This window comes from Bacillus sp. AR2-1 (genome assembly GCF_008368755.1).
GTDB classification, from domain to species: domain Bacteria; phylum Bacillota; class Bacilli; order Bacillales; family Bacillaceae_G; genus Bacillus_A; species Bacillus_A wiedmannii.
In genome coordinates, this window is sequence record NZ_QORY01000010.1 from 1 (window position 1) to 57,671 (window position 57,671).

The 57,671-nt window shown below is 35.0% G+C and carries 50 protein-coding genes, 3 pseudogenes, 1 riboswitch and 2 other annotated features (1 of these 56 running past the window's edge); of the genes and pseudogenes, 11 read left to right on the forward strand and 42 right to left on the reverse strand.

Annotation, left to right across the window (positions count from 1 at the left end; translation table 11 throughout):
* Window positions 1-26 precede the first annotated feature (26 nt).
* The 5 genes from DT250_RS13615 to DT250_RS13635 form a co-directional block, all read right to left on the reverse strand.
* Complete coding sequence (locus tag DT250_RS13615) at window positions 27-653, reverse strand: LysE family translocator (protein WP_088608654.1); 627 nt, start codon at window positions 651-653, stop codon at window positions 27-29.
* Between the two features lie 234 nt (window positions 654-887).
* On the reverse strand, window positions 888-1,967 hold the full coding sequence (gene nheC / locus DT250_RS13620) for a non-hemolytic enterotoxin NHE subunit C (RefSeq protein WP_087982992.1): 1,080 nt from the start codon (window positions 1,965-1,967) through the stop codon (window positions 888-890).
* Between the two features lie 107 nt (window positions 1,968-2,074).
* Window positions 2,075-3,283 carry a non-hemolytic enterotoxin NHE subunit B gene (gene nheB, locus DT250_RS13625; RefSeq protein ID WP_087982994.1) on the reverse strand — a complete coding sequence of 403 codons (1,209 nt, stop codon included), beginning with the start codon at window positions 3,281-3,283 and terminating at the stop codon, window positions 2,075-2,077.
* Between the two features lie 31 nt (window positions 3,284-3,314).
* Entirely contained in the window at window positions 3,315-4,475 is a 1,161-nt protein-coding gene (gene nheA / locus DT250_RS13630; protein WP_149213155.1) for a non-hemolytic enterotoxin NHE subunit A, read from the reverse strand.
* Between the two features lie 593 nt (window positions 4,476-5,068).
* Entirely contained in the window at window positions 5,069-6,895 is a 1,827-nt protein-coding gene (locus tag DT250_RS13635; protein WP_060489984.1) for an APC family permease, read from the reverse strand.
* Between the two features lie 144 nt (window positions 6,896-7,039).
* A riboswitch (cyclic di-AMP (ydaO/yuaA leader) is annotated at window positions 7,040-7,186 on the reverse strand.
* Between the two features lie 139 nt (window positions 7,187-7,325).
* Here DT250_RS13635 and DT250_RS32255 point away from each other — a divergent pair.
* Complete coding sequence (locus DT250_RS32255; protein WP_000031869.1) at window positions 7,326-7,454, forward strand: hypothetical protein; 129 nt, start codon at window positions 7,326-7,328, stop codon at window positions 7,452-7,454.
* Between the two features lie 54 nt (window positions 7,455-7,508).
* On the opposite strand, the gene panE is transcribed toward DT250_RS32255, so the two are convergent.
* Complete coding sequence (gene panE, locus DT250_RS13640) at window positions 7,509-8,453, reverse strand: 2-dehydropantoate 2-reductase (RefSeq protein WP_149213156.1); 945 nt, start codon at window positions 8,451-8,453, stop codon at window positions 7,509-7,511.
* 175 nt (window positions 8,454-8,628) lie between these two features.
* Between panE and DT250_RS13645 the strand changes: the two genes are divergently transcribed.
* Window positions 8,629-10,104 carry a hypothetical protein gene (locus DT250_RS13645; protein WP_149213157.1) on the forward strand — a complete coding sequence of 492 codons (1,476 nt, stop codon included), beginning with the start codon at window positions 8,629-8,631 and terminating at the stop codon, window positions 10,102-10,104.
* A 208-nt stretch (window positions 10,105-10,312) separates the two neighbouring features.
* Here the strand turns inward: DT250_RS13645 and trhO are convergent, their stop codons facing one another.
* Window positions 10,313-11,272: an oxygen-dependent tRNA uridine(34) hydroxylase TrhO gene (trhO, locus tag DT250_RS13655; RefSeq protein WP_149213158.1), complete on the reverse strand. Its 960-nt coding sequence runs from the start codon at window positions 11,270-11,272 to the stop codon at window positions 10,313-10,315.
* Window positions 11,273-11,763: 491 nt separating this feature from the next.
* On the opposite strand from trhO, the gene DT250_RS13660 reads away from it, so the two are divergent.
* Window positions 11,764-13,059 (forward strand): Nramp family divalent metal transporter, encoded by a 1,296-nt coding sequence (locus tag DT250_RS13660; protein WP_001030662.1) that lies wholly within the window; start codon window positions 11,764-11,766, stop codon window positions 13,057-13,059.
* Here the strand turns inward: DT250_RS13660 and DT250_RS13665 are convergent.
* The 3 genes from DT250_RS13665 to DT250_RS13675 form a co-directional block, all read right to left on the reverse strand.
* Window positions 13,016-13,957 carry a M23 family metallopeptidase gene (locus tag DT250_RS13665; protein WP_149213159.1) on the reverse strand — a complete coding sequence of 314 codons (942 nt, stop codon included), beginning with the start codon at window positions 13,955-13,957 and terminating at the stop codon, window positions 13,016-13,018. The two genes, DT250_RS13660 and DT250_RS13665, sit on opposite strands and share 44 nt — an antisense overlap.
* A gap of 82 nt (window positions 13,958-14,039) precedes the next feature.
* The gene (locus DT250_RS13670; protein WP_060489980.1) at window positions 14,040-15,107 is read right to left on the reverse strand and encodes a sensor histidine kinase; all 1,068 of its coding nucleotides are present in this window, start codon (window positions 15,105-15,107) and stop codon (window positions 14,040-14,042) included.
* A complete protein-coding gene (locus tag DT250_RS13675) occupies window positions 15,097-15,795 on the reverse strand; it encodes a response regulator transcription factor (RefSeq protein ID WP_060489979.1) in 699 nt (232 codons plus the stop codon). Before DT250_RS13675 ends, DT250_RS13670 begins: the two co-directional genes overlap by 11 nt.
* Window positions 15,796-15,937: 142 nt before the next feature.
* On the opposite strand from DT250_RS13675, the gene DT250_RS13680 reads away from it, so the two are divergent.
* Window positions 15,938-16,462, forward strand: a complete 525-nt coding sequence (locus tag DT250_RS13680) for a GNAT family N-acetyltransferase (protein WP_149213160.1) — start codon at window positions 15,938-15,940, stop codon at window positions 16,460-16,462.
* A gap of 165 nt (window positions 16,463-16,627) precedes the next feature.
* On the opposite strand, the pseudogene DT250_RS13685 reads toward DT250_RS13680, so the two are convergent.
* The 12 genes and pseudogenes from DT250_RS13685 to DT250_RS13745 all read right to left on the reverse strand — a co-directional run.
* A pseudogene (locus tag DT250_RS13685) lies at window positions 16,628-16,774 on the reverse strand (radical SAM/SPASM domain-containing protein); the annotation flags it as partial.
* A gap of 27 nt (window positions 16,775-16,801) precedes the next feature.
* Window positions 16,802-18,847, reverse strand: a complete 2,046-nt coding sequence (locus DT250_RS13690; RefSeq protein ID WP_149213161.1) for a class I SAM-dependent methyltransferase — start codon at window positions 18,845-18,847, stop codon at window positions 16,802-16,804.
* Between the two features lie 327 nt (window positions 18,848-19,174).
* The gene (locus DT250_RS13695) at window positions 19,175-19,555 is read right to left on the reverse strand and encodes a BA_1872 family lipoprotein (protein ID WP_149213162.1); all 381 of its coding nucleotides are present in this window, start codon (window positions 19,553-19,555) and stop codon (window positions 19,175-19,177) included.
* A gap of 59 nt (window positions 19,556-19,614) precedes the next feature.
* Window positions 19,615-19,824 carry a hypothetical protein gene (locus tag DT250_RS13700; RefSeq protein WP_144524905.1) on the reverse strand — a complete coding sequence of 70 codons (210 nt, stop codon included), beginning with the start codon at window positions 19,822-19,824 and terminating at the stop codon, window positions 19,615-19,617.
* 428 nt (window positions 19,825-20,252) lie between these two features.
* Window positions 20,253-21,881 (reverse strand): peptide ABC transporter substrate-binding protein, encoded by a 1,629-nt coding sequence (locus DT250_RS13710; protein WP_149213163.1) that lies wholly within the window; start codon window positions 21,879-21,881, stop codon window positions 20,253-20,255.
* Between the two features lie 153 nt (window positions 21,882-22,034).
* A complete protein-coding gene (locus tag DT250_RS13715; protein WP_149213164.1) occupies window positions 22,035-23,360 on the reverse strand; it encodes a bifunctional S-methyl-5'-thioadenosine deaminase/S-adenosylhomocysteine deaminase in 1,326 nt (441 codons plus the stop codon).
* A gap of 53 nt (window positions 23,361-23,413) precedes the next feature.
* A pseudogene (locus DT250_RS13720) lies at window positions 23,414-23,774 on the reverse strand (YunG family protein).
* Between the two features lie 27 nt (window positions 23,775-23,801).
* Window positions 23,802-24,245: a GNAT family N-acetyltransferase gene (locus tag DT250_RS13725; protein ID WP_149213165.1), complete on the reverse strand. Its 444-nt coding sequence runs from the start codon at window positions 24,243-24,245 to the stop codon at window positions 23,802-23,804.
* Window positions 24,246-24,458: 213 nt separating this feature from the next.
* Window positions 24,459-25,973, reverse strand: a complete 1,515-nt coding sequence (locus tag DT250_RS13730) for an acetyl-CoA hydrolase/transferase family protein (RefSeq protein WP_088121845.1) — start codon at window positions 25,971-25,973, stop codon at window positions 24,459-24,461.
* A 127-nt stretch (window positions 25,974-26,100) separates the two neighbouring features.
* Window positions 26,101-26,745 carry a LytTR family DNA-binding domain-containing protein gene (locus DT250_RS13735; RefSeq protein WP_149213166.1) on the reverse strand — a complete coding sequence of 215 codons (645 nt, stop codon included), beginning with the start codon at window positions 26,743-26,745 and terminating at the stop codon, window positions 26,101-26,103.
* A gap of 81 nt (window positions 26,746-26,826) precedes the next feature.
* Window positions 26,827-27,432: a pentapeptide repeat-containing protein gene (locus tag DT250_RS13740; protein ID WP_098068174.1), complete on the reverse strand. Its 606-nt coding sequence runs from the start codon at window positions 27,430-27,432 to the stop codon at window positions 26,827-26,829.
* A 55-nt stretch (window positions 27,433-27,487) separates the two neighbouring features.
* Window positions 27,488-28,411: an alpha/beta hydrolase gene (locus DT250_RS13745; RefSeq protein WP_149213167.1), complete on the reverse strand. Its 924-nt coding sequence runs from the start codon at window positions 28,409-28,411 to the stop codon at window positions 27,488-27,490.
* A gap of 204 nt (window positions 28,412-28,615) precedes the next feature.
* Here DT250_RS13745 and DT250_RS13750 point away from each other — a divergent pair, with 204 nt between their 5' ends.
* Window positions 28,616-29,377, forward strand: a complete 762-nt coding sequence (locus DT250_RS13750) for a DODA-type extradiol aromatic ring-opening family dioxygenase (protein ID WP_149213168.1) — start codon at window positions 28,616-28,618, stop codon at window positions 29,375-29,377.
* Between the two features lie 52 nt (window positions 29,378-29,429).
* Here DT250_RS13750 and DT250_RS13755 read toward each other — a convergent pair whose 3' ends face one another.
* From DT250_RS13755 to DT250_RS13765, 3 genes are all read right to left on the reverse strand, one after another.
* Window positions 29,430-30,644: a multidrug efflux MFS transporter gene (locus DT250_RS13755; RefSeq protein ID WP_000024692.1), complete on the reverse strand. Its 1,215-nt coding sequence runs from the start codon at window positions 30,642-30,644 to the stop codon at window positions 29,430-29,432.
* Window positions 30,645-30,811: 167 nt separating this feature from the next.
* Window positions 30,812-31,663, reverse strand: a complete 852-nt coding sequence (locus tag DT250_RS13760; protein ID WP_149213169.1) for a GNAT family N-acetyltransferase — start codon at window positions 31,661-31,663, stop codon at window positions 30,812-30,814.
* 18 nt (window positions 31,664-31,681) lie between these two features.
* The gene (locus DT250_RS13765) at window positions 31,682-32,398 is read right to left on the reverse strand and encodes a DUF554 domain-containing protein (protein ID WP_046955070.1); all 717 of its coding nucleotides are present in this window, start codon (window positions 32,396-32,398) and stop codon (window positions 31,682-31,684) included.
* A 211-nt stretch (window positions 32,399-32,609) separates the two neighbouring features.
* Between DT250_RS13765 and DT250_RS13770 the strand changes: the two genes are divergently transcribed.
* Both DT250_RS13770 and DT250_RS13775 read left to right on the forward strand, forming a co-directional pair.
* Window positions 32,610-33,713: a CapA family protein gene (locus tag DT250_RS13770; RefSeq protein WP_149213170.1), complete on the forward strand. Its 1,104-nt coding sequence runs from the start codon at window positions 32,610-32,612 to the stop codon at window positions 33,711-33,713.
* A gap of 52 nt (window positions 33,714-33,765) precedes the next feature.
* Window positions 33,766-33,994: pseudogene (locus tag DT250_RS13775) on the forward strand (hypothetical protein).
* Between the two features lie 79 nt (window positions 33,995-34,073).
* Here DT250_RS13775 and ilvA read toward each other — a convergent pair.
* The 6 genes from ilvA to ilvE are packed head-to-tail and all read right to left on the reverse strand — an operon-like array spanning window position 34,074 to window position 40,972.
* Window positions 34,074-35,336: a threonine ammonia-lyase IlvA gene (gene ilvA, locus DT250_RS13780; protein ID WP_046959078.1), complete on the reverse strand. Its 1,263-nt coding sequence runs from the start codon at window positions 35,334-35,336 to the stop codon at window positions 34,074-34,076.
* A gap of 31 nt (window positions 35,337-35,367) precedes the next feature.
* Window positions 35,368-37,041 (reverse strand): dihydroxy-acid dehydratase, encoded by a 1,674-nt coding sequence (ilvD, locus tag DT250_RS13785; protein ID WP_046959077.1) that lies wholly within the window; start codon window positions 37,039-37,041, stop codon window positions 35,368-35,370.
* 46 nt (window positions 37,042-37,087) lie between these two features.
* The gene (ilvC, locus tag DT250_RS13790; protein ID WP_149213171.1) at window positions 37,088-38,095 is read right to left on the reverse strand and encodes a ketol-acid reductoisomerase; all 1,008 of its coding nucleotides are present in this window, start codon (window positions 38,093-38,095) and stop codon (window positions 37,088-37,090) included.
* A gap of 14 nt (window positions 38,096-38,109) precedes the next feature.
* Window positions 38,110-38,340, reverse strand: a complete 231-nt coding sequence (locus tag DT250_RS13795) for an ACT domain-containing protein (protein ID WP_149213172.1) — start codon at window positions 38,338-38,340, stop codon at window positions 38,110-38,112.
* Window positions 38,337-40,049: an acetolactate synthase large subunit gene (gene ilvB, locus DT250_RS13800; RefSeq protein WP_149213173.1), complete on the reverse strand. Its 1,713-nt coding sequence runs from the start codon at window positions 40,047-40,049 to the stop codon at window positions 38,337-38,339. Before ilvB ends, DT250_RS13795 begins: the two co-directional genes overlap by 4 nt.
* 23 nt (window positions 40,050-40,072) lie before the next feature.
* Window positions 40,073-40,972, reverse strand: coding sequence for a branched-chain-amino-acid transaminase (gene ilvE, locus DT250_RS13805; RefSeq protein ID WP_149213174.1), 900 nt, complete (start codon window positions 40,970-40,972; stop codon window positions 40,073-40,075).
* Between the two features lie 151 nt (window positions 40,973-41,123).
* Window positions 41,124-41,363, reverse strand: a binding site (T-box leader).
* A gap of 573 nt (window positions 41,364-41,936) precedes the next feature.
* Here ilvE and DT250_RS13810 point away from each other — a divergent pair.
* Window positions 41,937-42,695 (forward strand): SDR family oxidoreductase, encoded by a 759-nt coding sequence (locus DT250_RS13810; RefSeq protein ID WP_149213175.1) that lies wholly within the window; start codon window positions 41,937-41,939, stop codon window positions 42,693-42,695.
* 49 nt (window positions 42,696-42,744) lie between these two features.
* Here DT250_RS13810 and DT250_RS13815 read toward each other — a convergent pair whose 3' ends face one another.
* The 4 genes from DT250_RS13815 to DT250_RS13830 are packed head-to-tail and all read right to left on the reverse strand — an operon-like array spanning window position 42,745 to window position 47,857.
* Window positions 42,745-43,434: a response regulator transcription factor gene (locus tag DT250_RS13815; protein ID WP_075310075.1), complete on the reverse strand. Its 690-nt coding sequence runs from the start codon at window positions 43,432-43,434 to the stop codon at window positions 42,745-42,747.
* A 15-nt stretch (window positions 43,435-43,449) separates the two neighbouring features.
* Entirely contained in the window at window positions 43,450-44,940 is a 1,491-nt protein-coding gene (locus DT250_RS13820) for a sensor histidine kinase (protein WP_149213176.1), read from the reverse strand.
* Between the two features lie 27 nt (window positions 44,941-44,967).
* Window positions 44,968-46,212 carry a copper resistance CopC/CopD family protein gene (locus DT250_RS13825; protein ID WP_149213177.1) on the reverse strand — a complete coding sequence of 415 codons (1,245 nt, stop codon included), beginning with the start codon at window positions 46,210-46,212 and terminating at the stop codon, window positions 44,968-44,970.
* Window positions 46,213-46,228: 16 nt separating this feature from the next.
* Entirely contained in the window at window positions 46,229-47,857 is a 1,629-nt protein-coding gene (locus DT250_RS13830) for a multicopper oxidase family protein (protein WP_149213178.1), read from the reverse strand.
* Window positions 47,858-48,104: 247 nt separating this feature from the next.
* On the opposite strand from DT250_RS13830, the gene msrA reads away from it, so the two are divergent.
* Window positions 48,105-48,641 (forward strand): peptide-methionine (S)-S-oxide reductase MsrA, encoded by a 537-nt coding sequence (gene msrA, locus DT250_RS13835; protein WP_001291868.1) that lies wholly within the window; start codon window positions 48,105-48,107, stop codon window positions 48,639-48,641.
* 163 nt (window positions 48,642-48,804) lie between these two features.
* Here the strand turns inward: msrA and DT250_RS13840 are convergent, their stop codons facing one another.
* From DT250_RS13840 to DT250_RS13860, 5 genes are all read right to left on the reverse strand, one after another.
* A complete protein-coding gene (locus DT250_RS13840; RefSeq protein ID WP_088062987.1) occupies window positions 48,805-49,005 on the reverse strand; it encodes a hypothetical protein in 201 nt (66 codons plus the stop codon).
* Window positions 49,006-49,208: 203 nt separating this feature from the next.
* The gene (locus DT250_RS13845) at window positions 49,209-50,105 is read right to left on the reverse strand and encodes an RCC1 domain-containing protein (protein WP_149213179.1); all 897 of its coding nucleotides are present in this window, start codon (window positions 50,103-50,105) and stop codon (window positions 49,209-49,211) included.
* Between the two features lie 164 nt (window positions 50,106-50,269).
* Complete coding sequence (locus tag DT250_RS13850) at window positions 50,270-50,911, reverse strand: FusB/FusC family EF-G-binding protein (protein WP_046959069.1); 642 nt, start codon at window positions 50,909-50,911, stop codon at window positions 50,270-50,272.
* 110 nt (window positions 50,912-51,021) lie between these two features.
* Window positions 51,022-51,708 carry a DUF421 domain-containing protein gene (locus DT250_RS13855; RefSeq protein ID WP_088062986.1) on the reverse strand — a complete coding sequence of 229 codons (687 nt, stop codon included), beginning with the start codon at window positions 51,706-51,708 and terminating at the stop codon, window positions 51,022-51,024.
* A gap of 164 nt (window positions 51,709-51,872) precedes the next feature.
* Window positions 51,873-52,136: a CD3324 family protein gene (locus tag DT250_RS13860; RefSeq protein WP_087983052.1), complete on the reverse strand. Its 264-nt coding sequence runs from the start codon at window positions 52,134-52,136 to the stop codon at window positions 51,873-51,875.
* A 326-nt stretch (window positions 52,137-52,462) separates the two neighbouring features.
* Here DT250_RS13860 and DT250_RS13865 point away from each other — a divergent pair, with 326 nt between their 5' ends.
* Complete coding sequence (locus DT250_RS13865; protein ID WP_087983054.1) at window positions 52,463-53,167, forward strand: polysaccharide deacetylase family protein; 705 nt, start codon at window positions 52,463-52,465, stop codon at window positions 53,165-53,167.
* Window positions 53,168-53,206: 39 nt separating this feature from the next.
* Here the strand turns inward: DT250_RS13865 and DT250_RS13870 are convergent, their stop codons facing one another.
* Entirely contained in the window at window positions 53,207-54,544 is a 1,338-nt protein-coding gene (locus DT250_RS13870; protein ID WP_060489936.1) for a sodium-dependent transporter, read from the reverse strand.
* Window positions 54,545-54,846: 302 nt separating this feature from the next.
* Window positions 54,847-55,069, reverse strand: a binding site (T-box leader).
* 221 nt (window positions 55,070-55,290) lie between these two features.
* Here DT250_RS13870 and DT250_RS13875 point away from each other — a divergent pair.
* Window positions 55,291-56,925, forward strand: a complete 1,635-nt coding sequence (locus DT250_RS13875; protein WP_088062983.1) for a putative polysaccharide biosynthesis protein — start codon at window positions 55,291-55,293, stop codon at window positions 56,923-56,925.
* A 38-nt stretch (window positions 56,926-56,963) separates the two neighbouring features.
* On the opposite strand, the gene DT250_RS13880 is transcribed toward DT250_RS13875, so the two are convergent.
* Window positions 56,964-57,671, reverse strand: the 3' portion of a protein-coding gene (locus DT250_RS13880) for a DUF4037 domain-containing protein (RefSeq protein WP_149213180.1). It continues 117 nt past the right edge of the window; 708 of the gene's 825 nt are visible here — the last part of the coding sequence; its start codon lies off the right edge, out of view — the gene reads right to left on this strand; the stop codon is at window positions 56,964-56,966.

A 57,671-nucleotide genomic window follows, 5' to 3' on the forward strand; every position in this document is an offset into this window, starting at 1 on the left:
ATTTATTTCTCTTTTCATTTACATATTTATTTTTGGAAAAACAATCTAACTCCAAATACTAATAATACCGCGCCTGTAATACCCTCTATTGTACGGTTCACTCTTTCTTTTCTTAAAAAAGTTCTTAATTGACGTATGAGTGAGATATAAAGTAAATACCATATTGCTGTCAAAGTCGTAAATGTGACTCCTAATAATAGAAATTGTAGGAAATGATTTTGATTACTTACAATAAATTGGGGTAAAAAACTAAGGAAAAACACAGCGGTTTTTGGGTTTAAAATTGCCGTAGTAAATCCTTGTCTAAAGCTTTTAATTGCCCCAATATCCTTAGAGTACATTTCTACTGAACCTGACATATCTTCTTTTTTATGTAAGGCACTTTTAATTGACTTTACAGCTAAGTAAATTAAATAAAAAGCCCCAGCATATTTTATAAATGTAAATAACATAGCAAATTTCATTAGGATGGCAGAGAGTCCTAGCGTAGCCATTATTGTATGAATCATCATTCCAGATATCGTTCCTAAAACAGTCTTTATCCCACCATTTTTACCATGCGAGATAGTGTTTTTTGTAACTAGTGCAAAACCAGGACCAGGCATTATTATGATTAGCATTGCTGTAAGAATAAATAATAGATAATTTTCCATGTTCTAGTATTTCCTTTCCAATTTTTAATTTTACTTACAGTATAGCTTTTTTCATTAAAACATTAAATATAAAAAGCTTGATCAGAAGTATATCTAGGTTATTAGTATCGATTTGATTAAACATTACCCCAAAGCTACATTAATAAAAAAACACAGCAAATTTATATATTAAATAACAAGTCCGCCTCTCACAAAAAACAGGATAAAAAATAAACAGCAGAACTAGTCCACTGTTTACTTCGCCACGCCTTCATGTAATTTTTCTGTATAATCTTTTACATCTTTCCAGCTATCTTTCGCTGTATGTAAATCTTCTTTTATGAAGGTAAATTCTTCAGGGCTGATTCCTTTTACGTTTTGCAGTAAATTATTATACTTTGCCCCTACTGTATACCATTGATTTGATATATTTTGCAATGCTGTAATTGCTGCATCAATTGTTTCAGTCATATTTGTTGTTTTATTTTTTACATCTGTCAATATTGCCACTTCAGCTTGTGCGCCAGAAATTCTATCTTTTAAATTGGAGATTTCTCTTTCTGCATTTGCGATATCTTTTTTCGCAATCGCAATCATCGGTCCGCCAGCAAGACATGTTATTAGTGCTACGCAAAGTACGCCACCAGCAATGACCATATCATTACTCTTTTTGATTGAATCGTTATATGTATTTATTTGTTGCTCTAGAGCTGGAATGCCAGCATTCGTACTTGCTAAAATTGCTGTTAATTGATTTGTATCCTCTTTAAAACTATTTGTGTCTTTCGCCATTCTATCGCGAAAAGCTTTCAAATCCCCTAATAATACATCTACCTCATTTTGATTCTTTACAATATCCGCATACAACTTTTCTAAATCCGCTTTTAATTTTCCACTATCCTTTTGTTCAATCGCTACTAGCATGCTATTATAATACGCTTGAAAAGTATTATTGTAATTAATAATATTTTGATCTGTTTTCATAATTTGAGGCTTCATATAATTTAACCAATACGCTGCGTTAATTTTTGCATCTCTTTGGTGCTGAATCATATTTCCTTTAAACTCACTATTAATGGAACTTATTTTACTCAAATCAGTCTCTTGCTGATTTTGAATTAATTTTGCATATGAATCCATTGCAAATATGCTCGATGTCGTTTGCGCCATAACATCTTGGAATCCAGCTGGCCCTAGCGAATAATTTTCCGCACTTTCTTGCAATATTTTTACGTTTTGTTCTGCTGCAAAAGGATGTAAAGGAAATGCGTTACTCGTTGCCACTCCAGCAATCATTAACGTTAAAAGACATTTTTTATAAAATCGTTTCTGCATGCTTTTCACCTATTTTCTTTATAAGGGTATAAAAAGCTCCTGCTCACAACTGAACAGGAGCTTCAAATCACTCATCAATACTTAACGCTCTAACGATTCGTATCCGATTATGCTTTTTTCGTATCTACTACTTTAATATCTTCAGCATAAATCTTTTCTGCATAGTCTTTAATGTTTTTCCAGCTATCTTTCGCAATGTTTAAATCTTCTTTAATGAAAACAAGGTCGTTTGGACTAATTGAATCTACATTTTGAAGTAAAGAATTGTATTTTGATCCCATTGTGTACCATTGGTTTGAAATGTTTTGCAACGCTGTAATTGCAGTATCAATTGTATTTGTTAAATACTCCGTTTGTGTTTTAATGTTCGTTAACCCAGCTACTTCTAATTGAGCAGTTGTAACTTGTCCTGTTATTTTTTGAATTTCAGCTTGTGCATTATCAAGTTCTTTCTTCGCTAATACGATTCCAGCTGTACCACCGCCTACAGCTGCGGCACCACCTGCAATTAATGCGACTCCTAGCGGCGTTCCTGCACCTGTAGCAATAACTACTGCACCACCGATAATTGCAATTGGTCCTAGTGCTGTTGCAACAGATGAACCGATAATAATTGCATTATATTTACTAATTGCTTCATTGTACGTTGTAATTTGATTTTGCAGAAGCGGAATTCCAGCATCTTGACTAGCTAATATAGATGTAATTTGATTTGCATCACCTTTAAAGTTTTGCGTATCGGACGTCATTTTGTTTCGGAATTTTTTTAAGTCTTCTACTAACTGATCTACTTGCGCTTTATTTTCATTAATACTACTTGATAATCTAGTTAACCCTTTCGTAAGAGTCGCTTTATCCTTCGAATCCACCGCAGCAACTAACGTATCATAATAGTTTTGGAATTTCGTATTGTAGTTAATGATATTTTGATTCGTTGAAATAAGCTGCGGCTTTAATACATCTAACCATTGTTTCGCATTTCCTCTAGCTGTATCCTGGTGCTGAATTACTTTCCCTTTTAGAGCCGTATCAACAGAGGATACATTACCAAAGTTAACATTCCCTTGTTTAATAATTGTTAAAGCGTACAGATCCATTACTAAAGCGTTTGAACCTGTTCTTTCCATTGCATCTTTTAGGCCTTCTGGTCCTAATGAGTATTCTTCATAGTCATTATAAGCTTTTGCTACCGCATGAATTGGAGCTTGTTTCACTGTACTTTCAGCTGCATACGTATGAGCTGGCATGATATTTCCTGCTGCAAATACTGCCATAAGTGCTGATAGAGCCATTACTTTATAAGGTTTTTTTGTCATTTTTCTTCTCTCCCTATATCGTTACTTATTTTTAATGTACTTCAACGTTTGTAACGTAATCTTCAAATTGATTCGTTTGTTTATTCATTTCATCACTTACTTTTTTAATTTGATTGAAATGTTTTTGAAGTAAACTACTATCTGTATATGTGCCTTCTTCAACATTCTTTTGAATTTGGATCATATTACTGTTTAAAACTTTCCAATCCGTTTTTAGCGTTTCTAAAGTTGAAATTTGGCGATTAATTAGTTCTGTAAAGCTACTTACTTGATCTTCAACGAATGTAATTTGTGTCGCCTCTGCTTCAGTTTGTGATAACTTTTGAATAAGTGGTAGTAGCTCTTTTTGCTTTTGCTGAATGCGAAGAGCTGCTTCTCTCGTTTGACTATCTGCAGCATTTACAATTTCATTACTTAAAGTACCGATAGAAACGAAATCAATTGTTTTCGTTTGCGCAGTTTGATTTGTAATTGTAAATACTTGTTTACCGATATTAATAGAACCTTTAATAATTTCTTGAGGTCTATTCAAAATATTCGTTAATTCCGCTTGGATTTCTCCTTGAATTCTTTTAATATCTTCTCTTAATTTCACAATATCTCCACTTGATCCTTGCAGTGTTTTTATTGCTTCATCAGCTTTAAGTGATAAGTTGCTACTATCTTTGTCTAATACCGTTTTAAATCGATTTAACTCTAATAAATCTTGCTCCATACTCTCTTGGATGTTTTGTACTTGCAATTGTAATTTTCCATATGCATTTGTAAAATCTGCTTTTGCCTGTTCATCTTCATTGACGTTTCCTGCTAGTTCATAGAGCTTACTATAATAACTATTAAATCTAGTACTATATCTCATCATCTCTTGATTTAAGTCGATTAGCTTCGGATTATATTCATCAATCCACTCTCTTACATTTGCCTTTGCAAACTTTTGATGATTCGTCAAACTACTCATCGCATTCACCTTAATGTCTGGCTGCTGTAAAATCACTAGTCCATATGCTTGTATAAGCGGTGACTGTGATCCTAACATTCTAATTGAATTGGATAATGTATTTGGAGCAATTACATTTTGTGCATATACTGTTTTCACTTCTGTTTGCCCTTCCTTAGCGTAAGCGCTTACAGGAATAAAACAACTCGTAGATACTGCTGTAACCAATAACCCTGTAATTAAAGTCTTTTTCACTTTAACTCCTCCTATGTATTAGCAACTATTACTATCGCATTTTATTATTCTATTTTCTTGCATATAGTTTGAGATGGTTAAAATAGAGAACGTTCTCACCGCGATCCATGTACGAACCACCTCTCTCAACTTTTATTGCTACAGTACTTACTTATTGTTATAAAACATTTCATATGTGATTAGTATGAATAATATTGTATAAAATTTCTATTTTATAGCCATTCTCACATTCACACAGTGAATATATTACATAAAAATATTATTCATTTTAAACTAAATAACGTACGTAAATATGAAATTCCGTTTTATTTTCATGTAAGTTTTGTACTGTAAGGTCATTTAAACACAGCTATTTATATAACGTAAAGAAGTATTTTCATTCCCTTTATTTTCAAGCTTTCCTGTCCTTATTTCAAAATATAATCCACTTCACTTTTTCAATTGAAATATCCATATATCATAACAAAAACCTCTACTTATTCATAGATACAAAAATTATATTGATATATCTTTCAGACCCATATGCAATTATGCATAGTGTATACATAAAAAGGATAGCTTCACTTTCGTAAAGCTATCCTTAAAAAATCTTCTTACTTTTTCAAATGATATGGAACTGTCGTAATAACAACATTTCTTTTATAGAGTAAATACGCACGAATGAGTAAACTAGACTGATTATGAAGAATGTTATGCCAACCTTTTTTCGGAATGAACTGTGGTATAACTACAGTAACTCGGTAATTTGACTCACTCGCTTTATATTGTACTGTATCAATAAACTTTGTTAGTGGCTGAATAATACTTCTATAATGAGAATGTAAGGTAACAAGCCTTACTTCAGGTTGCCACTTCTTCCATTTCTCTTCAAATTTCTTTTCCTCTTCTCTGTCAAAAGCAACATATACAGCAATAACTTGATCTGCCGAAAGAGCCTTCGCATAGTTCAATGAATTTTCTACTACATGCGTCATACCAGCTACAGGAACAACAATTACATTTCCCTCAATTGGAACAAGTCGCTCACAAGTTTTTAAACTTAATTGATCACCCACTGCATCGTAATGCTTCTTAATTCTATGGAACAAGAAGATGATGGCAGGTAAGAAAATAAGGATTGACCAAACTTGTGCGAACTTAGTTAAAAAGAACATACTCATTACAATAAAACTAATGACTGCACCAACTAAATTGACCGTTAATCTCAAAGCCCATCCTTCAGGTTTGTCACGAAGCCATTTTAATACCATCCCCGTTTGAGAGAGTGTAAACGGAATAAATACACCTACTGCATATAACGGAATTAAATGTTCTGTTTGCCCTTGGAAAGCTACAATTAAAATAATCGAAGCAATTCCAAGTATAATAATACCGTTTGAGTAACCTAGGCGGTCTCCTCTAATCGTAAACATTCTCGGTATGAATTTGTCTTTTGCAAGGTTAACTGCTAATAGCGGGAATGCAGAATACCCTGTGTTAGCAGCAAGAATTAATATTAAAGCAGTTGTACCCTGTATAAAATAGTACATGAAATTACGCCCAAAAGTTTGTTCAGCAATTTGTGAAACAACTGTTACTTCTTTACTTGGAGTAATTCCGTAATAATAAGCTAAGAAAACAATTCCTGAAAATAAAACTGCAAGTAATGCACCCATTGCGAGCAATGTTTTCGCTGCATTGTTAGGTGCAGGATCCTTAAAGTTTGGAATTGCGTTAGATATTGCCTCAACACCCGTTAAAGCAGAGCTTCCTGAAGCAAATGCTCGTAACAGTAAAAACAAACTAATTCCTGCAACTGGTGTTCCAATCGGTGAATGTAATGTCGGTGAAACTTGACCAGTTATAATATTATAAATACCTACACCAATTAATATAAATAGTGCTAAAACGAATAAATAAACAGGATATGCTAAAACGGAAGCTGATTCCGTTACCCCTCTTAAATTTAAAATAGTAATCAATATAACAAATATAATCGCAATGATTACATTATGTGCATGTAAACTAGGGAAAGCTGATGTAAGCGCATCTGTACCTGCTGATACACTTACTGCAACAGTTAAAATATAATCGACTAATAAAGATCCTCCAGCTATTAGCCCTGGATTCATCCCTAAATTTTCTTTGGATACTACGTATGCACCACCGCCGTGCGGATAAGCAAAAATAATTTGTCGATAAGATAAAATAAGAGCTGTCAATAATACTAATACCCCAACAGCGATAGGAATAGAATACCAATAAGCTACTGCTCCTAGGCCTGCTAGTGCGATTAATATTTGCTCTGGTCCGTATGCAACCGATGACAATGCGTCAGAAGATAAAATAGCTAACGCCTTCGTTTTATTAAGCTTTTGCTCTCCTAACTCAGTTGATTTTAACGGCCTTCCAATTAAAAACCTTTTGATTGATGAAACCACTGCTGTCCACTCTCCAATAATTTTGTACGAACTTTTCTGCTAGTTACAGCGGGTAAACGATTTCTTCAGAAAACAAAAAATGTCTACAAGCCATAACGAAATAGACTTGTAGACATTATTTTTTTTGTCGCACAAGCTCCACCTTCCTTCTCAATATAACGCTTACGAGGTTAGCTGTCGGATTCGGGCCTATGAGTAGCCCTACCTTTTTCAAGGATTCACCCCATTGGATTAAGTACTAATCCATAAGAACGGGTCCCCCGCACCATGCGGTTTCAGCGATTTAGAAAATTGAAACTGTGGATTATAATACTCCTTTATTTTCAAAATGTAAACAAAAATTTTTAAAAAGAAAAAATTTAAATGATTGCGCATAATCCGCTGGTAAATATACATAATGAATACTAAAAAATCGATAAAGGAGACTCATATGTCTAAAGAAAAGAAGCCTATTTTTTCCGATTCCTATTTAGATGCATTAGCAAATGAAATTAATCAATTATACGGTAAACGTGAACAGGAAATAAATTTGACAGATAGAACGAAAAGAAATAAATAATTTGTCATAAAAAAGAAAGCAATACACTTATATATTGCTTTCTTTTTTATTTTTTCATACATCCAATTGTATTGCTGATTTGTTAAAGATCATTTCTTCATACACTTTCAAATTTTGATATACTGCCCCTAATAATGGTGCTTCTATAGAAAATTGTTCCGCTACATCTAGTAAGTATCCTTGTAAGTGCTCGCCTTCAACGAACGAACCTTTTTCCATATCACGCTGCATCGATGACTTCATATCATACGAAATTTTATCGATTGTTTTCATATGTTCTTGGGCAATTCCATCCTTAACTGGAGCTTTCATAGATCTCATGATTTGCACACATTCTTCAAATAAGTTTTGGATAAAATCGCGTCCACCTTCACTTTCGCGAATCGGTCCTATCGGTGCACGCATTAATGTCGTCACACCCGACATTACAGTAATAAATAAATATTTATGCCACATATCTTGCATAATAATTTCACTTAAAACAAAACTAGATTTCGTACCTGCAAATGCTTTAGAAATATGCTTTATTCTCTCTGAATCTTGAGACTTCATTTCTCCAAATACAAGTCTGTTGGCAACACTCGTTTGTACAATCTCTCCTTGATCGTTTAACGTCGTCTCGATAAAGCATAAACCGCCAATTACTTTTTCCACGCCGAATTCCTTTTGTAATAGTGATAAATGAGCAATACCATTTAACAATGGAATGATGACAGTATTTTCACCTACAAACGGCTTCAAATCTTGAATCGCCTCGTTTAAGTGATACGCTTTTGTTGAAAATAAAATAACGTCAAACGGAGAAGTTCGATCTTCTTTCGTTATTAATTTCGGTTGGAAGGAAAAATCCCCGTTAACACTACGAATAACAAGTCCCTTTTCCTCTAATTGCTGTTTTCTTTTACTGCGGACAAGAAACGTAACATCTTCTCCTTTTTCGACTAATCGACCTCCAAAAAAGCCTCCGACGCCACCAGCTCCTAATACTAAAATACGCATACAACATCCCCCTTTTCAAAATACAATTTTATAACATTTAATATACATAACATTATACATGTCCCCTACTAAATAAGCTGAATTTTCATTCTTAATCGAGTATAAAACAGTGGTTATTTTCAAATAAATTTGGGTATGTTGTTTTTATAGCATATATGGAAAGGAAACAATGTAAATGGAGGCAATACAAACAATCGAGGAAAAAGATGTAACAACAGCTATATTTCAATTTATATTCCCGTTTTCTTTTAAAACTGGATATGAACAAAATATGTTCCCTTTCTTACAGAAAAATGATTTCCGCCCTTTTCGACTCGATCATCTTGAAAATGAAAATACATACTACGGAAAGTTTCAAGTTTCACATCAAAATATGGAAGCATACTATCTTTCATTTACAAATAAAATTCTATTTCCTCACTCAGAGCATCAAAAAGGATTACAACGCTATTCTAAAGACCTTAACTTAACTGGACATTTAACAACAAATTTGATTTCTGTTCCATTCAAGATTCATTCTATTGATGTAACACTTTGCCCTTATGAGCTTGGCTTCTTAACAATTCGGACAGAAGTAGAAACCGCTCCAAACATGACATTATCAGAAGCAATCGAATTCGCCGCCCGCTTCCGTGTACTTGAAACTAAAAATGATACAAACGAGACTATTTGTATTGAATGTAACGGAAAACAATACTCACAAGTGGAAAAACTTATATTCGGTGATTTATTTCATGGTGTAACAGACTTCTTTGAGAAAAAGAGATTGCGGAGCTCTTACTTTCAAACCTTTCCTTTCTTTGAAGACCAAAGAATGTATGTACAAACTTTATTATCCGTGAATAAAGAGTCAGACCTTCATATAATCGATGTATACCGAACTTCCAGTCTTTCCGGATTAACAGACGATGGCAATCCGTATATTAGCGCAAATAACATCCCTTATATTCAAGATTATTTAACAAAACATTCTTATCAAAGATGGGCTCCTAATCGCTACTTTGTTATGGAAGAACATATTTTTACATGTATAACAAATGAAGGTGAGCAAGCAATCGCTAAACTTGCTAGTCAAATGTACGGGGAGTTTTATTACGCTTTGTTATTAAATCTATTTCATAAAGTTGTTTTATTAAAAATGGCAAACGCTTATGCTGAACTTAACATTGAACAAGATACAAATGAAATAGAGAAATTAATTTATTCAATCAATTCATTTACAGCAAATTACTTCTCTTTAGAGTTAGTATCCCAATCACAGAGTGAAGATATTTTCTTCCGCTTAAGAAATCTATTTAACATTGAAGTACTATACTCAAATGCAAAACAAAATCTTGATAGTTTGTTTAAATATCAAGAAAATGTCGCTTCTAAAAAAGATAGCCTTTTACTATTAGTTTTAACGCTCTACTCTGTAGTAGGCCAAATGTTAGGGTTTACTATGATTGATCTTTTAAGAAACACCGATTCAAACAAAATCTCGTCGCCACTTGAATTTTTCGCGCTTTTAATAGCAATTAGCGGCATAGTCATTTCACTTATTTTAGGTGCGCAAAGTTTATACCAATGGAGTCTACAACATAAACGAAGAAAATCATGGGTAAAACAAACTGTACTTTCTGCTGTTAAAGAGAAAGATGATAAGAAGTAAAGAAAGTTATTTTCAAATTACAAATATGTGGTACGCTTCAGTAAATGAAATTTTTATCAGCGATTTTTCGAATATATCGGCGCAACTCAAATTATATCAGCGATTTTTAAGATATATCGACTTACCGACAAAAACTGATAAAAAACACATAGTAAAAAAAGTACTCCAAAATAAAATTTGGAGTACTTTTTTATTACAATAATTCAGCTTACTTCCCTGCTTCGATTTTCTTTAATGCAGCAGCTACTTGCTCTTCAGTTAATTCGTGTTGAACGATATAACGATTACGTGGGTGTACACGACATTCATGAGAACATGCACGTAAATGTTTCGCTTCGTTTTCTTCAGAACATAAAATTTTCTTATTACATTCTGGATTTGCACAGTTTACATAGCGCTCACAAGGTTCACCTGTAAAGTGGTCTTTACCAACGATAACATGCTCTTTTTGGTTTACTGGTACAGAGATACGCTCATCGAACACGTAACATTGTCCATCCCAAAGCTCACCTTGTACTTCTGGGTCTTTTCCGTACGTTACAATACCACCGTGAAGCTGTCCTACATCTTCGTAACCTTCACGAACTAACCAACCAGAAAACTTCTCACAACGAATTCCGCCTGTACAGTATGTTAAAATCTTTTTACCTTCAAGTGTTTCTTTGTTTTCTCTAATCCAATCTGGCAACTCACGGAATGATTCAATATCCGGTTTAATCGCACCTTTAAAGTGACCTAGATCAAACTCATAATCATTTCGTGCATCAATGATAACTGTATCTTCTTGTTTCATTGCCTCATAGAATTCTGTTGGCTCTAAATATTTACCAGTTATTTCTTTCGGATTAATGTCGTCTTCTAGACGAAGTGTAACTAACTCTGGACGAGGGCGTACGTGCATTTTCTTAAATGCATGTTCATCTGCCTCATCAATTTTAAAAACGATTCCAGCAAAACGTGGATCATTGTTCATTGCTTCCATGTATTTCTCTGTTTGCTCAACAGTTCCAGAACAAGTTCCATTAATTCCTTCTGTCGCTACAAGAATTCTTCCTTTTAACTCAAGTGATTTACAAAATTCTAAATGCTGTTCAGCAAATTCTTCTGGATTTTCAATTGTTGTGTACATGTAATATAGTAATACTCTATATGGTTTTGTAGTTGCCAATTTATTTCTACCACCTATCTAAATTTTAAAATCATGTATAAGTTAACGTTCATATCAAAACATATATAATAAGAAAATACATACTAAATTGTACTTAGCCTATTTTCTTCTATTTACAATTTTTTCTATAAGTTAACGAAAATAAAAACAAGATTACATCACAAAACACTATGGTTATGTTGTAATCCCAATATATTATATATCATACAATTTCATTTCCATCAATTAATATGCTGTAATATAGGCTCTATGTTCACATAAATTTCAAAATTAGTCCTTTAATTCATTATGTTTCCCCATGTAATCACACCATAAACTCCCATTTTTTTATAACACAACACCATCCATTGCAGCAAGGCATATAATTTGCACTAAGGAAACATTTGTGTTCAAATAAAAATATCATCTCATACATTTAAATGTATTGAAATAAACAATAAGAATACTTACAATAATTTCATCAAGTTAACATTTCAAAGGGGAAAACTACTATGAATAAAGATATATCAAAAGATGAACAAGTCCCTTCTCAAAGTACAACTGTTCAATCAGCACACTTAGCTTTAAGTGGAGAAACGAAAGGGTGGAAAAGACTGTTACCGTTTTTAGGACCCGCTTTTATCGCATCCGTAGCTTATATTGACCCTGGTAACTTTGCTACAAATATCGCAGCTGGTTCACAATATGGATATTTACTATTATGGGTTATATTCGCGTCTAACTTAATGGCAGTATTAATTCAAACTTTATCAGCTAAATTAGGAATTGCTACGGGAAATAATTTACCTGAAATCGCTCGCGAACACTTTCCAAAACCTGTGTCTATCGGCTTATGGATACAAGGTGAACTCGTTATTATGGCTACAGATTTAGCGGAATTTATTGGAGCTGCATTGGGACTTTACTTACTATTTGGAATTCCGATGTTACCAGCTGCTTTAATTACAGCAGTCGGATCATTTATTATTCTTGAGTTTCAACGCAGAGGATTTCGCCCACTAGAAGCTATTATTACAGGGATGATTTTTATCGTAGTAATAGCATTTGGGATTCAAGTTTTTTATGCAAAACCAGAATTAAGTCCCCTTCTTTCAGGACTATTTATTCCAAAATTCCAAGGTGTAGACAGTATATTACTTGCAGCAGGGATATTAGGTGCGACAGTTATGCCACATGCAATCTATTTACATTCTGCATTGACACAACGCCGCGTGGTCGGAACAACTGATGAACAAAAGAAAAAAATTTTCCGTTTCGAGTTTATTGATATCATTATCGCAATGGTTATCGCTGGAGCAATCAATGCGAGTATGTTAATTGTTGCTGCCGCACTATTCTTTAAAAATGGCTTACATGTTGAAGACCTTGATGTTGCTTTTAACCAGTTCAGTACTTTAGTCGGTCCTGTATCAGCTGCTTTATTTGGAATTGGGCTCTTATCAGCAGGACTATCTAGCTCTTCTGTCGGTACAATGTCAGGTGACATTATTATGCAAGGTTTCATTCGAATGCATATTCCGTTATACTTACGCCGTTTTATTACAATGATTCCACCATTAGTTATTATCGCTTTAGGTGTAAATCCAACTTACGCTCTAGTCATGAGCCAAGTCGTATTATCATTCGGTATTGCTTTTGCATTAGTGCCACTTATTATGTTTACAAGCAATAAAAAAATTATGGGTGCGCTCGTTAATCACCGCATAACAACCTTTATCGCTTGGATCATCGCTGCACTTGTTATCATTTTAAATATTTTCTTACTGTATCAAACATTTGTAGGGTAATGAGAAAAGGTATTCCAATAAAACTGGAATACCTTTTTTCATTACCACTTATGTATGTACCTCTTTCTGGCATTATCGTACCTTTTTCAGTTCGAAAGTAAAGTGGTAATCCTTCCGAAAGAAATATGCTCACCTTGGATGGATCCTGCCTTTGATGATGAATATGTAAATGCGGCTCACTTGAACTGCCTGAGTTACCGACTTGAGCAAGTACCTCTCCTTCATTTACATGTTGGCCTTCCCTCACTTTAATTGATCCTTTTTTTAAATGGGCGAGAATCAAAAATGTCCCTGATTCATCTAGTCGCAAATAAATATGATTCCCCGCCATTGACTCAAAATTATCCTCTCCTGGAACTACATCTTTTTCATCGTTATTGATTGATACAACTGTTCCAGAAGCTGGTGCCATTACTTTCGCTCCATATATTCCATAATCCTCTAACTTACTACTTTTCACTTCAGCAGGCGGAATAAGAATATCATATGCCCATCGTTCATTTGGTTTTATAACATGATAGTTCGTTTCTAATCGATCACCACCCCAGCCCACTAATGCTCGTTCATCCAAAGGAAAGCGAACTACTGCTTTAGGATTCATAGAATGTACATCTGCTGGATAAGCAAGTCCCCCTATGTTAGCAAACCACCCTAAAGGCCAAGCTCCAATTATAGAGAAAAGAACGATGAAGAGTAGCTCTCTATCTATTCGCTGTCTGAAAATGCCTTTCCACACAAATAGTAACGTTCCCCCTATCAAAATAAAGAGTGATACTATGCTAAAGGCTTGTATACTCCACCAAAAAATGACTGATATAACACCTTTAGCTAAATAAACTACACTCCAACTTATAATTAAAAACGCAACTAAAATTACTAATACATACTTCTTCCACATAATGTATCCTCACTCTCATATCTTTGTTCTACATGATACGAAGTGAAAATTACGACATATAAAAGAAATACTTACGACTTTCTTACAATTCTTTATAATGCGGTAAAACGATAGTGAAAACAGTTTCTTTCTCGTTACTGCGCACAGTGATATCCCCTTTATGAAGCTCTGCTATACTTCTCGCAATTGCAAGTCCCATTCCTTTTCCACCCGTATGAGAGCTACGTGATTTTTCACCACGATAAAACTTCTCAAAAACGTAAGGAAGATTCTCATTCGGAATGCATTGTCCAAAGTTTTTAATTTCTATTTCAACATTCATGTCGCTTTTAGAAACTTGAATTAAAAGCTCCTTTCCGTCTTTCCCGTACATAATACTATTACTAATTACATTTTCGAACAGCCTCACCATAAGCGCCACATCCATTTCCACATGTAACTCGTTATCACCTTTAATACGAAAGCTCATATCGGCATCATCTAGTTGTGGCACAAAATCAATCATGATTTGTTCACTGAACGCTTTCATATTTACTACACTTTTATGTAATTCAATCTCCCTATAATTTATTTGACAATAATCTAATAAATCATCTACTTGATTTTTTAATTCATAACTTTTTCGCTTTAATATACTTACATACTGTTCACATTCTTCTCTATTTGTATGAAGCTGACTTCCTAACAGGTCCGCGTAACCGATTAGAGATGTTACAGGTGTTCGTAAGTCATGAGAAATATTACTAATCATTTCAGTTTTCATTTCCTGTGATTTTTTTTCATTTTCGATAGACTCTTTTAAACTTTTAGCCATTCTATTAACATTCGCTGCTAATTCACCAATCTCGTCATTTTTTGAAATAGGTATATGTATCTCCAAATTACCATTACTTATTTCTTTCACGTTCTTATTTATTTCAGATAACCTTTTCATCATTGTTCTTGTCATGAATGCAAAGTATATTGTAGTAATAATTAAAAAAGCTATTACATATAAAAGTGAATATTTTTCTTCTAACGCAGTAACATGACTATATATATTTCCAATTACAATTTGAAACGCTATTATACTTACAGTTGCTAACAAAATGCTACATATGAATGCGATAAAAAACTTAGCTCTAATGCCTTGTAATGATTTAATCTTCAATTTTATATCCGACTCCCCAAACATTTTGAATAAGCTTCGGCTCTTTTGGATTCTCTTCAATTTTATTTCTTAATCTTGCAATATGAACCATTACTGTATTATTACTTTCATAGGCTCTTTCTTTCCAAACGCTCTCATACATTTCTTCAATAGTGAACACACGATTCTTTGCAGCGGCCATTAAGTACAAAATATCATATTCAGTTTTCGTAAGATTGATTGTTTCTCCATATAACATTACTGTTCTCGACACTTCATCGATTTCTAACCCTCTAATGTTTATTTTCTTTTCTATTACTTGGGCAGCATTTTGATTGAAATATGTATACCTTCTTAATTGAGCTTTCACTCTCGCTATAAATTCAATTGTACTGAACGGCTTCACAATATAATCATCTGCCCCAGTACTAAACCCAATTACTTTATCTACATCCGATGATTTCGCGCTTAAAAACATAATTGGTAAACTATGTTTCTCTCTAATCCTTCTACACAATTCTATCCCATCCATATGTGGCATCATAATATCCAGAATAGCAAGTTGAATACTGTTATTATTTATTATTTTTAAAGCCTCTTCTCCGTTATGAGCACTAAAAACTTTAAAGCCTTCTTGCATTAAATTCGCGTTAACAAATCGAACAATATCTTGATCATCATCTACAATTAAAATTGAGTTTTTCTCCATATACAAACCTCTTTTTGAAATATATTCCACAATCAATTTTATCACAAATTAAAACCATACTTCCCTCTTGAATAATCTTTTTTTTCAGATTAAATTATATAATAACAACACATTCTAGTTTCACAAGAAATGGAGTGAAAGTATGTTTCCTATATTAAAAACCGACCGACTCATTTTACGAGAACTTACCGAAGAAGATGCACCGAGTATACTACAATGCTTTTCTAATACTGATGTACTGCGCTATTATGGCCAAAAACCATTACAAGATGTTGATCAAGTGAAGCAAGTCATTAATAACTTTAAGCTCAGTTACAATGCAAGAAGCGGTATAAAGTGGGGAATTGAATTAAAAAACAAGAAAGAACTCATTGGTACCATCGGTTTTCACGATTGGTCTTCTGAGCATAAACGAGCCAATATAAGTTATGCCTTTCTCCCTGAACACTGGGGAAATGGATATGCGACGGAAGCTGTTTCTGAAGTTATATCTTACGGTTTCCACACACTTCATTTAAAACGGATCGGAGCAATTGTATTTCTTGAAAATGAAGCTTCCAATAAAGTGCTATTAAAATTAGGTTTTCAAAAAGAAGGAGTTCTAAAAAATTATATGTATCAAGATGATATCCCATATGATACGAATTTTTATTCTTTATTAAAATGAGTTTAATAGAAATTATACGTAAAAACTCGTTTCAGCATAATGAATCAAGATAGTGGATTTTTAACGAAAGATAGGAAACCGAGCGTTTTTCATTTCTTAGATCATCATACAACTGATGCGAAGTACAATAAATTATATAATCTAAAAAAAGGCATGAGCATACTCTTACTCATGTCCCTTTTTTACGTTCTTTTTCTGTTTTCGCAATGCTTTTGGGATGTATACACAGAAAGGTTCACTGTCCATGTAATCTCCCGTCATTGCATATGCTTTAGAACGAGATCCTCCACAAACATATCGAAACTCACAAACTAAACTTTTTAAAACTTTTCAATATCATTACTTCTTTTCTAAAACCATAAAGAACGTACTATCCGGTAGCACAACCGCATTCCCAGACTCATCTTTAAACTCGATTTTCTCGCTAAGATGTTGTGTATATCCATCCTGTAAATAGTTCATAGCTTGAACGATGTTTATTTTATCTCCAAAGATACCCTTTATGAAATCCTTATAGTCGTTTGGCGTAAATATTCCAAATTGCTCTTGCACCTCGTGAACGAAGGAATCCTCACCCCATGTATACGTATATAAGAACTCCATCGCATCGTTAACAGGCATTTTGACTGTGTTGTCTGCAAGTACCTCATACTGGATTATACGCCCCTTAAATTCACGGACATACTGCTCTAAGAACTTCATTCCACCTGCATCTTTAAAATGAATCACACGCATTAACATTTTATCTTCAGTCATGATGCCATCACGAATGATAATACGACCTCCTGGCTTTATCACCTCGTAAGCACTCTGTAACCCCTTTTTAATTACTTCATGATTGAATTTCTTACCTTCATACTCAATATAAGAGAACAGCTCATGAAGGATAGAAGAATATACAATCGTATCAACCGATTCTTTATCAAACGAGCTACCTAAGTTGATTGCATCCCCTTTAATGACGTCCCAAGAACGACCTTCGTCCTGTTTCTTCTTTTTCAACGTATCAATCACATTTTCGGAAATATCGATACCGTAGATTCGTTTATCCTCGGTCTCTTCTTCAATCATGTCTAGCATAACACCACCACCGGATCCGACATCTACAATCGTATCTCCCTTTATATAATCAAGAATAATTCGTTTATCATCAGTCGAACTATTCATATGCTCCAAATACACTTCTTCGTTATGGAATCTATCATATGCATCCTTTCGTAACCCGAAGAAATCAAAGAGCAGTACATTTGCCCGAGCATGCATCATATCTATCTTTTCTGCCTCTACACAAAAGATGATTAACGCTTCACCTACAGCAGAAAACTGAAACGATACATACGCAGTCTTCATATCTTCATCGACTTTAACCTCAAAAGAAACATGTGTTGTATTCGGCTTCTCGTTCTCACGGTACTCCCGTAGATACTTCTCAATAACCCGCTTACGATACACGTTGTCCTTCTTCTCGCCTTTGAAATCATAGTGCAACTGCTGCATCAATTTCTCGAAATGTATATGCTGAACCTTTCTAGTGCCTATCTCGTTCTTTAACATAACAAAAACTGTCCAAATATCCTCGAAGCTAAGGGCATGCATAGACGGTTCTACATACCACAAATCCTTATCAGATAAAAATGTTTGAACGTCTCTCTTCTCGCTCCCCATAATTATATCTTTTTCAAATACTGACTCCTTATGTTTTGGCGTGAGTCTATGTACACGAGAAGTAAATGGCTCCACATAACCATCAAATAGCCCATCAATTGTAATCTTCACATCGTTCTTTACTTCGCTCCACAAAGATTTTGATACACCTTCAATAATACATTGATTAAGATAGTATAGAATCTCCTTTAACCTAACGTCTCCGTATTCTTCTTTATATGTGTCAATTAAATCAATATGAGAGTTCAAACGAGCCTCTCCGCGGATATACTGCCCGATTAATCCATGTGTTCTAATTAAATCTCGAACAAACAAATACTCAGTAGAGTTTAAGTTTGTCTCTATATGTTCGATAAACTGAATATCACTAAAGATATCAGCAGAACCCTCGTTATGTACCAATAGATTGATTCCGTTCTTCTTCCATTTCTCTCGCTGTTTTAAAGAGCCTACCTTTGCAAGCTCACTATACGTTAGTACTTTTTCAATAATGCGATACGCTTCTTCATCTAAAGACAATCCATCTAACACTTGCAACGTACGGTGTACATAGTACAACACCGCATCTGTTTTTAATTCACCAAGTACTTGTACATTCTCATAGTTTTGATGTATTTCCTCTGCCTCGATCAGATACTTTAACCACGTAGGGAGAGTATTAGAAAACCCTTCAATGTATTTATTTAGAACCTCAATATTTTTCAACTTATTTACCCCCATATATAATCAATATCAGTAGTATGTTCTGGGACATCTTTTCTAAAAAGATTATCACCTTATGTCCCCTTTACCATCTATATCTCTTTCAAATACAAATGCATCAAACCGAGTCTTTTTATCATGTAAAAGAGAGTGATCAATTTAGTTTCTAACATGCCAAGTTTGTAACACATTCTTTTGTTCATCTCTTATTTTAACTTCATCAGGAATTTCGGCTGAATAAACAGCAGGACTCAGCGAAGCATTTCTTACATTAATAAACATATGTTGTGATAGAATCAACCGAAAATAGAAACGGCAAGCGGGTGCACTCCACTTGCCATTTTTTCATAGCTTAGTATGTATTTGAATTTCTTTTGCTTTCTCTTTTTCACCCTGCACTCGTACAATTAAATCATATGATCCGGATTTTGGCGCTTCAAAAGAAAGCAGACCTTCTTTTTGAGAAGTGACTTCTTCTTCATAAATAACCTTATCACCTTTTGTAACTTGCAATAAAATCGTACCTTCTTCAACGGCTGCTTCATAAGGAATTTCCACATTTCCTTTTTCAGCTTTAATCGTTTGCACATCGTAATACCCTTGCAACGAACCAATTTTTAAAGTCGTTTCGCCATTTCTTTGAACCTTTGTGACTTGTGTTGCTGTATTGCATGCGCTTAACAATACAACAAGAGTGAGAATCATAAATAAACGTAGTAATTTCATAGAAATTCTCCTTTTTTATGTATATGAATTAAAATTCTAACTCTAAATTTTGTACGATCTTATTTCCCACCTCTTAAAATAGCTGTTTTTATAATAAAATAAGTAATAGAAAATAATAAACAAGTACCCATTGTACCAAAAACTGCAACTGAGATGTTACCTGCTAATGTTTCAGTTGGATCTAATGCATTAGGTAAAATTGTACCAAAAATTGCAATACAGGCTAATACAACCATAAAATATTTAAATCTTTTTACTTTCTTATTCATACTAATTATCCCCTTTATTCCTTAACATTAACTTCTAAACCAAATCCCCATAAACCTACACCAGGACCTAATGGTACATGGAATTTGCCTCTGCTTTTTCTAGCTTCAAAGGATCCCCTGAGATTCCCAAGTATTATACATACCAATTCATTCATATAGAAAAGGCCCCGTTCAAATCAAATACTTAAGCTCCCTTATTTTTATAATACTCAAATAATTATACACAAACATCGCTATCGATTCATCTTAATACCTCAATTACCTTTTAAGTATATCAATGACAAAATATATAATCTAATATTTTTTATATAATTAAAAACAAACATAGTTACAACAAGAGATTGTTTGTATGCTGATTTGTACTGTATTCCCTTATTCCATGTACTCTTTAAAAAACCTTACTTTTTAAAAAGTAAGGTTTTTTGTATTTATTCATTAGCGATATAAGCATTCTTATACGTATAAACACCACCAAATTGATGCTTCTCAATTCCTTTTACATAATCCTTTTGTACGTAAGCTGATCCCATTTGATAAAGCGGTGCAACTGCAGCATCCTCTAGCAGAATACGCTCGGCCTCTTGCAATGCTTCCCATCTTTTCTTTTGATCTAGTACAAAATCGCTTTTCGCTTTCTTTATTAATTCATCGTAGTGAAGGTTAGAATAATTCATTTTGTTATTTTGATTATCCGTCGTAAAGAGTTCTAAATAACTAATTGGGTCTTTATAATCCGGTCCCCAATTTGCCATAGATATATCGTAATCTCCTGTTTGTTCTAACTGTAATTTTTGCTTAAATGGCTGTTGTTTAATTTGTATCGTGAGTCCTTGCAAATGCTTTTCTAAGTCACCTTTTATATATTCTGCCATACGTTTTGCATTATCTTGTTCATACGTTAAAAACTCGAGGTTTACTTCTTCTACTCCCAGTTCTTTTTTCGCTTCTTCCCAAATCTTTTTCGCATTTTGCAAATCATATGGAGAAAGATCTTCATTATCTTTTCTAAAATCTTTACCAGTCTCTTCATTTATATGACCAGCCGGTACAAGTCCACTTGCAGACTTTGCCCCGTTATTAATAAAGTGAGCAACGAAATCTTCTTTATTTAACGCTAATGAAATAGATTGTCGCACCTTTTTATTTGCTAACGCACTATTTTTCTCATTAAAACGTATCATAGCAATTCCTGAATCGCTCGACATATGTAAGTCCTTACTTCCCTTATACTTATCTACAAATTGAGAATTAATAGGCACTCGATCCAAATCACCAGTTTCGTATAAATTAACAACCGTCATTGTATCTTTTACAATTTGAAAGTTTATTTCGTCTAATTTCACTTTCTTTTGATCCCAATATGTAGCATTCTTCTTTAATTGAAACTCTTGTTCATGCTTCCACTTCTCTAATACAAACGGCCCGTTATATATGAGATTACTAGGTTCCAATGCATAATTCTTTCCTTGTTCATTCAAAAATGATTCATGCTGTGGTAAGTAAATCGGCAGTGCTAACAACTGTAAAAAATACGGAATTGGCTGTTCGAGTTCCACTTCTAACTTATAATCATTTATTGCTTTAACTCCAAGGTTATCAAGAGGCATTGTTCCTTTATTAATTTCTTTCGCATTTTTCACATGAAAGAGCATGTACGCATATTGAGACGCTGTTTCACGGTTAATTGCACGTTTCCATGCAAACATAAAATCATTTGCTGTCACACTGTCTCCATTTGACCATTTTGCATCTTTACGCAAATCAAATGTATATTTTTTACCATCTTCACTTCTTTTAAACGATTTTGCTACTGCTGGAATAGGCTGATCTTGATCATCTAATACATACAACCCCTCAAATATGTTTTGCATAACGTGTGCTGATGTACCATCCATCGTTTTCGCAGTATCAAGAGAAGGAATTTCTTCAGATACTGTTACATTTAATACTTGTTCTTTTGCCTCTGTGTCACTTTTATTCGCTTTATTATTACAAGCTGTTAATAATAAAGATGTAACAAGTGCCATTACCATTAAATGGCTCTTTTTTCGCTTCATGAGTTGTTCTCCTTAAGTATAATATATTATAAAGTGTAATATATTATAGCAGAAATACTAACAGAAAGATGCGACATTCTTTTGAATATTTATTCGTCCAAGAAAAAAGCTATCCTTTAAAAAAGGATAGCTTTTTCAACTACATATAATTACCTATCTTTGCAAACCTCGTTTATAACGACTTGCTTCAAATATAATACGCTCTTCATCTAACGTTTTACATTCGCCATTCCAAACGACACGTTTTCCGTTAATGATTACATCACTTACATCTTTTCCACTAGCAGCATATACAAGGTGCGATAACACTTCATCTGCTGGTTGTAAATGCGGCTTATTAGATGGATCAATTGTGATAAAATCGGCACACTTTCCGACCTCAAGTGATCCTGTTTGTTTCATGCCGATTACTTCAGCAGCTCCTTTAGTCGCAAGTGTAAGAGCCGTTTCAACTGGTAATGCTGTTGCATCTTGATGAATACCTTTTTGTAATAATGTCGCTATACGCATTTCTTCAAACATATCTAAATTGTTGTTGGATGCTACACTATCTGTTGCAATTCCTACTTTCATTCCTGCTTCTAGCATCGCTTTTACATTCGCTATACCAGATCCTAGTTTTAAATTACTATTCGGGTTATGAGCTACTCGAACATCATGTTCTGCTAAAAATGCACGCTCATTTTCATTTAATACTACACCGTGTGCAATAACTGTTGGGCGTTTAAACAACCCGCAACTTGCTGCATATTCTACTGGACGTTTTCCGTACTGCGCTTCAATATCACGTACTTCACGCTCTGTTTCCGAAAGATGAATATGAACCATCGTTTGATTTTCTACTGCAATTCGTGCGCATTCTTCTAACAGTTCTGTAGAACATGTATATGGACTATGCGGTGCAACCATCGTAGTTAACATGCCACTTTCGTTATAATAACGCTTTACATATTTCTCAGCTTCTTCGATTGCTTTCTTTTCATCGTCTTTCGTTCCGAAGCTAAATAAAGTTCTTGAAACAGCAGCTCGCATCCCACTTCTTGATACCGTTTCCATAATTGCATCTTGATCTACTCCAATTGGATTAAACATATCAGAGAATGATGTTGTACCACTTTTCACCATTTCAAGTAATCCTAATTCCGTACTAGCGACCGCAAGCTCTGGAGTAAACTGACTTTCAAGTGGCCAAATTCTCGTCTCAAGCCACGGCTGTAATAACATATCATCGCCAATACCTCTTAAGAGACTCATTACAACGTGTGTATGTGTATTTACAAGCCCTGGTAATATCCATTTTCCTTTCATGTCAATTACTTCATCTACTTCAAAATCATTAGCGAATTCTCCGCTCTTTACATCTATAATTTGATCATTTTCTACAATGATATATCCATTTTCTATCACTTCATTTTGTTCATTCATCGTTACGATTGTAGCGTTTACATAAGTTGTTTTCAAAAGTATTTCCCCTTTCAACTCTATGAAGTTCCCTTTAATAAGTTACCACCATTATAGTAACTTATTCAAGATTAAGAGTCAAAAGATAATTTGAATTCTTTCATTATCTTTTCCTTCAAAATGCTATATTGTTTTTCATTTGTATCTGCAAATGCTTCTTCTCGATTTGATTCCACATCCAAATAATTCAATCTTCCATTGAACTGAGTCTCTGTAAAATCAAACCTCTGTCCAACTATACAGTTATAAAAATGCCACACCTCCCCCTACTTTTGTCTTTTTGCTTTTTCCTCCGTATATATCTTGAACGACTAAAGCCGTTACACCACACTGTCCCTTTGCCGGATTCTCAATAGTCCACTTTGAACTTGTTTCAATAGACCATGATTTTACTAGTGCTTCATATATCCTTTTTATCTTTACATCATCCATTCTAATCTTCTCCTACTATTAATTGTTTTACACATCATATTGCAAAAGAGGCAGTAAACGATCCTCAAAAACCGTTGATGGTGTCTCTCCTATTAACTTTGCTCCCATCTTCAAGTAAAACCCTTTTGCATTCGGATCACTATCAATTGTAAAACTTTTTATTCCTAGCTCATTTGCTTGCTCTATTACAAACTTCCACATTATTTTCCCATAGCCCTTTCCTTTGTAACGAGGATGAATGTATAAGAAATCGAGAGCTTTATCGTTACGTAAAAATGAGAAAAATCCAATCTTCGTATTTTCATTTTCTAAAACATATACAAAATTATTACTTATGTACCCTTCGGTAATTGTTAAATCTTCCTTACAAGCAAGTATGAATGCTTCGCTATAGTTCCACGTTGCTTTTGAATGTAGTGCAAGTTCACTTAATTCATTTGCTTCACTTAGTAACGCATTTCTTATCTTCATGATTCTTTCTCCTCACCTTTGATATATAAACTATTAAAATGATTCGAAAAAATAATTTAAAAAACCTCTTATTTCCGTAAATAAGAGATTACTTTTATAATTCCTCATAATAGGTACCAATTTTTTAAAAGAAAAAAACGCCATTCCTGAAAATTGGCGTTCTTTTTCTTTTACCCTTTATGGCATATTATATTAAGAATCATTTTTGCACTTCTAAACAGTTTCTACTACCGCTTCAAGCATTGTTCCATTTTTAGCATAGTTTGTATGCCAAGAAAAAGCTTTTTCTAAAATATGAGGAGTTTGTCCACCTCTTGTTTTTGCTTCCTCGTAATAAGCTCGTAGCTGTTCACGATACATTGGATGTACGCAATTCTCAATAATTAGTTCCACTCTTTCTCTTGGCGCTAGTCCTCTTAAATCCGCATACCCTTGTTCAGTAACGATAACATCTACATCATGTTCAGTATGGTCTACATGAGAAACGAAAGGAACGATGCTTGATATGTTGCCACCTTTTGCAATCGATTTAGTAACAAAAATAGCTAGGCGTGCATTTCTCGCAAAATCACCAGAACCACCAATACCATTCATCATTTTTGTACCTAAAACATGAGTAGAATTAACATTTCCGTATATATCTAATTCTAAAGCAGTATTAATCGAGATTAATCCAAGGCGACGAATGATTTCAGGATGATTAGAAATCTCTTGCGGGCGCATCATTAATTTGTCACGATATTTTTCAAAGTTAGAAAATACTTGTTGCATTTTCTCTTCAGAAAGCGTGATGGAGCAGCAGGAAGCAAAATTGACTTTCCCAGCATCCATTAGATCAAAGACCGCATCTTGTAAAACTTCAGAATATACTTCTAAATCTTCAAACTCCGAATCTAGCATGCCGTGCAATACTGCATTAGCAACTGAACCAATTCCCGATTGTAACGGTGCTAAACGATTTGTTAATCGACCTACTTTAACCTCTTCTCGAAGGAACTCTATTAAATGCTGTGCCATAATAACAGTTTCTTCATCTGGAGGAACAATTGTCGATGGCGAATCCAGTTGATTCGTAAACACAATTCCCTTCACTTTTTCAGCATCAATTGGGATACCGATTGTTCCAATTCGATCATCCGTTTTTACGAGCGGAATAGGGAGTCTTTCCCCTTGTTTACCTGGTTCATATAAATCATGCAGCCCCTCTAATTGCGTAGATTGAGCCATATTCATTTCAATAATAATAGACTTAGCATTTAAGGAGAATGCTAAGGAATTTCCAATTGAAGTGGTTGGAATAATCATTCCATCTTCAGTAATCGCAACCGCTTCCAAGATAGCAAAATCTATATCCATAACGTCAGCACGAAGTAACTCTGCTGTATGAGATAAGTGCTGATCCACAAATAAAAAGTCCCCGTTATTAATTCCTTTTCGCATAGTTGCATCTGCTTGGAAAGGCAATCTTTTCCCTAAAATTCCTGCCTCAGCAAATAATTTATCTACATCCGAACCTAAGGAAGCCCCTGTATAAACATTTACTTTAAAAGATTTATCATTCTTAACTCGGTTTACAAGTGCAAATGGGACTGCTTTTACATCACCAGCACGTGTAAATCCACTTAATCCTAAAGTCATTCCACTTTCAATCCATGAAGCTGCTTCTTCAGGTGTAACTACTCGATCTTTTAATCGTTGATCTCTAATTCTATCTAAATTATTCTCCATATGTAATCCCTCTCCCAATGAATATTCATAATTATTTTACACATTAACACCATCAAAACAGGGATTTTCTTACACAATGCCGAAAATTCAGATAAAACAGCAAATCTAGGTTCTAAAGCAGAAAATTTTAGAATCCTAGAAGCTTACGAAAATAACTGGCGTATGATTGACTTACTGGTACCCTCTCTCCGTTATCCATAGAAAGTAAAAAAGTAGAATGGGTATCAGGATAAATCGCTTTAATATGATTAACATTTACAATAAAGGAACGGTGGCATCTAATAAACGAATCTTTCGGAAGCAAGTATTCGAATTCTTGTAGAGAGTATTTATGTGTTCCTGTTAACTCTTCTGAGTTCACATATGTCTTTTTATCTTTAGCCTCTAAATACATGACCTTTGCAAAAGGAACTGGAACCCATCCGTCTGTTGTTTTTAAAGTAACGACTGACTTACCATCCGTTAAAGCGGGATAAATTGCCGTCACGCAACCTTCAATCCTTCCATTATTTGAAAATGGTACGGCCATTCCATGATAAGGAATACCGAAAACATCTCGGTTAATAAACTCAGAGGCTTTTTGCTTCGTTACCATTGCTTTATGAGCAATCGTTCCTTCCTTAATAGGATTCCCGGCGCTAATCTTTAAATCAATTCGTTTACTTGGCCGATAGTAAATATATTCTTTCGTATTCGAAACAGCGATTGATATTTCATCTGAAAATAATTCCCCAACAACATCTAGTAGTATACCTAATGTTTTATCTTCCATATTATTAACACCTCATTCACTATTATACTACTATTATAATTTGTAAAACCGTTCAACAATTTGAACGGTTTTACAAACAATTTAGTTCACCTTAGCCCCATAACATCTTGCTACTGCAACTGCCTGCGCTATATCTAATTTCACATTTTTCAAATCAAAACTTGTAAAATCAATTCTATCAACTATCGCCCCTTTTAAATTTGCACCGCTAAGTTTCGCCTTCCCTAGTTGTACACCTGTTAAATCTGCTTCACGTAAATCTGCTTTTTCTAAATTACATTCATATAGGTCAGCTTCAATTAAACGTATACCCTTTAACATTTGTTTACTTAAGTTCGCGAACCTTAAATTCGTATATGACCAATCGCCCGATATTATAGTTATTCCGTCTAAATTCGCTTCTTCAAAATCAGAGCCAGTCATTTTACATTCTTCAAACTTCGATACGAATAAATTCACACCAACAAACTTACAATTTGCAAATGTAGTTCCTTGATGGATAGAAGCGTTAAATAGAGCACCGGTAAAATCACATTCTATGAAATTACAATTTTCAGTAGAAACTTCCGTTGCATCTACCCCTCTAAAAGAGCATTTTATGAAGGTACAATTTTTCAATTCCTCTTCTTTAATCAAAACATCTTGAAAATCTATTTCTATATACTCTTTATTTACAAATTCACTCATAACTATTCCTCCATTTCCTCAAAGAAACCTCACTTGAAAAAAGTGAGGTTTCTTCTCATACAATATGCCCATCTAACCAAGAAATCAAATCTTGAAATACTTCATCTCTATTTACTTCGTGGAACATTTCATGCCTTCCATTTTCATATAAACGCAGCGTTACATCTTTCACGCCACATTTTTTATAATTTTCATATACTTCTTTTACACCTTTCCCCATATCCCCAACAGGATCACGATCTCCTGAAAAAATATGTATTGGAAGATTTTTCGGTGTTTTCTTAAACTCTTCTAGTTTATTTACTTCTAATACACCGGAAAACAATTCGCGATAAAAGCTTGTTGTACAAATAAATCCACATAACGGATCCGCAATATATTTATCAACTTGATTATTATCTGAAGATAACCAATCAAATTTCGTACGATTTGGCTTAAAGTGTGAGTTGAAATTTCCGAAAGATAAAAAGTTTAGCATCGGACTTTTCGTTTTTGCCCCGCGTAGTTTCATCTCGATTGTCGCTACTTTATGACCAATGACTCCTAAGAATCCCGGGTTCCCACCAGTTCCTGAAATAAGGAATCCATCATATAATCCACCTTTAAGTTGTACAGCACGTCTTGATAAAAAAGAACCCATACTATGTCCAAGTAAAAACAACGGACATGTCTGCTCTTTTCTTATCGTTTCTGATACAAAAACAACATCAGACACAGCCTCACTCCAACCTACATTTGGTTCAAAATGACCATAATCTTCTTCTCTTTTCACTGTTTTCCCATGACCTTTATGATCATGCGCATAAACACCATACCCTGCTTCTAATAAAGCAGTAATAAAGTCTGTATAAACACCTGCATGTTCTGTCATACCATGTGCAATTTGAATAATCCCTCGCGGATCTCCTTCTGGTAACCACTTACGCAAATAAATTTCCGATCCATCCAATGCCGTAACGAAACTTTCCTGTACGTTCATTTCGTCAGCCCCCAACTCTATTATGTATATCAAAAAATGAATATCCATTCATTATTCTTATTATGTATTATATGCAATTGCCTTCATTATGACAAATGACCCACTTTTCCAATTAGCTCTTAAACTAATATATTGACGAACAGAAAATAAAATTATATAGTTACTTACATAAAGTAATTATTATATTTTTGGGAGGTTTCTAATATGATGCCATCATTATTTTTAGCACACGGATCACCGATGCTTGCTATTCAAGATACAAACTATACAAGGTTTTTAAAAACACTTGGCGAAACATACAAACCGAAAGCAATTGTTATTTTCACCGCTCACTGGGAAAGCGAAGTGTTAACGATTTCTTCATCAGATAAAGAATATGAAACAATTTATGATTTTGGAGGTTTTCCTCCTGAGTTATACGAAATCAAATATCGTGCGAAAGGCTCTTCTAACATTGCATCTATGTTAGAAACAAAATTAAAAAACAAAGGTATTCCAGTCCATCATAATATGACGAGAGGTTTAGATCATGGCTCATGGACTCTTCTGCATCGCATGTATCCAGAAGCAAATATTCCTGTTGTCCAAATATCAGTCAATCCATTCCTTGCTGCAAAAGAGCAATTTAAGGTTGGCGAAGCACTAAAAGGACTTGGACAAGAAGATATTTTAGTAATAGGGAGCGGTGTTACCGTTCATAACTTACGAGCTTTAAAATGGAATCAAACTACACCCGAACAATGGGCAATTGAATTTGATGATTGGATTATTAAACATATGCAGACTACTGATAAAGATGCATTATTTAATTGGGAGAACAATGCCCCTCATGCACAATTAGCAGTACCAAGAGCAGAGCATTTCGTTCCTTTATTTATCGCTATGGGAAGCGGTGAAAATAACGGTAAAGTCATTCACCGCAGTTACGAGCTTGGTACATTAAGCTATCTTTGTCTCCAATTTTAAAGAAAAGGATGAAGCAATCGTTGCTTCATCCTTTTCTTTTTCATTCACTTAGTTAACTAACTTCCAAATGTCGTTTCTCTGATACCTCTTCGTTCTTATTGTGAAAATAAACCCAAATGCACGCAATAAATAATAGTGATGAAGTAGAGAAGAAAACATATTGGAAGCCTGCATGAGCTGCAATTTGTCCACCAAGTACTGGTCCAATCATATTTCCTAAAAACTGAAACGATTGATTATACCCAAATATTCTTCCCGTTACATGGGTTGGTGTATGTTGTTTTAGTAGAGTTTGTACGGAAGGTAATAGTCCTGCTTGTGCGATACCTAATAAAAAGCGAAGAATTAATAGTTGCCAAGCTGAGGTTACAAATGCTTGCGGAATAAATATAATTCCTGCCGCAAACAACGCCACAACTAACGTTTTTTGAGGTCCAATACGATCTGATAATCTACCTAACTTAGGAGCTGCCATAATAATAGCTAAACCTGTCGCAGACATGACTGCGCCTGCAATCATTTCAATATGAGCTGTTCCTGGGCCTTCTAAATTCTTTACATACAATGTAATAATAGGTTGAATTGACATGTTCGCAAGTTGAATAATAAATGTTGTTACAAATAAACTAATAATTAAATGCTTTGCTGGAACCATCGTCCATACTTTTTTCGGTTGTACTTTTTTTGCTTGAGCGGAGTGATTCTCTTCATGTAGGAAGAAAAAAACGATGAGAAAAGACAGGAATAAAAAAGCTCCTGTAACAAGAAAAACATGGCGCATTCCAATTAACTCAGACAAATAACCACCAAGTAATGGGCCAAGTAAAGAACCGCTCACGCCACCTGTTGAAATTGTGGAGATTGCCCAACCTGAATGTTCTTTCGGAGTTTCTGCTGCAATAAATGTCATCGCTGTTGAAAGGAAACCAGATACCGCTCCCATCAAAAATCTTAGTGCGACTAGTTGATACACGTCCGTTACAAACCCCATAAGCGTCATAATAATCGCCATACCAAGGCTCGCACGAATCAGCATCAATTTCCGTCCATGTATATCACCAAGCTTTCCCCATATTGGTGATACGATCGCACCCATTAAAAATGTTATACCAAATGCAAGTCCTGACCACTGTGCAATGCTAGAAGTGCCAGTCACCCCTAATTCCTCAATATAAAAAGATAAAAAAGGAATTACTAAACTCATACCGGCTGCAGTGGTAAAACAACCTAGCCAACAAATCATTAAATTTCGTTTCCAGTTGGCCATTTTCACACCTTCTTTCTTTAGATACCCATTCTACACCCTTTCTTGTAAAAAGTTTAGTAATTTGCTTTATTTGTAAGATTTACTAAAAAACCCGCTATTTTCTAGTGAAAACCACTACATCTCTACATTATTTTCATAAAAAAACCAACTCCCATATATGGAGTTGGTTACTTATTCTCTAACGGTATTAAACGCGCATCACAATTTCGCTCATAAAACTCAATCGGACCTGCTTGTCCAATAATTGCGTATTCATATCCTTCTTGCTTCATACTATGTAAACAACGATGTAACAATTCCTTACCTACACCTTTCACGCGATTTTGTTTCGCTGTGCCCATTGGACCAAACAATCCCTTCTTTCCTCTCACTACATCATAACAAGCGAAACCTACTATCACTTCTTCTTGTTCTGCTATATAAATAGGGACATTTTCTTTATATGTACGAAATCCATACTCTATTGAATGTAACCAACGTTCACCAAATTCCTCATTAACAAAACTTGCTAATTTTTCAAAATCAGAAGGGCTAGCCTTTCTAACAGTACAAATTAAATGATTATAAGTAGGAACAAAATATTTTAGATCAACCGCTAAATCTCTTGGCTCAGCTATAATACGTAATATATCTTTTTGTATTTGTGCATTTCCAATAAACGTATCCGTGCGAAATAGCGCATATATAACATGCCCTTCATTTATTATTACTTGCTGGAAACGTTCCATACGTTTCTTCGCTATTTGTAAAATTTCTAGCACCTTATAAGATACCTTATATTGTCCTATTTTTTTATACTCTTGATACGGTGAATCGTATTGTTTTCGTATTGAAAGTTTTTCTAAAAAATCCGTACCCAAGTTACGAAACAAATACATATACAACTCACTACAAACTCCAGTGCCTTCTTTACTCATTCCGATAAACAGATGAGTTGATTGAATAATATTATTTTCCGCCTCTTCTGCTGCAATCTTCAATATGTTATGAACACGTTTTGTATATTGAAATTCCTCCATATATATATCCATCCCCTACTACTTTACTATTAAACCGTAACCGTAAATAAGTGAAACAATTATTCCAACTACCAATATACCTGGCAGTAAATTTGCAACTTTAATTTTAATAATACCAAGTAAGTTCAATCCAATAGCGGCTATCATAATACCACCTGTAGCTGTCATTTCCACTATAAATTGATTCATTAATTCTTTCGGGACCAAACTATTAATTTGTGTTGCAAAAACCGCAATCCCTCCTTCATATAAAATAACTGGAATCGCCGAAAATACTACGCCAATTCCTAAAGTTGTCGTTAATATAATAGAAATAAACCCATCGATAATCGCCTTTGTAAATAAAATATCATGATTTCCGCGAATCCCACTGTCGAGTGCACCAAGTATGCCCATCGCACCAATTGCAAAAATTAAAGTAGCTGTTACAAACCCTTCTGATATGCTCCCTTTCCCTTTCGATCCAACTTTATTTTCTAGCCAATCTCCTAACAGCTTTAACTTTTCCTCTAGTTGTAGCCATTCCCCGATGACGGTACCAATAACTAAACTTAAAATGACAACAAGAAAATTTTCACTTTTCAATGCCATTTGAAGTCCAAGCACAGTAACTGCTAAACCGATTGCATGCATAATTGTTCCCTTCATACTTTCTGGAATTCTACTAAATAATTTTCCTAGTAAAGTACCAAATATAATACAAATCCCATTTACAACTGCTCCTAATATAACCATCTCTCGTTCTTCACCCTTCGAATTCTTTATTTCTATATTTTGGTTTATACATTGATTTACAGGTTATCTATATGTTAACTTAATATTGAGAATATTAACAAATGTTTTCACTACATAAACTGCATTTGTAGTTATACTTAAAGTGAAACTTTAACTAGCGCGAGTTTTATTGCCCACAAATTGCGGTATAAACTCAAAAGGGAAGGTATTTATGAAAACTTTACTAAAACGATTTCTGTTAATAGCCTTTTGCATTACACCAATTGTTTTATTAGTTAACTACTCTTTTATTTCAAAAGCGAAAGACAAACCCGATTTGCAAAACAAATCTAGTAAAACAGCTTCAACAAGTGAAAAGAAAATAGAAGACAAGGAAATCACACTCACCTTCTCTGGTGATACAATGTTCGATTGGCAATTACGTCCTGTAATCGAAAAAAACGGGGCTGATTATCCATTCCAACATGTAAAAGAAGAAATAACAAAAGCTGATATTTCTTTCGTTAATTTAGAGTCAGCATTTACAACGAGAGAAAAGAAAGCTCCTGGACAACTGTTTTGGATTAAAAGTGATCCATCTACACTAAAAGCTATTAAAAACACGGGATATGACATCGTAAATATTGGGAATAACCATACACTTGATTATGGGCAAGATGGATTATTAGACACAATTTCTCACGTTGAAAAATTAAAGTTCCCTTACATTGGAGCCGGAAAGAATGCAAAGGATGCATATACTGCACGAGAAATGACTGTAAAAGGGAAAAAGTTCAAATTTCTTTCCTTCGTTCGATTTATGCCTGATACGAATTGGGTAGCTGGTGACAATAAACCTGGCGTTGCGAACGGATATGATTTAAATCTTGTAACAAAAACAATTAAAGAGCAAAAGAAAGATGCAGACTATTTAATCATCTATATGCATTGGGGCGTTGAAAAATCAAATCGTCCGGTAGAATACCAAAAACAATATGTACCTAAAATGGTTGAAGCAGGAGCTGACGCGATTGTCGGGAGTCACCCGCATTGGTTACAAGGATTTGAGTATTATAATAACGTTCCTATCGCTTATTCATTAGGTAACTTTTTATTCCCAAGTTATGTAAGTGGGAAAAGCGCCGAAACTGGCGTACTAACTTTAACTTTTAAAGGAAAGGATGTCCAAATGTCATTCAATCCTTACATCATTCGCAACAACCAAATTTCACCTGTAAATGAGGAAGAAAAGAAAAAAGCTCTACAGTATTTACAAACGATTTCAACTGATGTAGATATTGATGATACAGGGAACATAAAAAACAAACGAAACTAGACAGTGCAAAATCTATTTCTCTGTAACATACTTTACAGAATAGGTGATAAACATGCTGAAAGACTTATTAGAAAATGTAAGTTTGTTAGAGAATATTTATAAAATATCTATAGCCGTTCTACTTTTATGTTCATTTTTTTCTGTTAGACTTCTAAAAAAAAATAAAACGTGAACGAAAGCTTACTACCTTTGAATTTACAATGTATGTAATTATTCGCATTGCGATACTCTTTTGGTTAACTAGCTTTATCCTACTTGAATATGGAAAGTATATAGTGTAATTATAAAAAGATAGATACAAGCAGCATTTCCGCTGTTTGCATCTATCTTTTTTATTTGGATGCTAACTCTTTCCTTCTATTAAATAAGCAAATCAAACAAAATAGGATTTTTATTAAGCTCCATAAATTGAATATTATTTTCTTTAAAACGAGTAATTAATTGCTCATAATCTTCTTTATGTTTCAACTCTACTCCGACTAGTGCTGGGCCATTTTCTTTATTATGTTTCTTAATGTATTCAAAACGAGTAATATCATCTTCTGGCCCTAATCCCTTATCAAGAAACTCTCTTAGTGCACCTGAACGCTGCGGGAATTCAATGATGAAATAATGCTTTAATCCTTCGTAAATGAGAGAACGTTCTTTCATCTCTTGCATTCTATCAATATCGTTGTTTCCACCACTTAGCGTACATACAACTGTTTTACCTTTTATTTCATCTCTATATAAATCAAGCGCTGCAATAGATAGTGCACCAGCCGGTTCAGCTACAATTGCATTTTTCTTATACAGTTCTAAAATCGTCGTACAAACCTTTCCTTCTGGTACTAAAACAATATCATCAATTACATCTTTACACGTTTCAAATGTTAACTTCCCTACTTTTTTGACAGCTGCCCCATCAACAAAACTATCTATTTTCTCTAACGCGACATTTTCGTTTTGAAGAAAAGCCTCTTTCATAGATGCAGCTCCCATTGGCTCTACGCCAATGACCTTTGTAGCAGGACTAACACCTTTTACATATGTACCAACACCTGATGCTAACCCACCGCCTCCAATTGCTGTAAAGATATAATCCACTGGTTTCTCCATATCATGCATAATTTCAACTGCCACTGTTCCTTGACCAGCAACTACATGCGGATCATCAAACGGATGAACAAACGTCATTCTATTTTCTTCACAATAGCGCTGTGCTTCTTGGAAAGAGCTATCAAATGTATCACCAACTAATACAATTTCTGCAAAATCACTACCGAAAAATTGTACTTGCGATACTTTTTGTTTAGGTGTCGTTGTTGGCATGAAGATTTTCGACGGAATCTTCAATAAATTACACGTATAAGCAACTCCTTGCGCATGATTACCAGCACTTGCACAAACAACACCGTTTTGTAATTGTTCTTTTGATAAACTTTGAATTAAATTGTACGCACCACGAATTTTGAAAGAGCGAATCAATTGTAAGTCTTCTCGTTTTACATAAACGTCACAATCATATTTCTCAGATAGAACTGTATCACGTTGTAACGGTGTTTTAATAACGATATCTTTCATGCAATTATGTGCCATTAAGATATCTTCAATTTTCACTCTCTCCTTTACCTTTTGCACCATTTCATATCATCCTTATCTCTTTTAAATTGGCTCAATCAAAATCCGGGATTTTTAGAACTGCACCTGTATTCGCCGATGTTACCATCTGCGCATAACGTCCAAGCCAGCCAGTTTTCACTTTCGGTTCTGGTCGTTTCCATTCTTTTTTACGCTTATCTAATTCTTCATCACTAACTCTTACTTCTAACAATCTTTCCTCAACATCAATACAAACGATATCCCCTTGCTTGAGAAGTGCAATCGTTCCCCCCGCAGCTGCTTCTGGCGAAATATGCCCTACCGAAATACCACGTGAAGCTCCAGAAAAACGTCCATCCGTTAATAGCGCAACATCTGCACCTAATCCCATACCAGCAATCGCTGACGTTGGTGCTAACATTTCCGGCATACCAGGACCGCCTCTTGGTCCTTCATAGCGAATAACAACTACATCGCCTTTCTTAACCTTCCCAAGCATAATGCCCGCAAGTGCCTCATCTTGTGAATTAAAAATAACGCAAGGTCCTTCAAATCGTTTTACTTCTGTTGCCCCACTTTTAATAACTGCCCCATCTTTCGCAAGGTTTCCTTTTAATATACGTAATCCCCCTTCTTCACTATGAGGGTTTTCGAGAGAATGAATAACTTCCCTATCTTTAATCTCTGCATGAGCAATGTTTTCTCTTAATGTTTGCCCAGTAGCAGTAATACGGTCTAAATGAAGCACCCCTTCTTTTCGGCTCATCTCTTTCAAAATTGCACTAATTCCGCCTGCTCGATCAATATCCTCCATATGCCAATTGGAGGCAGGACTTACTTTACATAAATGTGGTACACGTCTTGAAACGGCATCAATGCGGTTCATATCGTAATCTAAACCCGCTTCTTGTGCAAGCGCCAATGTGTGCAACACTGTATTTGTTGAACCGCCCATCGCCATATCAAGCGCGAACGCATCATCAATTGCTTCTTCCGTTACAATGTCTCTCGGTTTAATATCTCTTTCAATTAAAATCTTTAATTTCTCTGCTGCTTGTTTAATTAATTCTTCACGTCTTGGATCAATAGCTAAAATACTTCCGTTACCAGGAAGAGCTAAACCTAATACTTCACATAAACAGTTCATAGAGTTCGCTGTAAACATACCAGAACAAGAACCACAAGATGGACAGCCATGATCTTCAATATCCTTTAATTCTTCTTCTGAAATTTTCCCAGATTGATAAGCTCCTACTCCTTCGAAAACAGAACTTAAATCGACAACCTCCCCTTTAGAAGTCTTCCCAGCTGCCATCGGTCCACCTGAAACAAAAACAGTTGGAATGTTAATACGAAGTGCAGCCATCATCATACCGGGGGTAATTTTGTCACAGTTTGGAATACAAATCATGCCATCAAACCAATGTGCATTTACAACCGTTTCTACTGAATCTGCAATGATTTCACGACTCGGAAGCGAATAACGCATACCGATATGCCCCATCGCAATACCGTCATCTACTCCAATTGTATTAAATTCAAATGGAACCATACCTGCTGCACGCACTGCTTCTTTAACAAGTTTTCCAAACTCATTTAAGTGCTTATGACCTGGAATAATTTCAATAAAAGAATTACAGATAGCTATAAACGGTTTATCAAAATCTTCATCTTTCAAACCAGTTGCTTTTAATAAACTACGGTGCGGCGCTTTATCAAAACCTTTTTTAATCATGTCACTTCTCATCTTGTCAAATCCCCTCTTACGTATTTTTCACTTACAATCTCTTTCTCTATTTCTTTACTAATTCTTTCGGTGCATGAATCCAGCTCATCATTTCACGAAGCTCTGCCCCCACTTTTTCTAACTGATGATTTGTCTCTGCTTTTTTCATGGCATTATACGTTGGACGCCCAGCTTGATTTTCTAAAATCCATTCCTTCGCGAATTCACCTTGCTGAATTTCTGTAAGAACACGTTTCATTTCTTTCTTCGTTTCATCTGTAACAATTCTCGATCCTGTTACATAATCTCCGAACTCAGCCGTATCTGAAATAGAATGGCGCATGTTCGTTAAACCACCTTCGTACATTAAATCAACAATTAACTTTAATTCATGCAAACATTCAAAGTATGCAATTTCAGGACGATATCCGCCTTCTGTTAACGTTTCAAAACCAGCTTTCACAAGTGCAGTTACCCCGCCGCAAAGCACTGCTTGCTCTCCGAATAAATCTGTCTCCGTTTCTTCTTGGAATGTCGTTTCAATTACACCTGCACGTGTACAACCTACACCTTTTGCATACGCAAGCGCTACACGTAATGCCGTGCCTGTTGCATCTTGATGTACTGCGACTAATGCCGGAACACCATTTCCTTCTTGGAATACACGGCGAACGAGATGTCCTGGACTTTTTGGTGCGACCATCGCTACATCTACGTAACTTGGCGGGTTAATTTGTCCGAAGTGAATATTAAATCCATGTGAGAAAAGTAACATTTGCCCTTCACGGAGATTCTCTTCTACTTCTGCTTTATACACATGCGCTTGCTGTTCATCTGGCAATAACATTTGTACAACTTGCGCGGTTCGAACCGCTTCTGAAACAGACATTACTTCAAACCCATCTGCTTTTGCTACTTCAAAAGACTTACCAGGTCGAACACCAACTACAACTTCCACACCAGAATCACGTAAATTTTGCGCCTGCGCGTGACCTTGAGATCCATAACCAATGACCGCAACTGCTTTCCCTTGTAATAACTCTAAATTTGCATCTTTCTCATAATACGTTTTCATATTCCATACACTCCTTATAATTTATTTACTTGCAGTACATCAATTAATTTTTTCAACTGACCGACAAGTAATGTCGCTTCATTTTCAGTACAAACTGCTGTGAGTTTCATTTCAGAAACGCCACTAGTATCTCTTTCGTTTAAATGCAAAGAAGAAATATAATAACCACGCCGAGCAAAAATCCCACTTATACGTAATACGACGCTTGGCTCGTTATGAATAACGAGTGAAAAAGTATGACTCATTCTTCCCACCTCTTCATAATCATTTCGTTATTCCCTTTGTTTGGCGGAACCATCGGAAATACGTTTTCACCTTCTTCTACACAAAAATCAACTACGACAGGACCATCGTGAGCAAATGCTTCTAACATCACTTGTTTCGCCTCTGTTGAATTTGTCGCCCTTAATCCCTTCACTCCATAAGCTTCTGCCACTTTCACAAAATCTGGTGATCCGATTTTTGACTCTGATAAACGATTTTCATAAAACATCTCTTGCCATTGCCTTACCATCCCTAAAAATTTATTATTTATAATAAATACTTTTACAGGAATATTATTTTCAGCAATTGTTTGTAATTCTTGAATGTTCATTTGGAAAGAAGCATCGCCCGCAATACAAATGACGAGTTCTTCTTCTTTCGCAAGCTGAGCACCAACTGCCGCTGGGAAACCAAATCCCATCGTTCCTAGTCCGCCAGATGTTAGAAACGTCCGTGGGTTTTTCGCTTTATAAAAATGAGCAGCCCACATTTGATGCTGTCCTACTTCTGTCGTAACAATCGCTTCACCATTCGTTAATTCACTTACTAGAGTAATAACATGCTGTGGTTTTAACTCACATTCTTTTTGATTGTAGGAAAGAGGATATTCCGCTTTCCATTCCTCTATTTTCGTAAGCCATTCATTTGTTTGTGTACGAATTGGCATATGTAACAACATATGTAACGCTTTTTTCACATCTCCAACAATCGGATATTCCACAGTTACATTTTTATGGAACTCCGAAGGATCTATATCAATATGTACCTTTTTCGAATGCGGAGAAAAGAGTTCTAATTTTCCTGTTACACGATCATCAAAGCGAACACCTAACGCAAGTAATAAATCACATTCTGTTACTGCCATATTTGCAGCGTACGTTCCATGCATGCCGAGCATTCCTAAAAATAACGAATCTCCCGGCGGATATGCACCAAGTCCCATTAAAGTGGAAACGACAGGAATACGATTTTCCCTCGCAAACTGAATAAGTTCATCAGAACCACCCGAATGAATGATCCCTCCTCCAATATAAAGAAGGGGACGTTTTGCTTCGGAAATTGCTTTAGCTACCTCTCTAAGCTTCCTACCGTCTGGCATAGGCTCTAATTTGTACCCTGGAATCTCAATTACTTCATTATAAAAACTTGTTACATTTTCATTTTGAACATCTTTTGGAATATCAATTAATACTGGTCCTGGTCGCCCGCTTTCGGCGATGTAAAAAGCTTCTTGTACAATGCGTGATAAATGATTCACATCACGAACTTGGTAATTATGCTTCGTAACAGGTACTGTAATCCCGACAACATCTGCTTCTTGAAATCCATCTTTTCCGATGAGAGGTTTTGCAACTTGCCCTGTAATGACAACTAAAGGAATCGAATCCATATAAGCATCTGCTAAACCCGTAACTAAATTTGTCGCCCCTGGGCCAGAGGTAGCAAAGACTACCCCGATCTTTCCAGAAGCTCTCGCATATCCTTCTGCCGCATGAATGGCAGCTTGTTCATGACGAGTTAAAACGTGCTTCAAACCACTTCCGTATAACGCATCGTACACTGGCAAAATCGCTCCGCCCGGATAACCGAAAACAGTCGTTACACCTAATTTTTTCAAACATTGAATAACGTGCCCCGCTCCTGTCACATCTTCACACTGTAATTTCTCACGTGTTGTATGCTGTTCCATTTTAATTAACTCCTCTCCCCTACCTACAGTAAGCTCTCCGCCAGTCCTGGAACACGTACTCCTCTTTCTCTCGTTAAATTTTTAAATTCCTCTGTCAATTGTTTCGTTACACTTCCTGGTTTTCCATCTCCAATCTCTCTTGAATCAACTTTTACAACTGGAATTAATTCTGCTGCCGTTCCTGTTAAAAACACTTCATCTGCTACATATACGTCATGGCGAGTAAATGGCCTTTCCTCACATGGAATATTAAGTCGTTCACATAGCTCGATAACACTATTTCTCGTAATACCTTCTAGCGCCCCTAAGTAAGAAGGAGGTGTTAACACTTTTCCATCTTTCACAACGAAAACATTGTCTCCAGATCCTTCACAAACATATCCTTGTTGATTTAACATAAGGGCCTCTAACACTCCTGCTTGTGCCGCTTCAATTTTCACAAGTACGTTATTTAAATAGTTCATTGACTTAATACGTGGATCTAATGCATCTGGCGTATTACGTCTCGATGCAACAGATACAACGCTTAGTCCATTATCGTAAAATTCCTGTGGGAATAACTTTAATTGTTCTGCAATGATAATAACGCTCGGTTTCACACAACTTCTAGGGTCGAGCCCTAAGTCACCTTTTCCCCTTGAAACAATTAATCGAATGTAGGCATCAGCATATTCATTTTTTTGCAATGTTTGTAAAACTGCTTCTTCCATTTCGTTAACTGTCAGTGGGATTGTAAGTAGAATAGATTTTGCCGATTCGTATAATCGTTTTACATGTTCTTTTAAACAAAATACATTTCCACCGTAACTACGAATCCCTTCAAATACACCATCTCCGTATAAAAAACCGTGATCATATACTGAAACAACTGCCTTTTCTTTTTCTACAAATTCCCCATTCATATAAATATACTGGTTTCCCATCTCACATCGCTCCTCTTTTTTCTCTCTATTTTTGCAATCTATTTCTATATCGATTGCTGAGATGAGTTATTTTAACAGAATATTCAGTATATAAAGCTTAAAAATATACTCGTCTCAACAATCGATTACATACATACTTGTAGCAATCCATTGCTGAGACGAGGGAATCGTGGTACCACTCAGCTTCCTTACACTTCTCACGAAATATAAGCTCTGCAAGTCCAATTAGACTTTTGTTTTTCTATCGGAAACAACTCCGCTACTTTTTACTAGTTTTCAAAAGTAGTACTCCGAGGTGATTTTCAATGATGAAATTGTTACCACCCTCACAGCTTCTGGGCAGCTCTCTGAAACAATTTTCTTCATTTACTCTCCTCTTCTACGCATTATCGTATTCTATTTTTTAAAATAAAAACTCTCGCCTCAGCAATCAACTACTACAATTTAGTAGCTTTGATTGCTGAGGCGAGAGTTTCGCGGTACCACTCAGCTTCCTTATACTTCTCGCGAAATATAAGCTTTGTAGGTCCAATTAGACCCCCGTCCTTTTACTGGAGACGATGCCGTCGCCCTCTACTCAGTTTCCCTTTCGCAAGCGATGCTCCGAGGTGATATTCAATGATTCGATTGTTACTACTCTCACAGCCTAGGAGCAGCTCTCTGAAACGATCATAACCATCTACTTTCCTCTTCTTTGCATATGTAACATATAAAGTTGAAAGATTCTTAATTAACTTTTATTTGTTAAACGTATTATAGGACGTTGTTCTTTTCATTGTCAACGTTTTTTTCGAAAAAAAAATAAAATTCAATCAATTCAAGAGAAGTCTATTTATTTTTTCTCAAAACAAAATCAGAATGAACTTCTTACACATACTCATATATTACTTAAGTATGTTCGCATTACTACATAAAGAAAAACAACTTAATAACATAAAAATTTTTTTGAGGAGATGAGAAAACTATGTTAAAAGGAAAAGTGGCATTAGTTACAGGAGCAAGCCGAGGAATTGGACGTGCTATTGCAAAACGTTTAGCGAACGACGGTGCATTAGTTGCTATTCATTACGGAAATCGAAAAGAAGATGCTGAAGAAACTGTTTATGAAATTCAATCAAATGGCGGATCAGCTTTTTCTATCGGTGCAAACCTTGAATCTTTACATGGTGTAGAAACCCTTTATAGTTCTTTAGATAGCGAATTACAAAAAAGAACTGGTAGTACTAAATTTGATATTTTAATAAACAACGCCGGAATTGGTCCTGGTGCTTTTATTGAAGAAACGACTGAACAATTTTTTGATAGAATGGTTTCTGTTAATGCAAAAGCACCATTCTTTATCATCCAACAAGCTCTATCTCGTTTACGTGACAATAGCCGAATTATTAATATTTCATCCACTGCCACTCGTATTTCTTTACCTGATTTCGTTGCATATAGTATGACGAAAGGCGCTATTAATACGATGACTTTCACGCTAGCAAAACAGCTCGGAGCACGAGGAATAACAGTGAATGCAATACTTCCTGGATTTATTAAAACCGATATGAACGCAGGACTCTTGAGCGATCCAATGATGAAACAGTATGCCACTACCATTTCCGCTTTTAATCGCTTAGGTGAAGTAGAAGATATTGCCGATACCGCGGCATTTCTCGCTTCTCCAGACAGCCGCTGGGTTACTGGACAATTAATTGATGTGAGCGGAGGATCTTGTTTGTAATTTCTTAATCTACTTACGCAAAAAAAGCCAGCATTTTTGCTGGCCTTTTTCACTGTGTAAAACGATACCCTACTCCCCAAATTGTTTCGATATATGATTTATCAAATGGATCGAGTTCAATTTTGTGACGAATATTTTTCACATGGACAGCAACCGTTGCTGCATCACCAATTACATCCATCCCCCATACAGTTTCAAAGAGACGATCTTTACTAAATACTTGATTTGGATGTTCTGCCATACAAGTTAATAAATCAAATTCTTTTCCTGTTAACATGATTTCAGTTCCATTTACAAATACACGTCGGGCCGATTTATCAATAAGTAATCCTCGAATACGAATTTCATCTTTTATTTGTTCTCGTTTTCCTGTTAAACGATCATAACGAGCTAGATGAGCATTTACACGTGCCACCATTTCACTCGGGCTAAACGGTTTTATAATATAATCATCTGCTCCAAAACCTAACCCTTTAATTTTATCGATTTCCTCTTGTTTTGCGGACACCATAAGTATTGGTATGTCCTTTTCCAATCGAACTTGTTTACAAATTTCATATCCATCTATTCCCGGTAACATTATGTCTAAAATTAACAAGTCATAATCCTCCAGCAGAACTCTTTGTAAACCTTTTTCGCCAGAGTAATCAATATCTACTGTATACCCAGCAACCTCTAAATAATCCTTTTCTAACTCTGCTATAATAGCTTCATCTTCAATAATTAAAATTCTTTTCAAGATGCTCTCCTTTTTCTAATTGATTTTTTGTAATGTAAATGCCAGCGTCGTTCCTTTACCTTTTTTGCTTTCTACCCAAATATCACCACCATGTTGTGTGATAATCTGATGTGCAATTGACAAACCAAGTCCGCTTCCACCTGTTTTAGAATTTCTAGAATGATCTGCACGATAAAACCTTTCAAATATATGAGGCAACGCCTTCTCTTCTATTCCTACCCCATTATCTTTTATGTAAATCGTTACATAATCAATAGATTCGGTCATGCGAATTCCTATATATCCTTCTTCTTTATCCATATACTTCACACTATTCCAAATGATATTTGTAATAACACGACGTAATTTTTCACGATCACCTTTTACCAAAATAGAAGTATCCTTTTGAGTATCCCATCTCACTGTAATTCCCTTATCTTGCAATTCAAGCTGTAGTTCTTCTATGCAATCAGATAAGTATTGGTTAATTTCAACCTCTTCAAATTGAAATGGTTCCTCTTTCAAATCAAGTTTTGAAAAGAGAAAAAGCTCGTCAATTAATTGATCCATATCAAACACTTTATGATAAATAATCGTTAAATATTTATCTAATTGTTCTGGAGTTCGAGCGATACCTTCTTTAATTCCTTGTACATAACCTTTAATAGCCGTTATTGGCGTCCGTAAATCATGAGAAATATTTGAAAGCAACTCTTTACGATTCTTTTCATATTGCATTTGCAACTCGACCGATTCCTTCAATCTGCCACGCATCTCTTCAAACGATAAACTTAATTCACCTATTTCATCTTTCGCAAGTAGCTTTACTTGAAAATCTAAATCACCCTTTTGAATTCTTTCCGTTGCCTGCTTTAATGAATGCAATGGTTTAATAATACTCCGTGATATAAAATATGTTAATATTCCATTCGTAATAATTAACCCAAGTATTAAAGAGAATACGAAATACGGGAAAAATTCTCTAATCATTTCTTCTAAAGGATTTACATACTCAAATACAAAAATACTGACCTTATCCTTCTCTTCATCGTAGTAATCAAATTGCTTATAGTAAAAAGAATTACCCTCTATTTTCACATCCATTCCCTTTCTTTGTCCTTCCGTTTCAAATGCGGGTAGGTATTTATCAAAAGAAGAGATTTTAAAATATGGGGATGAATATGTAAGCTCATCATTTTTTCGAATTAGTAATCCTGCTTGATTATCGTTTAATTCTTTATCAGTTTCCTTTAAAAAATGTATATCCTCCAATTTATCTGGAGCATACGATGAAAGAATTTTCAACCTACTGAAAATATCATCTTCATCTTCTTTTGTACGAATAGCTCCCTCCTGCTCTTTATCAATGAGAGAATGACTATTTTGATTAAGACCAATGATTTCTTTTGCAATACGAATATCACCAAATAAAGTAACACTAATTAACATAACTGCTATACCGCAAAAAACGATTGGAATAATTACCATCGCAACATACGACAACAGCAATCTAATACGGATTGACATTACAGAACTCCTATGAACATTATAATTTTAGCTTGTTACAGAATTCACCGGAAACGAAACTTGACTCATCCAAATACCAGCTAATAATACGAGTATAGCTAGAACCATTTCTAAGAGCAATAAACGGCGATTAACTGTTCCAATATCGATACCCCATGTTTTCGTTTGTCTCCATGCTACAATTGTAATTATACATACAGTAAGAATCTTTATATTTAAAAGGTTCGTCCATATTGAATTAAAATTAAAAAGTACCCAATTCCTTGTCTGTAGAAACACAATTAATTCCCCAGAAAGAAATGCTAGAATAAATGAAATACCAGCAATAATGCTAAAATGTTTACGGAAACGCTTTTGATCAAATGTAATTTTGTATAATGTTGTCCACGCTATAACAAGAACTAAATAAATAAGTGCTCCTAGCCACACTGCAATACTCATAACATGGACCATTCTAATTATAACTGCTGCCCAATTTGGATTAGTAATCCATACATGACCTGTGAAAGAAAAACTCGCAACAAGAAATCCCCAAACTAGCGCATACCATTCGTTCCCCATATGTTGCAAAGACATAAGAACTAATAATAGCAGTTGAATCATAATAATAACTGAAAATGGCGAATGAATAAGTAAACTTCCCTTCGGAATAACTGACTTATATACTATTAATTCAGCTATTAATCCTACTACAAGTATAGAGAAGAAAATCTTTTTCATATTCTTCATTCTTTGCAATATGGACGGTAATCTATAACGTTTAACAAACATATCGAGCCACTTTACTCCTGCTCCAATTAAAATCATTCCCTCTACAATATAGCGTAGTGTTACTATCATAACATCTGAAAATACTGAGCCACTCCCACTCGCATTTCCCTCTACCACTACATTAGTTTGTACTTCTTCTCCAATTGAAAAGGGATAGCTGCCCTCACTCGGATGTCCGTCTGCAGAAATCATAGACCACCTTACTGTGTAAGTACCATTATTTAAGTTTGGTAATTTCACTTTTATTTTTGTTGGGTTATCTAATATTTCAACCTTTGATACTTGCACTCTCTTTGCACTTGGATCTAGCAGTTCAATATTGACTACATTTCCTGTAACTGGTTCACTAAATTCAAGAATAATCTGTTCCGGTTGTACTGTAAGAACCTCCCCTTCTTTAGGGGTGGCTCCTACAACACTTGTATGAGCAAATACACTACTATGAGAAAATAAAAATATACTTACACTTGTTAAAATAAATACTATCATTCTATAAAGCATGAAAACCTCCGTATTATTATTCTGGATGATTACCTGAGTGATCTCCGGTAGAAAATGGAGTAGTTACCCCCTCATAATTCATCATCGTATGCATTCCTTTTTCCGCATGAACGAGATGATGACAATGAACCATCCATAGTCCACTATTATTTGCCTCTAAAGCAATTTCATATTCTTCTCCCGGAAAAACATTAACTGTATCTAAGTAAATCGGACTTCCCTCCATTGGTTTACCATTTTTAGAAATAACCTGGAATGTATGTCCATGCAAATGCATTGGATGAATTTCTTCTCCCTTATTTTTAAAGCGAATCTTAACTTTATCTCCTTTCTCTACTTTAATGGGTGGAATGTCAGGTGATGTCTTTCCATTAATCGTATACACCCATTTTTCTTGTCCATTTACATCTTTCACACCTTCTGCCAAATCCATATCATAGACCTTTGTAAACTTTGAATCTATCGTAAACTTGCCAACTTCTTTTTCTCCATATTTCGTAAAGTCAAACCATGGATAACTCTTTATATCAATAGGTTTTTTCGGCAAAGAACCGTTCCCAATAGTCGTCGTTAACATTCGATTCATTTTCTTAGATGGATCCACATTAATAAGTTTTACACTCGTTGTTTCCGGCATTTTAAAAACAAGGTCATAACGTTGTGCAGCTCCCATCGGAAGAATTGCTTTATCTAGCTCGTCCCCACCTTTTATATCACGACCATCTAATGCGATAATTTGAAATGGCGCCCCAACTAATGTCATTAAATGCGTATTATTCCCAGCATTAATTAAGCGAAGGCGTACTGTTTCACCTGGTTTTGCATCCAATCGTAGTCCCTCACTTGTATCATTTAATGTAAATACATCGTAATCATCTCCATCAGATAAATCTTTGAGTTGATCATTACTTGGCATCATTAACGGGCCTTCTAAAGTTTGCGCCTTTTCATTTCGAATATGATTGCTAGGGTAGCTATCCCAATCTTTATCTTGTTCGCCATTATGCTTACGGGTTTTTATGGCTCCTGTTTTCCATTCATGGATCGCCACTGTATAATCCTTTTCATATTTTACAGCTGGTTTATTCGGTTCAATAACGATGGTTCCAAATAGTCCCCGCTCCGTTTGTATTGAACTTTTTTGATGTGAATGATACCAATATGTCCCCACCTGATCAGCATTAAATGCGTATGTATATGTTTCACCTGGTTTTATAGCATTTTGCGTAACACCTGGAACACCGTCTACCGCCGCAGGAACATCTAATCCGTGCCAATGGATTGTAACTGGTTCTGGCAATTCATTTTTCAAATTTACAACAATACGTTCACCTTGTTTAACTCGAATTTGAGTACCCGGTGATGTTCCATCAAAGGTCCATGCATCTACCTTTTTCCCATCTCCCAAATCTAAACTTGCTACTTTCGCCTTAATATTAAAAGTTTTTGTAACCCTTTTTTTGGCATCTGAATTAGCAATAGATGTAATTGATTCTGAAGTAGATGTTGCATCTGTTAACTTCTTTTTTTCATTTGTACCTGGGTAATTATTTATTAAAAAATATCCAAAAATAACTAACCCTAATAATAAGCATGCCGCAATCAATATATTTCTTAAATCGCTTTGTATAAATTCCTTTTTCATATTAGTCTCTCTTTCATTTTTTGTTGTAAACTATTAATTTTCATACGTGGATTCATTGTCTATCACCTCACATCTTCACTTCGATTCACATCATAACACTCAGAAAAAAAGAAACTTTGAAGGAATTTTAAAGACTTTATAAAGAAATATATTTCAATTTCCCTTTACTTCTAAATCTTTTTTATTGCGTAATAAAAAAGATTGTATAATACTATATAAAACATATATATTTAGGAGGATTACAACAATGTCCGAAAAAACATACGAACTCGCAACCTTCGCAGGCGGTTGCTTTTGGTGCATGGTAAAGCCATTTGATGAACTTCCTGGTATTCATAAAGTACTTTCTGGCTATGCAGGTGGTCATGTAGAAAACCCAACATATGAACAAGTAAAAGCTGGTACATCTGGTCATTTAGAAGTTGTACAAATTACATTCGATCCTTCTATTTTTCCATATGAAAAATTACTAGATTTATATTGGCCACAAATCGATCCAACTGATGATGGCGGACAATTCTTTGACCGTGGTCCCTCTTATCGCACTGCTATTTTTTATCATAATGAAACGCAAAAAGAGCTTGCTGAAAAATCAAAACAAGCTCTTGCAGAAAGCGGTATGTTTAAAGAGCCAATCGTAACTGAAATTCGCCCGGCTGCACCTTTTTATGAGGCTGAAGAATACCATCAACATTTTTATAAAAAAAATCCGGAGAAATATGCTACTGAGCAAAAAGAATCTGGCCGTGAAGACTTTATAAAAGAAAATTGGCAAAAAAAATAATAAAAATGCATCGTACCTTTTAAGTACGATGCATTTTTATCTTTGAAAAAAGTACCATGCAATAATGAGAACAACCGCTGTTAATGTCCAAAGTGCGATTTCATTTTTCACTCTACTCTTTTTCTTATTCATTTCCTCTCCTCCTAATAGCAATACAACATATTCAAGATTTCCTCTGTTTAATTGTCCACCTTATATACGTGAATACATCCTTACAAATTTTTATAACAAGACCACCGACGATTCCGATTGCAATTGAAATTACTAACATCTGTACAAAACTAAAAGTAGTTGTGTATGTTATGTAGATAACAATGCATACAAGTAAAACATCCGGTAAAGAAAGCAAAAACTTTTTAAGCATTTCTTCAGCTCTCCTATGCTTTATTTGTAATTTATACTTTCTACTGTAGCTTTGAAATAAAGTTTGTTCAAAAATTCCATTTAGACACTCATTTTATGGAAAAGAATAAGAACCTCTTTTAAAAAGGGGTTCTTATCTACATACCCTATTCCATAATTACTCCTAAAATAGAATAATATTACTAGTGATTTGTTGTGAATTAACTATTTGCTAGGCAATCGGATGTTACGCCAGCTACCTACATCGCATTGACCGTATGTATTATCACCTACTGCTACCACCGTGCCATCTAATTTCAGACCGACCGTATGCGCACAACCCGCCGCTATCGCGACAATATCACGCCAATCGCTTACATTACATTGACCATACTCATTCCAGCCGACTGCCACCACGGTACCGTCTGATTTAAGTCCGATTGTATGATTCGTACCAGCCGCTACTGCCATAATATCTTTCCAGCTGCCTACATCGCATTGACCAAGTTTATTATTACCCACTGCCATCACTTTGCCATCCGATTTCAAACCAACAGTATGAAGATAACCTGCCGCCAACTCCACCATACCACGCCATCCACTTACATTGCATTGGCCATATCGATTATTCCCCACAGTCGTCACTGTTCCGTCCATTTTAAGACCAACTGTATGCCAGTCACCCGCCGTGACCACCACAATATCTCTCCAGCTACTTATATTACATTCTCCTTCTTTATTTCGCCCCACTGCTACTACTGTGCCATCCGGTTTAAGGCCAATGGTACGACGCCACCCCGCCGCAACCGATACAATATTATGCCAGTCGTTTACATCACATTGATCATGCTTATTCCACCCCACCGCTTCCACAGTATTATCACTTTTAAGAGCGATTGTATGAGCATTACCCGTGTTCGTCGCCATATGAACATTGCCCGCTGCGACTGCTTCAATATCACACCAACCGCTTACATTGCATTCTCCTTCTTTATTTCGCCCCACTGCCACAACTGTGCCATCCGATTTAAGAGCAACTGTATGACCACGACCTGCCGCTATCGTATCTTTAGGCCACCGTTTCACTTTTAACATTTCTTCTTTCGGTGAAATGTAATTCATGTTTTACCTCCTTGCATATAAGCAACTGTATCCAAATAGATATTTTTATCTAATTTCATTATAAATGACCCGACTTTTTTTATAAATTTACAGCTACAAAAGAAGCCTATTACTACTTCTTCAAAAAATAAAAACCTCCAGTTTAAATACTAGAGGTTCCTTCTTTATTTCTTCAATCGTTCAATAAAATCGTTCAATTTATCAAGTGATTTCATATTCTGATTACAAGCTACACCATCTTTGCAAATATAGTTTCCCTTTTTAACAAAGGTTCCTGGTACATCACCTTTAATTTCAACTAAAAACATCCCAACTTCTTCATGTCCATGACATAATGAACAAATGCTCTTTTTATTTAAGCTCTGGAACGTTCCTTGCAGACCAACAAACTTATTTTTATCATTTTTCGCTATTATAAATTTCCTGCTTGACCCTTTATCAATCCAGCTTAAATAAGATAATTCTTTCATGTTCAGTTCTTCCATATCAGGAAGTTTTAATTTTTTCGCTTTAGGAAATAATTTTTTTAATGTTTGCGCTGTAACTTCCTGAAACGGAATGACATACGGATTTATTTTCAGTAAAAACGATTCTGCATCTTCTCTATTTTGAACTGTTAATACGGTATCAATTAACTCTTTCTGTTCATCCGTTAAATTCTCAAATACATGTATTATCTTTTCAATCGCTAGTGATTTTAACGCTTGAATTACACCTCTATCATTTGCCGTTGCGTGCCCATTTGCTAAAATATAAGCTTGTGATTTTATAAAATTATATTGATCACTTCTAATAAAAGCTTCCATCTTTATCACTCCATACAAATTGTTGATCTAGTCTTATTGTATACAATGATTCAGCTTTTTGATATGTAAAAGATAACTTAGAAACGAATATTACATACATCGATTATATTTTACCGCTCCATTTCCTGACAAAAGAAACCATCGTCTGTTTTCCATTCAGCATATAATACATCCTCAAATTTAGTAATCCCTCTTTGCTTTATTTGCTTATACAGCCATCCTTCATCAAAACCAGCTTCCCTCAAATTATCTTTCACTACTTTTCCATCACTAATTAATGAAATTGGTAAGTATACAGGCTTATGTTTTAAACTTAAATCATTTATAGTAGGAGATTCATATTTGCTCTTTTTCAGAACGCTTATGTTTCCGTTAGGTTCCAAAATCATATATTCAACTTCTCGAATTGAAAAAATATCTTTTTGCTGCCTAAGCATTTGTTGTAATTGATTAATATCTAAATGATTTGAACTTAATTGTTCTCGGTCAATTTTTCCATTACGGATAATAATTGAAGGATACCCTTCAAAAAACCTTCTTGTTCCTCTTATTTTTTGTGTTATCACTTCTATTGAATAAATTAAAATTACCCAAACAAATACTGAATATAAAATAGACCACACTTTAATTTTAGGATCATATATTGAATTTCCAACGAGCTCACCAAGGACGATAGCTGAAATAAAATCAAAGGGGGTTAGCTGAGATATTTGTGTTTTCCCTAGTATTTTTGTAGCAATTAATAGAACAAAGAAACCAATTAAAAGCTCTATCGTTATTTGTCCAATATGATTCATAAATGCTCACCTTTCTGCTTTTCACTCAAATGTTCTATATTCTATTTAGTAAAAAAACGACACATTTTTCTATTATTTTGTCCATTCATACGCAATATATCCAATAGATACAAAGCAAAAAAGAGTCTAGTTCAATTTAATAATTGAACTAGACTCTTTTATTTTTATTTAGAATACACGATCTTTTTAATCGTTTCTCCGGAAAGAAAATGCTCCTCCGCAAGTTGATGAATGGAAATTCCGCTTTTAAACGCTTCTTTAATAGCTTTATTTCTTTCATCTAATTGTTTTCTTCCTCCAGATCGTGTACCCCATTTATAATGTTTGGTTTCTTGTTTTGGAATGTAAATTGTTTCACCTTGTATATATTTTTGAATTTCAATAATTAAACTTTCTGGTAAAACCGTTGCAGCTTTAACGTATTTCATTTCTGCTCGCCCCTTATTTTTTATGGTTCATTTCAATAAGGTGCAAAGCCAAATATAAAAAATGATACGAGCTCATTTAGGCGATTGTATATTACTTGTCTACCTCACGCAAAGTATCGCCATTTCCATACTTGGCTTTGCATGAGACGCTGCAGTGTCCGGCAATTGAATTGTAATCGCCATATAAACACCTCCTAATATACCTTTTGCATTTTATTATATGATAAATTCCTCCCCCTTGCATCCACATCCTTTTTAAAGCATGAAATTACTTAGTTTGATATAATACTTTTTAGTCCAATTCAAAAATATAGTGAGGTTGCTTTATGAAAAAGAAAATAATTATTACAATCGTTACATTATTCATTATTACTGTAGCATTATTTGGAACATACAAATTAATGAACGCAAGAAGTTTTCAATTGTTTGGAGATTTAACAAACCGAGTAGAAACAAATGAAAAAGTGATTGCTTTAACTTTTGATGATGGTCCTACGAACAATGTAAAACAAATATTACCGCTACTAGATACATACAATGCAAAAGCTACTTTCTTTTTAATCGGAAATGAATTAGAAAAAAACCTATCGTTAGGAGAAGCTATCGTACAATCTGGACACCAACTTGGAAACCATACATATTCTCATAACAGAATGGTTTTTAAAACACCTTCTTTTATTAAAGAAGAAATAGAAAAAACGAATTCATTAATCCGCCAAACGGGATTTACAGACACAATTGACTTTAGACCACCAAACGGAAAAAAGCTAATTGGTCTGCCCTATTATTTAAATAAAAACAATATCGAAACAATTACATGGGATCTTGAACCTGATACTTTTTATAAATCTGCTGCTGATAAAATTGAATATGTTAATAAAAATGTACAACCAGGTTCTATCATTTTACTGCACTCTATGTATGATGAGTCTAATGAAAATTTACAGACCATCGAAGGTATTTTAGATTCTTTATCTAAAAAGGGCTATCAGTTCGTAACAGTAAACGAACTGCAAAAAAGAGCAAAGTAAAAAGGTAGCGTATCATAGAGCGATACGCTACCTTTCTTTTTAAATAATGCCAAGTACATTTAAGAATACAATAATAATCGCAATTGGCGCGATAAAGCGAAGTAAGAATAACCATAATACGAACAGTTTATAGCCTTTATTTTTACTTACACCAAGCTCTTTCATTAATACATCTTTCTTCATTTTTAAAGGAACAAAGATGGAAACTAATAAAACACCAAGTGGCATTAGTACGTTACTCACTGCATAGTCCGCTAAATCAAAGATTGTCTTTCCGAAAATTTTCAGATCACTTAATATACCAAATGATAATGCTGATGGTACTCCAACAACGAAGATTAATAAACCTACGATTAAGGCCGTTTTTTCACGTTTGCCTTTACCTTTTGATGTTAACGACGCAACACTAATTTCTAGCATAGAAATAGCAGATGTAATCGTTGCGAAGAAGAACAGCAATAAGAAAATAACGAAGAATACTTTTCCGAACGCCATTTTACTGAAAATAGCAGGTAATACGATAAATAATAATCCTGGTCCTTGAGATGGTTCTAATCCAAATGCAAATACAACTGGGAAAATTGCAAGTCCTGCAAGTAATGTAATTACTAATGTTAAAGCTACGATAGAAAATGCTGAACGCGGTAAACTTTCTTCCTTCGGTAAGTATGAACTATATGTTACCATTACTGCTACACCGACCGATAATGAGAAGAACGATTGACCCATCGCATATAAAATAACTTCTGATGTTACATGTGAGAAATCAGGTTGTAAGAAGAAACGAACTCCTTCTCCCGCGCCGTCTAATGTAAGGGCACGAACAATTAATACAAAGAATAAAACGAATAGCGCTGGCATGAAATATTTATTTACTTTTTCAACACCGTTTTGTACGCCTTTACTTACGATAAAAATAGTAATAAGAATGAATAATAACTGTGCTCCTACTGCTAAATAAGGATTGGAAATGATTTCACCAAACGTAGCTTCGTATGCGCCATTTCCTTCCCATAGTCTACCTGTAATTGCATTCCATAAGTATAATAAAATCCATCCCCCTACAACACTGTAGAAAGAAAGTAATATGAAACAAGTTATAATCCCTAATTTCCCTAACCATGGCCATAATGTTTTGGGTGCGATTTCTCTATATGCATCAACAGCCTCTTTTTGTGTACTTCTTCCGATAACGAATTCAGCTAATAATAGCGGTAAACCAATTAATAATGTGAAACCGATGAAAATAAGGAAGAACGCCCCGCCTCCTCCGATGCCGGCCATATATGGGAATTTCCAAATCGCCCCAAGACCAATTGCTGAACCTGCTGCAGCTAATACGAAACCTAATTTCGATGTCCATTGCTGTGAATTCATTTGTTAATCTCCTCTCTGTCTCTTTTTCTTTGTTTCAGTTCAGTATTTATATTGTTCTATCAATACTCTTTTCTAATACGTTCACTTCCTCCCTAATCATAAAAAAACGCCCCTACGTAAATACGTAGGGACGACAAAAATATCGCGGTACCACCCTAGTTATGAAGATACAACAAAGTTAGGACCTAAATAAAAAACGTCCCTACGCAAATACGTAGGGACGATAAATTATCGCGGTACCACCCTAGTTATGAAGCCACAACAAAGTTAGGACCTAAATAAAAAACGTCCCTACGTAAATACGTAGGGACGATAAATATCGCGGTACCACCCTAGTTGTGAAACAATCTTCACCACTTTATTTGATAACGGTATAAACTACCGTCTTTCATTTCCTCACAATGTGAGATTTATGAAAGATGCTCCAGGACGAACTTCATGAATAATCTATATACTGATTCACACCAACCATCAGCTCTCTGAAATAGGGAGATATTCACTACTATACCCTTTCATTGCCCAAATATTATTTTCCGAATTGATTACTATCATTTTTATCACACATTAAAAATAGTGTCAACTTATATTTTGAATTTTTATGTATTACGTTCTATTTAAAAAATGTAAAATATGACTTTTAAATGAATAATATTAGAATATTTATGTTCCATACTATATTAACTTCTCTAACAGGTTTATAGTAGTATACGATAAATGCAAGACAGCACGAGTAGGAGGAAAGAATTTTGTCTACTTCAAAAGTTTTAAAAGGTACTGCTTTATTAAGTGGTGCAACAATGATTTCACGTATATTAGGTTTTATATACTTCTTCCCTTTTCAACTATTAGTCGGAACACAAGGGGTCGCTTTATATGGATATGCATACTCTTGGTACGGTATTTTATTAAGCTTCTCAACAGCTGGTATTCCTATTGCCGTTTCCAAATTTGTTGCAAAGCATAATGCGCTCGGTGATTATAGTACAAGCAAAAAATTATACAACTCTAGCGTAAAATTAATGTTGTTTATGGGCTTTTTAGGGTTTTTAACTTTATTTATTGGAGCACCATACATATCACAATTTATTATTCGCTCGAAAACGCCAGATCCACAATTTATCGCCGACGTAACACTTACGATGCGAGCATTAAGTTTCGCACTTATTATCGTACCAGCTATGAGTGTTACACGTGGCTATTTCCAAGGTTTTCAACATATGAAACCAAGTGCCGTTTCTCAAGTCGTAGAACAAATTGCGCGCGTGGTTTTCATTTTAGTTGGTAGTTTTATCGTTTCAAAACTATTAGGGGGGTCAGTCGCCTCTTCTGTTGCAGTTGCTACGTTTGGTGCTGTTATCGGAGCGCTTGCCAGCGTTTCGATTTTAATGCTGTACTGGAAAAAATATAATAGATTAAAGCCTCCCGAAGGAGAATTAAAGTCAAGGGCATCGAATATTCCATTAAAAAATATTTATATGGAATTACTTCGATATGCAATCCCAATTGTATTTGTCGGTATTGCAATTCCACTCTACACGTTAGTAGATCAATATACTGTAGCTGATGTCCTTAGGGCGATGGGCGAGCCGTTAGAAACAGCGAATGCAGTTTTCGCTTATATAACGAACTATGCCCAAAAGTTAATTATGATTCCAGCTTCTCTTGCAACTGGATTCTCATTAACGATCATTCCGGCTATAACGAAATCGTATACAAGCGGGAAACTAGAAGAACTACAAGAACAAATTGCAAAGATATTTCAAGTCTTATTATTCTTCACTATCCCAGCTGCATTCGGTCTTGCTAGCATCGCTTACGATGCATTCCGTATGGTTTATGTAAATCCTGAAATTGCACTTGGGGGATCACAATATTTAATTTCATTTGCACCTTCTGCTATATTAAGTGCGATTTTCACAGTTTCAGCAGCTATATTACAAGGAATCGATTATCAAAGAAAAACGATGATCGCTTTCTCAGTCGGTATTCTCGTTAAAGTTTTAGTAAATACACCGCTCTTACATTTATTTGGCGGACACGGTGCTGTACTTGGAACAATTCTTGGATACCTCGTTTCCAATGTTATTATGTTGTACTGCATCATTAAGTTTGCGAAATTTAAAATTGGTGAGACAGCAAAAACAGTACTTCTTATTACAATTTACTCCGCTGCAATGTCTGCTGTTGTAATTGCATTAAAAGCGATTTTAAAATGGATGATTCCTGGACAATCCTATATGGAATCACTTCTCATTGTCTTTATATGCGGCGCTGTAGGAGGGATTGTTTATCTTTTATTCGTCCTAACGAGCGGACTTGCTTCACATATTCTCGGTGATAGACTTCAACGATTACCCATACTAGGTAAATTAGTCAAATAAAAAGAAGGGAGGTAACTCATTGTTACATCCCTTCTTTTTTACTTCGCATATTGTATACGTTTTTGTTGTTCAGTAATATGTAATTCTGGAACATATTGTTGTACTAAATGTAATAGCTCTTCAATTAACACTTCTAACTCCTGTACACTATACTCCGGTTTCCCTATTAACGTATTTGCCATACGCTCGTATAGATTTTCAGGCTTAATAATCATTCGTTCCACATTATGTGGCATCCATTTAAATGCCGGATGATGTACATACATTTTATTCAAACCAAATAAGACCCCAAATATATTTCTTTGCACTTCACAAATAACATCATATAACATAAGCCAGTCTTTTCGTTTTAAAAGCGCCTCTCGATTATGCCAGCGATTACTTAACCAAAGATTTTCTGAAATCATCCGTTTCGCTAGGTCTTCTGGATATGCCACCACTCTATCTTTTAATTCATGTACTTTCTCTTCTCCATACAAACTAACACCATCATGAACGGATGATACGATACATTGTTTTTCATAACTTATATCATATTGATCCACCACATCCGAAATAACTTTCTCTACTGTTTCAGTTAAAAAGTTACTAATCTCTAATTTAATTCCCTCTTTTGTCAAATACGTTTCCGACCATTCTTCTTCCTCGTAGGGATAATATGACAAAATTGTTCCACCAATATAGTTAATAGGCCCTTTGCGATCCTCATCCTCTGGTGGCATTGACCATAAAATATGCAATTCTAT

Bases quoted from the DNA above. Each gene is read 5' to 3' on its own strand.
- DT250_RS13615 (WP_088608654.1), bottom strand. From the start codon at position 653: ATGGAAAATTATCTATTATTTATTCTTACAGCAATGCTAATCATAATA.
- nheC (WP_087982992.1), bottom strand. From the start codon at position 1,967: ATGCAGAAACGATTTTATAAAAAATGTCTTTTAACGTTAATGATTGCT.
- nheB (WP_087982994.1), bottom strand. From the start codon at position 3,283: ATGACAAAAAAACCTTATAAAGTAATGGCTCTATCAGCACTTATGGCA.
- DT250_RS32255 (WP_000031869.1), top strand. From the start codon at position 7,326: ATGTCTAAAGAAAAGAAGCCTATTTTTTCCGATTCCTATTTAGATGCA.
- panE (WP_149213156.1), bottom strand. From the start codon at position 8,453: ATGCGTATTTTAGTATTAGGAGCTGGTGGCGTCGGAGGCTTTTTTGGA.
- DT250_RS13645 (WP_149213157.1), top strand. From the start codon at position 8,629: ATGGAGGCAATACAAACAATCGAGGAAAAAGATGTAACAACAGCTATA.
- DT250_RS13660 (WP_001030662.1), top strand. From the start codon at position 11,764: ATGAATAAAGATATATCAAAAGATGAACAAGTCCCTTCTCAAAGTACA.
- DT250_RS13665 (WP_149213159.1), bottom strand. From the start codon at position 13,957: ATGTGGAAGAAGTATGTATTAGTAATTTTAGTTGCGTTTTTAATTATA.
- DT250_RS13675 (WP_060489979.1), bottom strand. From the start codon at position 15,795: ATGGAGAAAAACTCAATTTTAATTGTAGATGATGATCAAGATATTGTT.
- DT250_RS13680 (WP_149213160.1), top strand. From the start codon at position 15,938: ATGTTTCCTATATTAAAAACCGACCGACTCATTTTACGAGAACTTACC.
- DT250_RS13690 (WP_149213161.1), bottom strand. From the start codon at position 18,847: ATGGGGGTAAATAAGTTGAAAAATATTGAGGTTCTAAATAAATACATT.
- DT250_RS13695 (WP_149213162.1), bottom strand. From the start codon at position 19,555: ATGAAATTACTACGTTTATTTATGATTCTCACTCTTGTTGTATTGTTA.
- DT250_RS13700 (WP_144524905.1), bottom strand. From the start codon at position 19,824: ATGAATAAGAAAGTAAAAAGATTTAAATATTTTATGGTTGTATTAGCC.
- DT250_RS13710 (WP_149213163.1), bottom strand. From the start codon at position 21,881: ATGAAGCGAAAAAAGAGCCATTTAATGGTAATGGCACTTGTTACATCT.
- DT250_RS13725 (WP_149213165.1), bottom strand. From the start codon at position 24,245: ATGAAGATAAGAAATGCGTTACTAAGTGAAGCAAATGAATTAAGTGAA.
- DT250_RS13730 (WP_088121845.1), bottom strand. From the start codon at position 25,973: ATGGAGAATAATTTAGATAGAATTAGAGATCAACGATTAAAAGATCGA.
- DT250_RS13735 (WP_149213166.1), bottom strand. From the start codon at position 26,745: ATGGAAGATAAAACATTAGGTATACTACTAGATGTTGTTGGGGAATTA.
- DT250_RS13740 (WP_098068174.1), bottom strand. From the start codon at position 27,432: ATGAGTGAATTTGTAAATAAAGAGTATATAGAAATAGATTTTCAAGAT.
- DT250_RS13745 (WP_149213167.1), bottom strand. From the start codon at position 28,411: ATGAACGTACAGGAAAGTTTCGTTACGGCATTGGATGGATCGGAAATT.
- DT250_RS13750 (WP_149213168.1), top strand. From the start codon at position 28,616: ATGATGCCATCATTATTTTTAGCACACGGATCACCGATGCTTGCTATT.
- DT250_RS13755 (WP_000024692.1), bottom strand. From the start codon at position 30,644: ATGGCCAACTGGAAACGAAATTTAATGATTTGTTGGCTAGGTTGTTTT.
- DT250_RS13760 (WP_149213169.1), bottom strand. From the start codon at position 31,663: ATGGAGGAATTTCAATATACAAAACGTGTTCATAACATATTGAAGATT.
- DT250_RS13765 (WP_046955070.1), bottom strand. From the start codon at position 32,398: ATGGTTATATTAGGAGCAGTTGTAAATGGGATTTGTATTATATTTGGT.
- DT250_RS13770 (WP_149213170.1), top strand. From the start codon at position 32,610: ATGAAAACTTTACTAAAACGATTTCTGTTAATAGCCTTTTGCATTACA.
- ilvA (WP_046959078.1), bottom strand. From the start codon at position 35,336: ATGGTGCAAAAGGTAAAGGAGAGAGTGAAAATTGAAGATATCTTAATG.
- ilvD (WP_046959077.1), bottom strand. From the start codon at position 37,041: ATGAGAAGTGACATGATTAAAAAAGGTTTTGATAAAGCGCCGCACCGT.
- ilvC (WP_149213171.1), bottom strand. From the start codon at position 38,095: ATGAAAACGTATTATGAGAAAGATGCAAATTTAGAGTTATTACAAGGG.
- DT250_RS13795 (WP_149213172.1), bottom strand. From the start codon at position 38,340: ATGAGTCATACTTTTTCACTCGTTATTCATAACGAGCCAAGCGTCGTA.
- ilvB (WP_149213173.1), bottom strand. From the start codon at position 40,049: ATGGAACAGCATACAACACGTGAGAAATTACAGTGTGAAGATGTGACA.
- ilvE (WP_149213174.1), bottom strand. From the start codon at position 40,972: ATGGGAAACCAGTATATTTATATGAATGGGGAATTTGTAGAAAAAGAA.
- DT250_RS13810 (WP_149213175.1), top strand. From the start codon at position 41,937: ATGTTAAAAGGAAAAGTGGCATTAGTTACAGGAGCAAGCCGAGGAATT.
- DT250_RS13820 (WP_149213176.1), bottom strand. From the start codon at position 44,940: ATGTCAATCCGTATTAGATTGCTGTTGTCGTATGTTGCGATGGTAATT.
- DT250_RS13825 (WP_149213177.1), bottom strand. From the start codon at position 46,212: ATGCTTTATAGAATGATAGTATTTATTTTAACAAGTGTAAGTATATTT.
- DT250_RS13830 (WP_149213178.1), bottom strand. From the start codon at position 47,857: ATGAAAAAGGAATTTATACAAAGCGATTTAAGAAATATATTGATTGCG.
- msrA (WP_001291868.1), top strand. From the start codon at position 48,105: ATGTCCGAAAAAACATACGAACTCGCAACCTTCGCAGGCGGTTGCTTT.
- DT250_RS13840 (WP_088062987.1), bottom strand. From the start codon at position 49,005: ATGCTTAAAAAGTTTTTGCTTTCTTTACCGGATGTTTTACTTGTATGC.
- DT250_RS13845 (WP_149213179.1), bottom strand. From the start codon at position 50,105: ATGAATTACATTTCACCGAAAGAAGAAATGTTAAAAGTGAAACGGTGG.
- DT250_RS13850 (WP_046959069.1), bottom strand. From the start codon at position 50,911: ATGGAAGCTTTTATTAGAAGTGATCAATATAATTTTATAAAATCACAA.
- DT250_RS13855 (WP_088062986.1), bottom strand. From the start codon at position 51,708: ATGAATCATATTGGACAAATAACGATAGAGCTTTTAATTGGTTTCTTT.
- DT250_RS13860 (WP_087983052.1), bottom strand. From the start codon at position 52,136: ATGAAATACGTTAAAGCTGCAACGGTTTTACCAGAAAGTTTAATTATT.
- DT250_RS13865 (WP_087983054.1), top strand. From the start codon at position 52,463: ATGAAAAAGAAAATAATTATTACAATCGTTACATTATTCATTATTACT.
- DT250_RS13870 (WP_060489936.1), bottom strand. From the start codon at position 54,544: ATGAATTCACAGCAATGGACATCGAAATTAGGTTTCGTATTAGCTGCA.